Annotated in this window: 57 protein-coding genes and 1 pseudogene (1 of these 58 cut by a window edge); 32 read left to right on the top strand and 26 right to left on the bottom strand. The window is 40.4% G+C overall.

Features of this window, described 5'->3' with window-relative positions; all coding sequences use genetic code 11:
- The 6 genes in view from FKV42_RS11305 to FKV42_RS11280 are tightly spaced (at most 21 nt apart) and all read left to right on the top strand, a layout consistent with a single transcriptional unit that may run on beyond the window.
- A protein-coding gene (locus tag FKV42_RS11305; protein ID WP_196214123.1) for a hypothetical protein crosses the window boundary here: on the top strand, positions 1–21 show its end. 390 nt of this gene lie to the left of the window's left edge; the window shows 21 of its 411 coding nt (coding positions 391–411); its start codon lies off the left edge, out of view; it ends in the stop codon at positions 19–21.
- On the top strand, positions 18–1,112 hold the full coding sequence (locus tag FKV42_RS11300) for an RAD55 family ATPase (RefSeq protein WP_154810355.1): 1,095 nt from the start codon (positions 18–20) through the stop codon (positions 1,110–1,112). The genes FKV42_RS11305 and FKV42_RS11300 overlap by 4 nt, the downstream gene beginning before the upstream one ends.
- A gap of 19 nt (positions 1,113–1,131) precedes the next feature.
- A complete protein-coding gene (locus FKV42_RS11295; RefSeq protein WP_154810354.1) occupies positions 1,132–1,902 on the top strand; it encodes a roadblock/LC7 domain-containing protein in 771 nt (256 codons plus the stop codon).
- Between the two features lie 13 nt (positions 1,903–1,915).
- Positions 1,916–4,228, top strand: coding sequence for a leucine-rich repeat domain-containing protein (locus tag FKV42_RS11290; RefSeq protein ID WP_154810352.1), 2,313 nt, complete (start codon positions 1,916–1,918; stop codon positions 4,226–4,228).
- A 16-nt stretch (positions 4,229–4,244) separates the two neighbouring features.
- Entirely contained in the window at positions 4,245–5,009 is a 765-nt protein-coding gene (locus tag FKV42_RS11285; RefSeq protein ID WP_154810350.1) for a GNAT family N-acetyltransferase, read from the top strand.
- A gap of 21 nt (positions 5,010–5,030) precedes the next feature.
- Positions 5,031–5,612: a hypothetical protein gene (locus FKV42_RS11280; protein WP_154810349.1), complete on the top strand. Its 582-nt coding sequence runs from the start codon at positions 5,031–5,033 to the stop codon at positions 5,610–5,612.
- Between the two features lie 26 nt (positions 5,613–5,638).
- Here the strand turns inward: FKV42_RS11280 and FKV42_RS11275 are convergent, their stop codons facing one another.
- On the bottom strand, positions 5,639–6,325 hold the full coding sequence (locus FKV42_RS11275; RefSeq protein ID WP_154810347.1) for an RAD55 family ATPase: 687 nt from the start codon (positions 6,323–6,325) through the stop codon (positions 5,639–5,641).
- A gap of 160 nt (positions 6,326–6,485) precedes the next feature.
- Between FKV42_RS11275 and FKV42_RS11270 the strand changes: the two genes are divergently transcribed.
- Both FKV42_RS11270 and FKV42_RS11265 read left to right on the top strand, forming a co-directional pair.
- A complete protein-coding gene (locus FKV42_RS11270) occupies positions 6,486–6,893 on the top strand; it encodes a helix-turn-helix domain-containing protein (protein ID WP_196214122.1) in 408 nt (135 codons plus the stop codon).
- Positions 6,894–6,898: 5 nt separating this feature from the next.
- On the top strand, positions 6,899–7,624 hold the full coding sequence (locus tag FKV42_RS11265; RefSeq protein ID WP_154810344.1) for a MinD/ParA family ATP-binding protein: 726 nt from the start codon (positions 6,899–6,901) through the stop codon (positions 7,622–7,624).
- A 29-nt stretch (positions 7,625–7,653) separates the two neighbouring features.
- Here the strand turns inward: FKV42_RS11265 and FKV42_RS11260 are convergent, their stop codons facing one another.
- The gene (locus FKV42_RS11260; protein WP_154810342.1) at positions 7,654–8,352 is read right to left on the bottom strand and encodes a hypothetical protein; all 699 of its coding nucleotides are present in this window, start codon (positions 8,350–8,352) and stop codon (positions 7,654–7,656) included.
- A gap of 182 nt (positions 8,353–8,534) precedes the next feature.
- Here FKV42_RS11260 and FKV42_RS14260 point away from each other — a divergent pair, with 182 nt between their 5' ends.
- Together FKV42_RS14260 and FKV42_RS11255 are read left to right on the top strand one after the other, a co-directional pair.
- Entirely contained in the window at positions 8,535–8,660 is a 126-nt protein-coding gene (locus FKV42_RS14260) for a hypothetical protein (protein WP_268865988.1), read from the top strand.
- Entirely contained in the window at positions 8,657–8,869 is a 213-nt protein-coding gene (locus FKV42_RS11255) for a hypothetical protein (protein ID WP_154810339.1), read from the top strand. Before FKV42_RS14260 ends, FKV42_RS11255 begins: the two co-directional genes overlap by 4 nt.
- Before the next feature lie 24 nt (positions 8,870–8,893).
- Here FKV42_RS11255 and FKV42_RS11250 read toward each other — a convergent pair whose 3' ends face one another.
- Positions 8,894–9,274: a transcriptional regulator gene (locus FKV42_RS11250; protein WP_023843847.1), complete on the bottom strand. Its 381-nt coding sequence runs from the start codon at positions 9,272–9,274 to the stop codon at positions 8,894–8,896.
- A gap of 99 nt (positions 9,275–9,373) precedes the next feature.
- Entirely contained in the window at positions 9,374–10,501 is a 1,128-nt protein-coding gene (locus tag FKV42_RS11245) for a DUF2117 family protein (protein WP_154810337.1), read from the bottom strand.
- An 80-nt stretch (positions 10,502–10,581) separates the two neighbouring features.
- Here FKV42_RS11245 and FKV42_RS11240 point away from each other — a divergent pair, with 80 nt between their 5' ends.
- Positions 10,582–11,277 (top strand): metal-dependent hydrolase, encoded by a 696-nt coding sequence (locus tag FKV42_RS11240; RefSeq protein WP_154810335.1) that lies wholly within the window; start codon positions 10,582–10,584, stop codon positions 11,275–11,277.
- 163 nt (positions 11,278–11,440) lie between these two features.
- On the opposite strand, the gene FKV42_RS11235 is transcribed toward FKV42_RS11240, so the two are convergent.
- The 5 genes from FKV42_RS11235 to FKV42_RS14300 all read right to left on the bottom strand — a co-directional run bounded on the left by FKV42_RS11235 (position 11,441) and on the right by FKV42_RS14300 (position 17,575).
- On the bottom strand, positions 11,441–13,651 hold the full coding sequence (locus FKV42_RS11235; RefSeq protein ID WP_154810333.1) for an ATP-binding protein: 2,211 nt from the start codon (positions 13,649–13,651) through the stop codon (positions 11,441–11,443).
- A gap of 283 nt (positions 13,652–13,934) precedes the next feature.
- Positions 13,935–15,518, bottom strand: coding sequence for a sodium:solute symporter family protein (locus tag FKV42_RS11230; RefSeq protein ID WP_154810331.1), 1,584 nt, complete (start codon positions 15,516–15,518; stop codon positions 13,935–13,937).
- Entirely contained in the window at positions 15,518–15,643 is a 126-nt protein-coding gene (locus FKV42_RS14255) for a symporter small accessory protein (RefSeq protein WP_268865987.1), read from the bottom strand. Before FKV42_RS14255 ends, FKV42_RS11230 begins: the two co-directional genes overlap by 1 nt.
- Before the next feature lie 223 nt (positions 15,644–15,866).
- Positions 15,867–17,456, bottom strand: coding sequence for a sodium:solute symporter family protein (locus FKV42_RS11225; protein ID WP_154810329.1), 1,590 nt, complete (start codon positions 17,454–17,456; stop codon positions 15,867–15,869).
- A complete protein-coding gene (locus tag FKV42_RS14300; protein ID WP_328287525.1) occupies positions 17,456–17,575 on the bottom strand; it encodes a symporter small accessory protein in 120 nt (39 codons plus the stop codon). Before FKV42_RS14300 ends, FKV42_RS11225 begins: the two co-directional genes overlap by 1 nt.
- A 144-nt stretch (positions 17,576–17,719) precedes the next feature.
- On the opposite strand from FKV42_RS14300, the pseudogene FKV42_RS11220 reads away from it, so the two are divergent.
- Positions 17,720–17,950: pseudogene (locus FKV42_RS11220) on the top strand (ISL3 family transposase); the annotation flags it as partial.
- Between the two features lie 4 nt (positions 17,951–17,954).
- Here FKV42_RS11220 and FKV42_RS11215 read toward each other — a convergent pair.
- The 3 genes from FKV42_RS11215 to FKV42_RS11205 all read right to left on the bottom strand — a co-directional run bounded on the left by FKV42_RS11215 (position 17,955) and on the right by FKV42_RS11205 (position 19,133).
- On the bottom strand, positions 17,955–18,242 hold the full coding sequence (locus FKV42_RS11215) for a hypothetical protein (RefSeq protein WP_154810327.1): 288 nt from the start codon (positions 18,240–18,242) through the stop codon (positions 17,955–17,957).
- Positions 18,243–18,383: 141 nt separating this feature from the next.
- Positions 18,384–18,818, bottom strand: a complete 435-nt coding sequence (locus FKV42_RS11210; RefSeq protein ID WP_154810325.1) for a hypothetical protein — start codon at positions 18,816–18,818, stop codon at positions 18,384–18,386.
- A 6-nt stretch (positions 18,819–18,824) separates the two neighbouring features.
- Positions 18,825–19,133 carry a hypothetical protein gene (locus FKV42_RS11205; protein ID WP_154810323.1) on the bottom strand — a complete coding sequence of 103 codons (309 nt, stop codon included), beginning with the start codon at positions 19,131–19,133 and terminating at the stop codon, positions 18,825–18,827.
- Positions 19,134–19,361: 228 nt separating this feature from the next.
- On the opposite strand from FKV42_RS11205, the gene FKV42_RS11200 reads away from it, so the two are divergent.
- Both FKV42_RS11200 and FKV42_RS11195 read left to right on the top strand, forming a co-directional pair.
- Entirely contained in the window at positions 19,362–19,796 is a 435-nt protein-coding gene (locus tag FKV42_RS11200; RefSeq protein ID WP_154810321.1) for a hypothetical protein, read from the top strand.
- Between the two features lie 107 nt (positions 19,797–19,903).
- Complete coding sequence (locus FKV42_RS11195; RefSeq protein ID WP_196214121.1) at positions 19,904–20,557, top strand: winged helix-turn-helix transcriptional regulator; 654 nt, start codon at positions 19,904–19,906, stop codon at positions 20,555–20,557.
- A 722-nt stretch (positions 20,558–21,279) separates the two neighbouring features.
- Here FKV42_RS11195 and FKV42_RS11190 read toward each other — a convergent pair.
- Complete coding sequence (locus tag FKV42_RS11190) at positions 21,280–22,146, bottom strand: class I SAM-dependent methyltransferase (protein WP_154810318.1); 867 nt, start codon at positions 22,144–22,146, stop codon at positions 21,280–21,282.
- A gap of 141 nt (positions 22,147–22,287) precedes the next feature.
- On the opposite strand from FKV42_RS11190, the gene FKV42_RS11185 reads away from it, so the two are divergent.
- Genes FKV42_RS11185 through FKV42_RS11165 form a run of 5 tightly spaced genes read left to right on the top strand, consistent with a single transcriptional unit; the run spans position 22,288 to position 24,962 of the window.
- Positions 22,288–23,325 (top strand): permease, encoded by a 1,038-nt coding sequence (locus FKV42_RS11185; RefSeq protein ID WP_154810316.1) that lies wholly within the window; start codon positions 22,288–22,290, stop codon positions 23,323–23,325.
- A 49-nt stretch (positions 23,326–23,374) separates the two neighbouring features.
- Complete coding sequence (locus tag FKV42_RS11180) at positions 23,375–24,064, top strand: metallophosphoesterase family protein (RefSeq protein WP_154810315.1); 690 nt, start codon at positions 23,375–23,377, stop codon at positions 24,062–24,064.
- 52 nt (positions 24,065–24,116) lie between these two features.
- Entirely contained in the window at positions 24,117–24,299 is a 183-nt protein-coding gene (locus tag FKV42_RS11175) for a 4Fe-4S binding protein (RefSeq protein ID WP_154810314.1), read from the top strand.
- Positions 24,300–24,348: 49 nt separating this feature from the next.
- A complete protein-coding gene (locus FKV42_RS11170) occupies positions 24,349–24,582 on the top strand; it encodes a thioredoxin family protein (protein ID WP_154810313.1) in 234 nt (77 codons plus the stop codon).
- The gene (locus FKV42_RS11165; protein WP_230375662.1) at positions 24,567–24,962 is read left to right on the top strand and encodes a putative zinc-binding protein; all 396 of its coding nucleotides are present in this window, start codon (positions 24,567–24,569) and stop codon (positions 24,960–24,962) included. The genes FKV42_RS11170 and FKV42_RS11165 overlap by 16 nt, the downstream gene beginning before the upstream one ends.
- A 12-nt stretch (positions 24,963–24,974) precedes the next feature.
- Here FKV42_RS11165 and FKV42_RS11160 read toward each other — a convergent pair whose 3' ends face one another.
- The 5 genes from FKV42_RS11160 to FKV42_RS11145 form a co-directional block, all read right to left on the bottom strand.
- Positions 24,975–25,463 carry a metallophosphoesterase gene (locus tag FKV42_RS11160; RefSeq protein ID WP_154810312.1) on the bottom strand — a complete coding sequence of 163 codons (489 nt, stop codon included), beginning with the start codon at positions 25,461–25,463 and terminating at the stop codon, positions 24,975–24,977.
- A gap of 64 nt (positions 25,464–25,527) precedes the next feature.
- Positions 25,528–26,802: a PGF-pre-PGF domain-containing protein gene (locus tag FKV42_RS11155; protein WP_154810311.1), complete on the bottom strand. Its 1,275-nt coding sequence runs from the start codon at positions 26,800–26,802 to the stop codon at positions 25,528–25,530.
- A gap of 289 nt (positions 26,803–27,091) precedes the next feature.
- Positions 27,092–27,214 (bottom strand): hypothetical protein, encoded by a 123-nt coding sequence (locus FKV42_RS14250; protein ID WP_268865986.1) that lies wholly within the window; start codon positions 27,212–27,214, stop codon positions 27,092–27,094.
- A 62-nt stretch (positions 27,215–27,276) separates the two neighbouring features.
- Positions 27,277–27,984: a type 1 glutamine amidotransferase gene (locus tag FKV42_RS11150; protein WP_154810310.1), complete on the bottom strand. Its 708-nt coding sequence runs from the start codon at positions 27,982–27,984 to the stop codon at positions 27,277–27,279.
- Positions 27,985–28,322: 338 nt separating this feature from the next.
- A complete protein-coding gene (locus FKV42_RS11145) occupies positions 28,323–28,865 on the bottom strand; it encodes an O-acetyl-ADP-ribose deacetylase (RefSeq protein ID WP_154810309.1) in 543 nt (180 codons plus the stop codon).
- Between the two features lie 162 nt (positions 28,866–29,027).
- On the opposite strand from FKV42_RS11145, the gene FKV42_RS11140 reads away from it, so the two are divergent.
- The 4 genes from FKV42_RS11140 (at position 29,028) to FKV42_RS11125 (ending at position 35,560) form a co-directional block, all read left to right on the top strand.
- Positions 29,028–30,557, top strand: a complete 1,530-nt coding sequence (locus FKV42_RS11140; RefSeq protein ID WP_154810308.1) for an aminoacyl-histidine dipeptidase — start codon at positions 29,028–29,030, stop codon at positions 30,555–30,557.
- 30 nt (positions 30,558–30,587) lie between these two features.
- On the top strand, positions 30,588–31,565 hold the full coding sequence (locus tag FKV42_RS11135; RefSeq protein WP_154810307.1) for a YbgA family protein: 978 nt from the start codon (positions 30,588–30,590) through the stop codon (positions 31,563–31,565).
- Positions 31,566–31,572: 7 nt separating this feature from the next.
- Entirely contained in the window at positions 31,573–32,679 is a 1,107-nt protein-coding gene (locus tag FKV42_RS11130) for a (Fe-S)-binding protein (RefSeq protein WP_230375660.1), read from the top strand.
- Positions 32,680–33,088: 409 nt separating this feature from the next.
- Positions 33,089–35,560 carry a PKD domain-containing protein gene (locus FKV42_RS11125; RefSeq protein ID WP_154810306.1) on the top strand — a complete coding sequence of 824 codons (2,472 nt, stop codon included), beginning with the start codon at positions 33,089–33,091 and terminating at the stop codon, positions 35,558–35,560.
- 66 nt (positions 35,561–35,626) lie between these two features.
- Here FKV42_RS11125 and FKV42_RS11120 read toward each other — a convergent pair whose 3' ends face one another.
- Positions 35,627–35,983, bottom strand: a complete 357-nt coding sequence (locus FKV42_RS11120) for a hypothetical protein (RefSeq protein WP_154810305.1) — start codon at positions 35,981–35,983, stop codon at positions 35,627–35,629.
- A 145-nt stretch (positions 35,984–36,128) separates the two neighbouring features.
- Complete coding sequence (locus tag FKV42_RS11115; RefSeq protein ID WP_154810304.1) at positions 36,129–37,538, bottom strand: sodium:solute symporter family protein; 1,410 nt, start codon at positions 37,536–37,538, stop codon at positions 36,129–36,131.
- Positions 37,539–37,826: 288 nt separating this feature from the next.
- Between FKV42_RS11115 and FKV42_RS11110 the strand changes: the two genes are divergently transcribed.
- The 6 genes from FKV42_RS11110 (at position 37,827) to FKV42_RS11085 (ending at position 45,982) form a co-directional block, all read left to right on the top strand.
- Entirely contained in the window at positions 37,827–38,636 is an 810-nt protein-coding gene (locus FKV42_RS11110) for a phosphoadenylyl-sulfate reductase (protein WP_328287526.1), read from the top strand.
- A gap of 80 nt (positions 38,637–38,716) precedes the next feature.
- Positions 38,717–39,625 (top strand): sulfate adenylyltransferase subunit CysD, encoded by a 909-nt coding sequence (gene cysD, locus FKV42_RS11105; RefSeq protein ID WP_154810302.1) that lies wholly within the window; start codon positions 38,717–38,719, stop codon positions 39,623–39,625.
- Entirely contained in the window at positions 39,622–41,166 is a 1,545-nt protein-coding gene (gene cysN, locus FKV42_RS11100) for a sulfate adenylyltransferase subunit CysN (protein WP_196214120.1), read from the top strand. Before cysD ends, cysN begins: the two co-directional genes overlap by 4 nt.
- 958 nt (positions 41,167–42,124) lie before the next feature.
- Positions 42,125–44,014, top strand: a complete 1,890-nt coding sequence (gene iorA, locus FKV42_RS11095; protein ID WP_230375658.1) for an indolepyruvate ferredoxin oxidoreductase subunit alpha — start codon at positions 42,125–42,127, stop codon at positions 44,012–44,014.
- A complete protein-coding gene (locus FKV42_RS11090; RefSeq protein WP_154810299.1) occupies positions 44,011–44,631 on the top strand; it encodes an indolepyruvate oxidoreductase subunit beta in 621 nt (206 codons plus the stop codon). Before iorA ends, FKV42_RS11090 begins: the two co-directional genes overlap by 4 nt.
- Positions 44,632–44,647: 16 nt before the next feature.
- Positions 44,648–45,982, top strand: coding sequence for a phenylacetate--CoA ligase family protein (locus tag FKV42_RS11085; protein WP_154810298.1), 1,335 nt, complete (start codon positions 44,648–44,650; stop codon positions 45,980–45,982).
- 7 nt (positions 45,983–45,989) lie between these two features.
- On the opposite strand, the gene FKV42_RS11080 is transcribed toward FKV42_RS11085, so the two are convergent.
- Positions 45,990–48,158, bottom strand: coding sequence for a diphthine--ammonia ligase (locus FKV42_RS11080; RefSeq protein WP_154810297.1), 2,169 nt, complete (start codon positions 48,156–48,158; stop codon positions 45,990–45,992).
- A gap of 150 nt (positions 48,159–48,308) precedes the next feature.
- Positions 48,309–48,695 carry a hypothetical protein gene (locus tag FKV42_RS11075; protein WP_154810296.1) on the bottom strand — a complete coding sequence of 129 codons (387 nt, stop codon included), beginning with the start codon at positions 48,693–48,695 and terminating at the stop codon, positions 48,309–48,311.
- A 259-nt stretch (positions 48,696–48,954) separates the two neighbouring features.
- Between FKV42_RS11075 and FKV42_RS11070 the strand changes: the two genes are divergently transcribed.
- The 3 genes from FKV42_RS11070 to purQ all read left to right on the top strand — a co-directional run bounded on the left by FKV42_RS11070 (position 48,955) and on the right by purQ (position 50,653).
- On the top strand, positions 48,955–49,542 hold the full coding sequence (locus FKV42_RS11070; RefSeq protein ID WP_154810295.1) for a CDP-alcohol phosphatidyltransferase family protein: 588 nt from the start codon (positions 48,955–48,957) through the stop codon (positions 49,540–49,542).
- Between the two features lie 167 nt (positions 49,543–49,709).
- On the top strand, positions 49,710–49,961 hold the full coding sequence (purS, locus tag FKV42_RS11065) for a phosphoribosylformylglycinamidine synthase subunit PurS (protein ID WP_154810294.1): 252 nt from the start codon (positions 49,710–49,712) through the stop codon (positions 49,959–49,961).
- A complete protein-coding gene (gene purQ / locus FKV42_RS11060; RefSeq protein WP_154810293.1) occupies positions 49,958–50,653 on the top strand; it encodes a phosphoribosylformylglycinamidine synthase subunit PurQ in 696 nt (231 codons plus the stop codon). The genes purS and purQ overlap by 4 nt, the downstream gene beginning before the upstream one ends.
- Positions 50,654–50,846: 193 nt before the next feature.
- Here the strand turns inward: purQ and FKV42_RS11055 are convergent, their stop codons facing one another.
- The 4 genes from FKV42_RS11055 to FKV42_RS11040 all read right to left on the bottom strand — a co-directional run bounded on the left by FKV42_RS11055 (position 50,847) and on the right by FKV42_RS11040 (position 57,576).
- The gene (locus FKV42_RS11055; RefSeq protein ID WP_154810292.1) at positions 50,847–52,304 is read right to left on the bottom strand and encodes an aminotransferase class I/II-fold pyridoxal phosphate-dependent enzyme; all 1,458 of its coding nucleotides are present in this window, start codon (positions 52,302–52,304) and stop codon (positions 50,847–50,849) included.
- Between the two features lie 189 nt (positions 52,305–52,493).
- Positions 52,494–53,165 carry a ribonuclease HII gene (gene rnhB / locus FKV42_RS11050; protein ID WP_154810291.1) on the bottom strand — a complete coding sequence of 224 codons (672 nt, stop codon included), beginning with the start codon at positions 53,163–53,165 and terminating at the stop codon, positions 52,494–52,496.
- A 101-nt stretch (positions 53,166–53,266) separates the two neighbouring features.
- On the bottom strand, positions 53,267–55,471 hold the full coding sequence (locus FKV42_RS11045; RefSeq protein ID WP_154810290.1) for a type II secretion system F family protein: 2,205 nt from the start codon (positions 55,469–55,471) through the stop codon (positions 53,267–53,269).
- Positions 55,472–55,497: 26 nt separating this feature from the next.
- Positions 55,498–57,576: a type II/IV secretion system ATPase subunit gene (locus FKV42_RS11040; RefSeq protein ID WP_154810289.1), complete on the bottom strand. Its 2,079-nt coding sequence runs from the start codon at positions 57,574–57,576 to the stop codon at positions 55,498–55,500.
- Positions 57,577–57,671: the final 95 nt, after the last annotated feature.

Raw genomic sequence — 57,671 nt, 5'->3', positions numbered from 1 at the left:
CTTCCGGAGGAATTAAAATGAGTAGCGAAAGACGAATACCAACCGGAATTGCAGGTCTTGACAGAGTTATTGAAGGTGGCGTACGTGATAAATCCACCCTTCTTGTCGTAGGTTCAAGTGGTACCGGAAAATCAACCTTTGCAATGCAGTATCTGAATTATGGCCTCGAGCACGGAGAGAACGGTCTCTATATCAGTATGGAAGAGCCACCTGAGCAGATCATGCGTGAAGCAAAGATGCTTGGATTTAACCTTGATAAGTATTATGAAAAAGAATTATTCTTCTTTCATTCAAAGGGTAAGGACTTTGTCAAACTGGTAGACGAGCAGCTTCCGGCTCTTGTGGAAGCAAACAAGAACTATGCAGTAAAGACGCGTGTGATAATCGATCCTTTGACCCCTCTTATATGGGCTATACAGGATAAACAGGAGCAGCGTGAGATCATCACAAAACTGTTCTACACACTAAAACAGCTTGGTCCTGTTCTTATTACAACAGAAGAACACGCAGCACCAGGTGAGACCATTGGTGAGGATGTACTTATTCCAATTTATATGTCAGACGGTGCAGTTCACCTGACATACAGGCCAATCGGTGGAGCCTTTAACAGGGCACTTGAGATTGTCAAGATGCGTGCAACAAGACATGGTGAAGAAGTCTACCCATACATATTCGTTCGTGGTGTAGGTGTTGTTGTAAGGACAACTCCACTCATATCAGCCGAAGATGTACACAAGTATGATGATGTCTTCGACAAAGCTATCAGGACCGCTGCTGATATTGGTGCCAGTGAGAGAATGCTTGAGCGTCTGGTATATGTCAAGGAGAACTGGTCATACCCATTCTCTCCAAAAGAGACACTCCAGATATTCTTCGAATCTCAGGGTCTTAATGATGCAGTAACAAAAGAAGAGCTTGAGAAAAGAAAGAAAATAGAAGCAAGCTCACCTGAATCTCAGCTTGACCTTAATGAACTTTCAGGTGGGACATTACAGGTTGATGATGACGTTGTCATGCCTGATTTCCAGGGAGATGTATCAGCATCTGATTCAAGTGAAGAGGGTCTTATTGAAATTGACAGCCTGAATGAACTAGAAGAACTTATCCAGTAAGGGAAAGAGGTGGATTGACGTGGCGGTTAAAAAAACAAAGGATGACCTTGAGGATGTTTCCCTTCTGAAGTTCGCTCTGGTCGCACAGCTTAAAAGGACACACCAATCCAGTGATGTGGATGTACTTCTGTTTGCCGGTGCAGACGGAAGGATATATGCATCTTACATACCAGATAGTATTGGCCATAAGATCTTTGAGCTGACAAATCTTATCAGCCACAATCTGCTTCATGTGAGCCAGCAGCTTGCAATGGGACTTCGGCAGTCTGTAATTGAATATGATTTCGGTACTGTTATTTTCTCTTCAGTTGGCAGAGGTGCTCTTTTAATCTCTCTCTTTACAGGTTCACCAGACCTTTCTTCCAATATGCGTAAGATAGAGGTGACAAGGGAAGTGATACAGCATATATTCGAACAACGTCCCATGTCAGCTGAGCAATTGTCACAATACTCAGAGGATGTAGCGGATGAGTTACGTGAACTTTCCAAGATCGTTTTTAATGAGATGTATACTCAGTCCTCTGAATACAAAAAGAACATGGAGATACTTGCTGATATCAAGGAGAAGATCACCAGTGTCATGGGCAGGGGTGAAGTTGAGCAGGTACTTGCTATGGCTTTCAATGAGATTGCTTCATCACCCAAATGGATGACCGAGGATTTGTGGCCACTGCTTCTTGAAATGATTATAAATGACCAGATACGCCCGCTACATGGTGATTATGTGGCAGATGTATGCGAAGCCGAATGGATACCGGACATCAATCACAAACTTGAGTCTTTTGTGTGACAGGTGAGTTGTTATGGATGACGAAATATGCACACTGGAAAAATGTGGTACTGAAACAATGCTTACTGAAGTTTCACAGATCACCTCACAGGATTATACTATTGAGCCTGGCGAAGATGAACAGGTTTCTGATATAACAGTATCTACGGAAGATTCAGAAACTGATGTTGAAAATATTACAGATGAAAGCCTGGATCAGACAATTAATGCAGATAATGATGTGGAAAATATTCATGCTGCTTTAGATATTAATCCAACTCCTGAAGATGCCGAGTCTGAGCTTGTCACAAGACTTCAGGATACAGAGACTCGTTATAGTGAACTGGAATCTCGTTTTCTCCGGCTTGAAGATAAATTCAATGACATGCGGAATAAGATGACAGAAGAACTTGAATCAAGCGGTGATAAATTATCCACTTTAGAGGATGATCTGTATTCTAAAGCACATGAATCTGATTATAAGCAACTGAGACAGGACTTCGATCTCTTTTCAAAGAGGCTCAGGCGTGTTGTCCAGGCAGAGGATTCTGTGAACGCAGAAACACTGGACCCTACAAAAGTTCCCTCTGATGTTCTGGAAATAACCTATGCAAAGACTCTGAATGATATTTACGGTGCTATGCTCTCTATCTATGGCGACCGTGAATCTGCTGAAATGGTAGAGTCTGCCAGGGACAGAGTACGTGAGTTCAGTGCTGGTGTTGACTTTTTCAGGTTCGAAAATGAAGCTTTTATAGTCAGGGGTCTCTCCGATGCTATTTCTTCTAAGATCGTTTCCATTAAACAGATACATGGGACCTATGTGGAATTGTTTAAAATGCTATTCCAGCATGTTCCTAATTATAATTCCCAGGACTTCCGTTCTTTTGTAGAGACTGGCAGCAGGGAATATACCATTGAAAAGGTAGTCTCTCATGAAAAACACCTTGATAAGATTGTTTCTAACCTTACTGAACACAAAGGTGAGCTTGATAATCTTATTGAAAATGTAAGCTTTATGGCAGAACTTCAGAATAACCAGCTTGAAGAAGTTGCATCCAATAATCAGCAGCTTGAAGATATCAAGGAGCAGATGAAAAGCATCGCAAAGGCTGTGAATCTGCACACCAAAGCAATAACCAAATTGAACCGCACACTTAAAGAGATGAAATCTTCTGAGCCAGTTGCCTCTGCTACAGAACAGGATAGTGAACTGGTTCCTGAATCACCAATACATACACAGGAAAGTGCTACATCAAATGCCCGCAAAGAGGAAATAATGGCAATTGCCGGGGAAATAGAATCTTTTAAGGTTCTTGTGGGTGGAATGTTCAATTCCCTGCAGGAACAGCTTCATATTCATATTCCAGGTTTTGAAGAATCTTTTATTCATGATCATACAGACCTGATTATGCAGGAGATGGAAGTTCCTCAGCAGGGTCATATGGATGAAGGTATTTTCCATGAAGAGTCTTCTGACATTAATATCCAGGCAGGTCAATTAGAACCAGAAGAGTTCTTATCAGAGCCATCAGAAGCCACTGCTGAACCTGATCAAATGGTTGCTGATGAATTCCCAATGCAGGCTGAAACAGCTGAAATTGCCCCTGAGCCGTTGAATCTTGAGGACTTTGCTCCTGATCAGGAGAATCTGGTTCCAGAAGCAGAAAGCATGCCTGTTGATTTTGAATCAGCAGAACCTGTTCCTGAAGAAGTTCCTCTTGACCTTGAGTCTTTAGATATCAGTCCCGATGAAGTTTCAGCAGGTTTTGAGCCTTCTGAAGTTGTTCCTGAAGAAGTTCCTCTTGACTTTGAGTCTTTAGATATCAGTCCCGATGAAGTTTCAGTTGGTTTTGAGTCTTCTGAAATTGTTCCTGAAGAAGTTCCTCTTGACCTTGAATCTTTAGATATTAGTCCTGATGAGGTTCCAGTTGGTTTTGAGTCTTCTGAATTAGTTCCTGAAGAAGTTCCTCTTGACCTTGGGTCTTTAGATATAAGTCCTGATGAAGTTCCAGTTGGTTTTGAATCTTCTGATGTTGTTCCTGAAGAAGTTCCTCTTGATTTTGAGTCTTTTGATATAAATACTGATGATAATTTGGAGACTGAGCAGCCACAGCCTATACGATTAAAAGACATGCCCATAGAGGAAGTGATAATCGGACAGCTTTCGATTGCAGGATCAGCAACATTGAAACAGTTGGAGAAGCAGATCAAGGCAAGTGGTTATCCAATAGACTTTGAAAAGCTCTCTCTTGTCATGGGTTATCTGGAACAGGAAAAGATGGTTGATACTGTCAAAAAAGGCAGGTACACTTTCTATTCAGTCACAGGCACTGTAACTGTTTGAGATCAGATGATAAAAAATGTCAATTGAAGGTTTGAGCGTATTGCACGTAGCGGGGAATATCAGCTATGGTATACTTGAAGCAGGATCATCGGTGGATCTGCTTGACATAGATATTGGAAATTCAGCTAATATCGGTTTTAATTATTTTCATAACAAGTTTGGTATGCCCTATGATTTCCTGCTAAAAAGCTCTCTAAGTTCCGGTCATTCATTATTTGTTGCGGTGAAAGGTAATAATAAGCTACTTGGTTTTGCAAGATTTGAGCAAATATGCGAGGAAACTGAAAAGACATATCGTGGCAAGACAAATGTAGTTCAACATTCAATTCATTTGCTACGGAGTATTGAGATACATCCGGCACATAGGCATGTTGGCATAGGACGCTTGCTTTTTGCAATTTCTGTGAATCAATTGAAGACAAATGTGATCACAATGCCTGATAATTCAGGAGCAGCACGTTTTTTCAAAGATAAACTGGGTTTTACAGCTTTGAATCCTAAGAATAATGGTCTTTCTTCCAGATATAAAAGATACCTGATGCTACCGTATCCACGGGCAAGGAGTATGTTGAAGACCATGGCAGGGGATTATCCGCGAATGGTGATGCCTGAGCTTATTGGCAGTTACGAGGCACTCAAGTTCAGACTTAATATGGGAAAAAACATCAGTTCAGAGGATATTAGTGATTTTATAACACTATTTGAAAGTTCAAGAGAACTTCTGGATACTAAACTGGAAGGAGAGATGAATTCTTTTATCAGGGGATTAGATTTAAAATAATCAGATAATTCAGGTGATATTTTGGCGAATTTAGATGTCCAGCGTTTGCGTAAGAATTTATTGAAATATTATGGAAAATTTAATTTGTTACCGGCCAGTACGTACGAATTATCCTCGGATATGGATAGTAGTAATTGTGCGGCCATAATTGATGATATTACAAGTTATCTTTTAAAGCCAGCCGAGAGGAATATACGACTGGAATTGTCCCAGATATTCAAGGACTCAGAGAATCCTGAAATTCCTTATTTTGAAGTTGTAATGGACATCATGCAGTTCATGAATGAATTCGTAGGTGATCCTCATACCGTGGAACTTATTTTTGCCAGGGTCAATAATGATGTAGCAAGGAAAAAGCTTGAGGTCGAAGATAAAGTATATTATACTAATGAGGAATGGACTTCTGAAATCGCAGAGTCCGCAATGCAAAAATTAAGGGACATGGGCACCGAAAGAGATTATCAACTGATGGTTGACCAGCTCACAGATGTACTTTCACATTTCACCAGTGAGGAAGGTAAAAAAACGGTGCGTATGAGACTTAATAATATTATTAAGAACCATTGCCAGCGTGAACTGGACAACCTTGACATGCATCTCTGAAGAAAAACCCGATGTCTTTATAAGAATTAAAAAGTAATTCCATCCTTTGTGATACTAAACTTATGTTTTCCAGAGATAAAATCGCTTCCTCTTTCCTTTATAATCTCAAGGAACCTGTAAGTGCTGTCATCTTCACTTACCGTATCAAGTACTATTACTGTATCAAAGATGTATGACCAGATGCTTAAATCAAGATTTTCAGCTGGAATTTCACCGGTGGCCATCAGAAGAATGTCATGATCATCAAATTCCCGGAACAGATTATGTACAAAGGCACGAAGTTCAGATTTGTGGAATGGACGTTCATCAAAAGTACTTTCGATATCTTCCAGGATATTCATGGTATCAATTACAACTCTGGAAGGTTTGTCTTTCAGTATATTCTCATTTATGTATTCAAATATGGCAAAATCACCTTTTGCAACAACGTCCGAACTTATGGAGAAGATTTTCAATTTGTCTCCGATAAAATTCTTATCAAAAAATGAGAATGAAGACATTGCTCTGAGTATCTTATCTTCTGACTCCGAAAGTAGTGAGATATAAGCACATTTTTCGCCTTCTCTGGCAGCATTGAAAAGTGATTGCATACATAGATTTGTTTTACCCGTTCCACAAGAACCCGCAATCAGAATGGACGATGGCTTAATTAGTCCCCCGTAAAGTAGATCATCCAGCTTTGTGATATATGATGGGCTTCTCATTTCGTCCATTCCTTTCGTTTATGTATTGATATTTTATAAGTTTGTCGTAATTTTAAAAAGATTAACGAAGATTAATCATTCAATATCAAATGCATTTGAGCAAGCTTATATATTATCAGACCTATTAAATTTGTATACAATTAAATAATTCTCCTTCATGTTGATTATCATGTCCGACTTTCATAACAATAACGGGATTTTGGAATATCTTAGTGATATAAACGAGCGTTTGAAGTTACTGGAATTACGCATAGCAGATCTTGAAGCTCGTAATTCTCTGGCAATCAATGATAAAATGGCTGTTTTTCTGACAGTTCCGGATTCTATCCGCAAATCATTATTTGCTGTTTCAAAATTAACTTCGTGTACTGCAGATGAAGTAAGCGAAATTACAGGAAGACATCGCTCAATAGAGAACAAATACCTTAATGAGCTTTACAGAGCCGGGTGGCTTGAAAGAGAAAGGAAAGGAAAAAAGATCTATTATTCCCTGAGCAAGAAAGTTGATAATAAGGACAACGAACATTGGTCTGCGGTGGAAGAGGTTGAGAACAAACTAGACCAGTTACTTGGGTGAGTACAATGCTTTTGAGTTTTCATTCTTATAAGGGTGGTACGGGTAAATCTACATTTGTAGGTAATCTGGGGGTTATGCTTTCTCAAAAGGGAAACAAAGTGTGCATAATCGATACTGATGTAAATGGTCCGGGTCTGCATTCTTTGTTTGATATACGATATGATATGACACTCATTGATTATCTGCAGGGTGTATGTAGTGCAGAAGATATTGTTTACAAATATGGGGATACTAATGTTTACATAGTTCCTTCTAAAGCATGTGAAGAAGATATATCCGCCATGTTCAACACACCCGGTGAAGCCAGGGATAAATTGCTTTTTCTGGTAAAGAAACTTGCAGACAAACTTAATATCGATCATTTTCTGTTCGACTGCAGTCCAGGTATCAATAAATCAAGTCTTTTGACAATGAATATAGTTGATAAGGCAGTGATAGTCTCAACAATTGATATTCAGGATATCAGGGGAACATACGTGTTATCCAGTATGTCTGCAAAACTGGAAACCCACTCAGCTCTTCTGTTTAACAGGATACCTGCTGATAAAAGGGATGATATAATGTCTATTGTCTCTGATTTCAGCAAAAAGCTTGGGACAGAGCTTTTAGGACTTATTGCATACGATGACTATGTTGCAAAATCATGGTCCCGAAAGATCGCAATGCAGGACGATCCTGAATGCGAATATTGCAAAGAGTTAAAAAAGATATCCGAAAAGCTTGTAAATTAAATATATTTGATATATTGGATAGGATATGTTTATAGGGACGTCCTGTATTCTTCAAGACTCTCTCCAACTATCCTGTCAAGTTCTTTCTTTTCTTCAGGTGTAAGACTGAAGATCTCTTTTATTTTATTCATATCATCCTGCATGTGTGGTTCAAGATAGAGCCTGTCACCTTTGATTGAATATTTAATATCATGGGATCCTTTTACATTCTTTATTGTTTTATCTTCTGTAAGCAGGAATCCATTTTTGAAATAAGGTATAAGTTCAGCCTTTACAAGTGGATTGTTGTAGTTTTCATCAACCATGGCTATCATGGTACTGTTATATTCTCCGCTTTTACGCAGAAGAATTGAAAGAAAGCGAATATATGGGCGTGAATTCTGCTCTTTTTCAAGGTTGCTTATATCTGATACGACTATCAGGTGTTTTTCTCTGGAAAGCATTCTTTCGATTTTGATAAGTACAGTGGTAAAATTCCTGAAAACGTAGAATGAATTTTCATTGCCTGAAAACTTCTCACCACCCAAGTCGTTTTCGTTCCAGCAGATTCTGATCACAGGAAGTTTATTTTCTTTTTCTATTTCCTGTGTGATCATTGTCACAAGTTCAGGTGCCTGTAAATTATCCTTATAGCAAAAAACTGAACTTTTATCCTTAAGCATAGCAAGGAAATCTGCAAGTGTTCTTTCATATGTACTATTGCCCATCTTACTCATTACCAATACCATTTTATTATTTCCGATGTATAATAATACAGTTAAGGGGGATTTATACCTTTCTAATTGATGCTAATCTCTCTTTGTTTTTTAATTTATGATTAATATTCATATCTTGTTTCTAGAGGAACTATCCCTTTTTTTCCGAAAAGGTTAATACCTATTGCACCAGATTTTATTCGAGGTGTTTTCGTATGTCAAAGTTCCATAAAAGAGACTATGAACGTAAAGGTGAAAAGAAGTACGAAGAACTAGATGCAAAGCTGATACAGGAAAACCTCAAAGATCTAAGGTCCCCGGAAGGTGAAATCGTAGAGTGACAATAACGCTTGATATTGAACTGATCAATTCGGACCTTTCAAATCAAAAACTGACAGTTCCAATTGATACTACTTATGAAAACGTTCTGGACATTCTTGGTATAAACCAGGAAACTGTCCTTCTTTTAAAAGATAAAAAAGCTGTTCCAATTGATGGAATTGCTGTGCCCGGCAATCTGACCATTATGTGTATTGCTTCACAAGGATGATTCCGACCGGACACACTTAAAAACTTACATTCTTTTTGTAATGTCCTTAAGTTTAGTGATGGCATCCATCGTTGTCTTAGTGTCTTCTATGATCTTCTGCTCATAGTGTTTGATGATATCTTCAACCGGAGCGGAAAGTCTGTAGATCTTTGTAGGTCTGCCTTTTCCAACTGCTTTCTTGTTGTGGATATCAATCCAATTTCTTTCACGCATGTGCCTCATGGCAACGCTTACTTCTGGCTGTCTCAGACCAGTGCTCATCTCAATCTCCTGGGAGGATGCTTCTTCCACATTTGAAAGGTAGGTAAGTGTGGTTGCTACATTCCTGGACATTCCAAGGCTTTTCAGCGCTTCAATGAACTTGTAGTCTGTGTCATCTAGTATTTTTACTTCAAAATCTTTCATAATAACCCCTTATTACGTTCCGCTCTAATGAGCTCTACTTCATAATATGACATTATTATATTTAAAGTTATATATGCGCAAAATTAAAGCAGATATTAATTAATAATATGTTCTATAAACGATTAATTTTTTCGACAATTTGAATATATTGTTCATCAATACATTAATAGAGTCAAACTCGGCAATCGTTTTTCCATCAAAAATATCCTCTCGTATCTTTTTTCCAACAATATCGTCATTCCCTGGTTCCAGACATATCACAACGGAGCCGGGATAAATGTGCTTCATGTGTGAGAATCCATCAATATCCCCGTCAGTTATTCCTATTACGGGTATTCTTAGCCTGTAGAGTATATCAGCAGCAATATCTGTGGTATCATCGCCTATGGTTACTGCGATATCTGCATCATCTATCAGTTCAAATGTGCTCTCAGCTTTATGGTCAATGATAACAGCTTTTAATTTTGTTTTTTCAGCCGTTTCAGGAGTAATTTCTTTCCTGCGCACAGAGAATTTACTGCTTCTTAATGATCCACTTTTAACCCAGCATGTACGAAGATCAATAGGTATCCTGTTATTGTAACCATGGAGTTTTTCAAGGCCATGCTCTTTAATTCTGGCACCTTCTATCTTGCGGATAAAACCATTTTCAGTGATGATACGGATTTTTTCAGATTCAGCAAATCCTACAATTATTCCGTTGACCATTATCTTCTCACCCACGTGTACTCCATACACATTCCTGATTATGCAATGTCCGTGGTTTTCTATACTTATTGGTGTGACAAGCTCAGGAACATCTTCGAGTTCCAGCTTAAACATTTTTGAGATTTTCTCAGCTTCACCTGTAGATTTAAAGTTCCAGGGAACCACTCTTCCATCGGATAAACCCGGACGTTCAATCTGGACAAACGGTTTTACATTTCTGTCTTTGATTCTTGAAACAACAATATTTGCAAAAAGAAGGCCATTTTCAGTAGTTTTGCCGTGGTTCAACAGTATGATCAAATCTTTTGTAAGAAAGAATTCTTCTATACACTTGCTGGGCTTGAGACTTTTGCTTATATCTATTGTGTTCTCAAGATGTGCATCAAGAACTGCTGTTTTCCCGATGGTTCCTGCCATGATTGCAGAAACATTTCCAAGATCTTTTATTCTGTCAATTACCTTTGCAGCCATTCCGGAATCCACAACATCGGGTCCATGCACGACTATGCCTATTTCCATGATTCTTATTCTTCCTCTCAGTTTAAATCAATTATTGCTTCTGTCGATAGGCTCTTATTCTGCTGTATTGTTTTTGCTTCATGGATAATGTTACACTTACCTGGATAGGCCATTCATGTTTCAGGATAGATGTGAATGATACTATGGTTCTTGTTGATCCTTTCATAACAGGAAATCCATCTGCTAAGGTCAAAGCGGATGAACTATATCCGGATATTATTGCAGTTACTCACGGACACAGCGATCATCTGGGGGATACTGTAGAGATAGCTAAAAGAACAGGATGTACAGTGGTCTGCATACATGAATTGTCCCAATACCTGAAGTCCAGGGATATTACAACAGAGGGAATGAATATTGGTGGGACAGTAAACATTGGGAACATAAGTTTTACAATGACAGATGCCAAACATTCTTCTTCCATTGATGAAGCAGGAAGGGAGATAGATGGTGGCAGAGCGGCAGGTTTTGTTATTAAAGCAGGTGAAAAGTCAATCTATCATGCAGGTGATACCGGACTTTTTGGTGATATGGCACTTATATCCAGGCTATACAGTCCGGAAATTGCACTTCTTCCAATTGGAGGACGTTATACTATGGGTCCTGAAGATGCCGCACTGGCAGTAGAGATGTTGCGCCCCAAAACGGTTGTACCAATGCATTACAACACCTTTGAAGCTATTGCTCAGGATTCGCAGTATTTTATAAACCTTGTAAAAACGGTATCTGATGCGGAGGTTATAATTATGGAAATTGACTGCCCAATTATTTTATAATGATTGTGTTATAAAATATTTAACTGTTATTATATAAGCTACGGATAGCTTTATATTTCATTATGTCGAACTTACCATAGGCAAAAGTCGAGTTATATTTATCACATATATCCCCTCTAGTTCTCGTCATACGGCTTTTGCCACTAATATGTCAGATTCATATCTATTCTTTTAGGTTTGTCTGCTCATTCTTCACTGGAATTGAAAAAGTGAAATTGCTTCCTTCATCCGGCTTACTTGTTACCCAAACCTCTCCCCCGTGAAGTTCGGTGAACTTCTTGACAAGGGAGAGGCCAAGACCTGTGCCTTGGTATGGTTTTGCATTGAATGCGTGCAATTGCATGAAAGGTTTGAACAGTTTGTCACGATCATTTTCAGAAATCCCTATTCCATCATCAATGACCGAAACATAAAGCATATCATTATTTGTGCTTGCAGTAACGCTTATATTTCCTTCTGTATCTGTGAATTTAATTGCATTGTTTACAAGATTGTAGAGTATTTGCTTTAGCTTTATTTTATCCGCACAGACTGCCATAACCTGTTCATCCATGTTATATTCAAGCTTAATGTTCTTTTTAGTGGCCAAAGGGTCAAGTACATTCTTTACTTCTTCGAAAAGCGAACTGATGTCAACTTCCTCATAGTTTATTTCCATTTTTCCGGCTTCTATTTTTGATATGTCAAGGATATTATTTATCAGATCTAACAGGTGTTTCCCGCTGTTAGATATATTTGTTATATATCGTGATTGTTTCTCATTGAGAGTGCCAGCGGTTTTAGTTTGAAGTACATCAGAAAAACCGATAATGGAGTTAAGTGGTGTTCTCAGTTCATGGCTCATATTTGCAAGGAATTCAGTCTTCAAATGGTTCGACTCGTCTGCTGCAAGTTTGGCAAGTTTGATATCCTGTATTTCCTTATTGATCTTTTTAAGAGCAGTGACATCCGTATAAAAAACAACCATGCAGTTCTTTCCATCTATGATAGCATGAAAAGCACTTATCTCTGTGCAAATGGTTGTTCCATCTTTACAAATACATGAAACATCCGTTAATAAGGTCTTTTCATTTATCCTGGCTTTTTCCAGTTCATATAGGGCCTGATTCGAATCATTCACTGAATGAAGATCATTCAGTCTTATTTGCATCAATTCTTCTTCTGTATAACCCAGCATATTACACAACGCCGGATTTACATATCTGAATTTTCCGGTGTCAATATCTGAAACTCCGATCCCTTCCACAGCTCCTTCAAAGATGTTCCTGAACTTTTCCTCACTATCAATGAGTTCTTTTCTGTTTTTCATCATCTTTTTATCAGTTTTATCCAGTATTACAAAGTAGAATGCAAACAGAAGTCCAAAAACAATTCCTGCTCCCATAATAATTATTTTTATCCTTGAAACGAATGCCACTTTGTCTTCCGTGACATTCTTCATTATAATCATGTATCCGACTTCAGTCTTTGATGCATCCATTAATGGAACAATTGCCAGATCCCATATCTTGCCATCACTTTGTATCTCCTGAGTTATTTCCTGTAAGTTATGTCCGGATGTAGTATCTCTGTTTTTGAGGATATTATCTAATTTTTCAGGGATTGGCATAGTACTGTAAGTCAGAACCTCTGCGGGATAAAGACTCCAATTTCCATTTACTCCCATGCTCCGCATACCACTTTCCCAGTATGGGCGGTCAAGTTCATCTTTATAAAAGAAAACAGCTATTTCGGAGTCGGATTTTTGAGCAACTGCATATATGAGATCTTCGATTTTTTTATTCAGCTCTACATATCCAATTAGTTTTTCGCCTTCATATATAGGTTCTATAATACTGTATGTAAAAACACCTGACGATCCTAACATAAGACCGGCAGTGACATTTCCTGTCCTTTCAGCTTCACGAATTAGAAAATGATCGACAAAGTCTCCGTTTTGTTGCGGGTCATGGCTACGCAGGATATTTATGCGATCAGGTCCGTGGAAATAAACAGCAGTTACCTTATGCACACTGGAAAGTCTGGCATACAGGTTTATGGTTTCATTTCTTAGTTTCTCCGAATCGCTTTCTTCCAGTGGTCCTTTAAATTTATCGTTCTTGAGTACCCAATTGATTTCTTCATTAAATATGAATGACTGTTCCTCCAATGAACGATCATATTCTTCTGAAACAAAAATGGCAGTATCATGAATATTATTATTCATCTGCTGGTTCAGATCCCACCATAATATTCCTGAGAATACACTGATCAGGATAACTGCTGCAAGCACCAGAGGAACTAATAATTTCCAGAGGATCAAATTTGAAGATGCAGAGCTACTGGAAAGTGCAGGTCTTTTTTTCTTCTTTGAGGCGCTGCTTTTTTCATCCATGGTATGTTTCCTTGAGCAATTTGGATTTTCTTATCTGCTTTTTTTCTTCTCTGCCATATTTTTTAATATATGTGCAAATATATCTATTTATGTATTCTGATGTCATACGGTGATCAGTGTTCTCTGGGAAATATTGGGTATAGGAGATACACAAAGAAATGAATTGTAAATTCTAGAAATAATTTAAAAGTGATATTGATCTAAGTTTGGATTTCAAGTGGAGGATTTCAAAAAGATTGTGGGTAGCATCTACCCACAATATATTACCAAACGTCAGGTCATTTCATTTGTAGCATTTATCCAGATGTTCCTGTGGTGTTGGCTTTGTCATCAGACTGACGATGATTGCAACTACAAATGCAATTGGTGTAGCCACAAGTATCGGGTCTACAACTGTCCAGGTTCCGGAAAGGATAGTATCAACACCAAAGATCGCCTTACTTATTCCAAGTGGTACGGCTTCTGATTTGTGAACGAATGCAAGCCAGAACAGACTGCTGAAGGTACCGACAATAAGGCTTGCGATCGCACCTTCTCTTGTCATGCGTTTCCAGAACAGTGCACCGGTGTACATTGGCAGGAATGCTGCTGCACAGAGTCCGAAGAAGATAGCTGTTGCACGGGCAATGATGCTGATCGGAAGTATGTATGCCAGCACGACACTTGCAAGAATTGTGAATGCAATTGCTGCTCTTGTTATGTTAATGGTCTGACCGAGTTCTCCTTTTTTGATGAACTCACGGTAGAAATCATGTCCTATTGATGTTCCCATTGTGTGGAACTGTGAACTCAGTGTTGACATTGCTGCTGCAAGCAGGGTCAGCATGAACAGAACCACAAAAGTACTTGGCATGGCACTGTTGATGAATTCCGGCATAATAAGGTCAGTGTTTCCACCTGCAACGACTACTGATATCTTGCCGACTGTCTGGTAGAAGTATGCGTTTGAGAGTGCACCCACTGTGAACGCGACTCCTGTCATCATAAGAATAAAAGGACCACCTACAAGTACAGCCCTGTTGAGTGCTGTATCATTCTTTACTGTCATGAACCTAACTGCAAGCTGTGGCTGTGCTACCACACCCACTCCTACTCCGAGAACAAGTGTTGAGACCATTGTCCACCAGATTGGCGAACCAAAAGCAGGCATAGCTGTCCATCCCAGATGTCCTCCGGCTGTAAGGCTTTCTGGAACCAGGTCGCTCATAGCTGAAAGTGCAGAGTGAGCTGCGGTGACCCCGCCCATCTTTATGTAAGTGAATACCAGCAGGAATGCCATTCCAATAAACATGAGAGTTCCCTGAAGGGCGTCTGTATACATAACAGCGATAAGCCCACCTGTGATTACATATGCAGCTACGATAACTGTGAGAATAAGAACTGCAATGTCATAGTTAATATTGAGGGTTGATTCAAGGAACCTTGCTCCTCCGATAAGTACAATTCCAGCATAAAGTGGCATGAAAATACCTATAAGTGCTCCTGAGAATCCCTGGATGAACCTTGACTGGAAACGCTTTCCCAGAAGTTCAGGAAATGTAACTGCGTTAAGATTTAGTCCCATACGGCGTGTTCTGGAGCCGAATAATACGAATGCAATAAAGATACCAACAAAAATATTCATAAATGCAAGCCACAAAAGTCCCATGCCAAGAGCACCGGCAGCTCCACCAAAACCGATGATGGCTGAAGTACTGATAAATGTTGCACCATATGACAGTGCAAGGATGTAAGGATGTATCTGCCTTCCAGCTACCATATAGTCTTCAGTTTCTTTTGTTTTCTTGTATCCAAGCCATCCCAGGTAAAAGATTACCATGAGGTATATAAGTATAATTACTCCGAGAACCGGTGTACTGAGTGCCATCAGTTAACCTCTCCATCGTCGGAATCATCGTTCCATTTAAGGGCTCCATAGATAATGCAGCCGATGGCGCTTACAAAGCAGAGGATGTAAGCCAGCCATATCTGTGGGTCATCTATTCCAAGCATTTTTCTCCTTCCATATATTTTGTATTAATAATAATGATATTTGTTAACATGTCATATGTTAACATACTACTATATTTAAAGGTTGGTAAATGAATTTGCATGGTTATGGCTGATAAAAAAGTTTGAATGAAAAGAAAATAGGAATCTGGTTATTTTTTGAAAAAGAAGAAACCAATCAATCATCATAATCTGTTGATTGATCGTTCCTGGAATTCAAAGTACATTAATTTTTCTTGAAGCACATTTCAACATGTTCTTCTGCCATTGGTTCTGTCATAAGGCTCACGATAATTGCTACAAGGAATGATAGCGGTGTAGCAACAAGTATCGGGTCCACAAAAGTCCATGTTCCGGAAAGTAGTGTTGCCTGTCCAAAAAGTGACTGGCAGATTCCAAGAGCTGTTGCTTCCTTAGCATGTACGAATGTAAGCCAGAAAAGACTGCTGAAAGTACCTACAATCAGGCTTGCTACAGCTCCCTGTCTGGTCATTCGTTTCCAGAAGATGGCTCCTGAATACATAGGAAGGAAAGCTGCTGCACAGAGTCCGAAGAATATTGCAGTTGCTCTTGCGATAATTCCTGGCGGGAGTATGTATGCAAGGACAACACTGATGAAAATTGTTACAGCAATACCTACTCTTGTAACAGTGATCGTCTTTCCTATCTTTCCATTCATAATACCCTGGCGATAGAAATCGTGCCCGAAAGCCGTTCCCATGGCGTGGAACTGTGAACTCAGGGTTGACATGGCTGCTGCAAGCAAGGTCAGCAGGAAGAACACTACAAAATAATCCGGCATTGCACTGTTAATATACTCAGGCATGATCTTATCGATGTTTCCGCCAGCAACCTCAAGGGAAATCATTCCCTGAGTGTTGAAGAAGTAAACATTTGAGAGTGCACCAACAATGTATGCCACACCTGCCATCATGAAGATGAAGGGACCACCTGAAAGAACAGCTCGTTTCAGGGCACGGGTATTTTTAACGGTCATGAATCTCACAGCAAGCTGTGGCTGTGCAAGTACACCGACACCGACACCAAGGATAATAGTTGATACAAGTGTCCACCATGTTGATGAACCAAATGCTGGCATTGTAGTCCATCCGGTGTGACCAATAGCTGCAAAATTATCCGGTACAAGGTAAGCCATATTTGTAAGTGCCTGGTGAGCTTCGGTAACTCCTCCAAGCTTTGAGTAGGTGATTATAAGCAAAACTGCCATTCCCACGAACATAAGTGCACCCTGCAATGCATCAGTATACATAACAGCAATGAGTCCGCCTGTAATTACATATGCTGCAACTATAACGGCAAGGATAAGGATAGCGATGTTATAATCGATATTCAGGGCAGTTTCCATAAAACGTGCACCACCTATCAGTACACTGCCTGCATAAAGTGGCATAAATATAGTGATTAATGCACCTGAAAATCCCTGAATGAACCTTGACTGGAACCTTCTTCCTATAAGCTCCGGGAAGGTGACAGCTTTCAGGTTAACACCCATGCGCCTGGTTCTTGATCCAAATATTACAAAGGCGATAAAGATTCCCACGGCAATGTTCATGAAAGCCAGCCACAGTATTCCAAGACCGAATGCTCCGGCATAACCTCCGAATCCTATGATAGCTGAAGTACTGATAAACGCAGCACCATAGGAGAATGCCAGCACGAATGGATTGACTTTCCTTCCTGCAAGCATGTAGTCGTCATTGTCTTTTGTTTGTTTATAACCGACCCAGCCAAGGTAGAAGACCACCATCATGTAGGCGAGTACGGCCATTCCAAGAAAAGGAGTACTGACACCCATCAGTCTTCCTCTCCTTCATCATCGTTCCAGTGTATAATCCCATAGATGACACATCCGATGGCACTTACAAAACATAAGATATATGCAATCCATATTTGTGGGTCTGTTATTCCCAGCATAATTAGCAACTCCAATAGCGATAATGCCACCTGTTAACACGGAACTTACTTTAACTTTTCGATATAATTCAGATATTTATTTTTAATGGATCTCCTCAATATTGTTCGGGTAACTTAATATTCATATTTTTTAATTCATTTGTTGTGGACGATAAAGAACTCATACAACTTGCATTAGGACTCTCTAGTCCTTGGTACGTTAAAGACATAAATCTTGATATTTTTGAGAAGAGAATGGATATTTATCTTGATTTTATCAAGGGAACGAAGTTCCCTTGTCCTGTTTGCAACAAACTATGTGATTTTCATGATGCCAAAGAAAAAGTTTGGAGACACCTTAATTTTTTCATGTTCTGTCGCATATTGCATACAAAATGAATTACCGATTTTCCATTGCGATCGTGATCCTGTAAAGAAGTGATAACAATACGATCACTGCAACCACCCATAAGATCCCGGTTTCAACCAACATTCTGGAAAAATGAGCACCTGATATGTCCATCAGGTACAAGGATCCCGTTACATAGCCAACCTTAAAAATATCATTTTCAAACCGGGGGCGTTTCATGTCTGGATCATTATCAAAATACTTGTCCTGCAATAAATAATATAATTTGTAGAGTATAACGAATTCTATTAAAAAAACAAGAGTTGATAGCATATCCATATTAAAATCTCCGATTTTGATTATTGTGAGCATGATCTCATTTCAGTATTATTTAGAAACTGTGTCTGTGTTAAATCAATTTGAAATACTCGTATCAATCTAACACAGTACAAGTTTCAATCAAGTTTGTCCCATTTGTCTTTAGTACTCGTTAGCACTAGCATACCACGTGAAACTGGGACATTTTCCTGCTGGAGATTTTATCTGTATCCCAGCAGCATTAAATCCTGCATCCAAAGTGCCGGTTCCACTAGCTGACCACTTTGATTCAAACTGAGTTGTAGTGAAAACATTAGGGTATAACTTACCATCGGGATCAGTGAATGTTTGAGATATTGAAGCGACTAATGGTACGGATAATCCAAGTGTAAGCGTCTTAGTCTCACCACTTTCCGTATACACCGTTCCACTTGGTGACCAATCAACAATTTCTCCATTATTAATATCTTTAATGCCTGTTTTAATCCATTTCAATGGTAATGGCGCATTAAGCTTATCAGTAGATTGTACCCAAATAACGAAATAATCATAATCTGGATCATTTTCATTATCAACAGAATACATTCTGTAGGACATCAGTTGCTAGCCATAGATGTTACTTGTATCTGATGCATCAGACCCTATCAATGTTAATCCATTTGTAGAAGGATTGGGATTACTTAATGAACGTATGCCAATATCTGATTCATTTAATAATATTTCAGGTTTAGAAACATGCTTACTCACCGAAATTCCGCCACCATCAAAATTATTTACTTCTTTAGCACTCACAGCCGGTACAAACGCCATGCTCACCAGCAACATTGCCGCAAGCATCACGCTTAATCCAAATCTAATATTTGTTTTCATCATTTCACCTTTTGTTCTGTCCCAAAAGGCAGGATCAGACAAGCTTTAAGTATCCTCAAAGCCAACATTATCATGCCCTTGGGCAATCCCGGGGTTCAACCATTGCTTGGAAGGTTGCAGTTGAACCTCGTAAAATCCTATTCATTAATTTTATATAAGTTTTATATGCAAATACTCTAACTGGCAGAAAACAGCACACTCCTCATTAGTAAGATACTTTGTACAGAAATTATATATACTCCATAATTAGTATGCCATGTAGATGACATCATGAAAATATGGAAGATTATTTCTTTATGCATGACCGTGGCTCTGTTAACAGTGCCAGCAGTATCGGCCAAAGAAGGTTATACGGTTAGCCCTTCCAATGAGGATAATCCACCTATTGCCATTCTGCTATACAGTTCCATAACTCAGGGCCAGACCAAGATACACACATCGGACGTTGGCACCGGTATAGAATGGCTTGAAGCTGATCTAAACTGGGGCGATACCAGTGATTCCCTCTCGCTGACCATCTACACTCCAGGAGGCAGCAAGGTAGGGACATTCTATGACAGGGACGATGGGAAAACTGACGGCAGGATACATCTGAACATAAATCCAAGTCAGGGCTATGTGGAATCAGGAGAATGGGAATTCAAGGTATATGGAGCATCGGTAATTGGAACGGAAGGTTACAACTTCAACGTGTACCAGCATTAAAGCAGCAACTCTTCTGCTTTGCCTTTTCTTTTTACTGGTTACCTCAACAGCCGGGGCTACCGAGTACATAGTAAGTCCTTGCCTTAGCGATGAATCAGGGGGCCTCGGTGGCCGGAGAGGAGGTGCAGGAACTTGAGGTTAAAACCATTCCCTACTGGATGTTACTCCTGATGCTGGGAATTACCCAAGTAACCTCTGTTCCCGAAGTTTTTTTCACGCTGAAACTTGTATCCCTTTTGGGCGGATATAAAAGGACATCCCAATCAAACATACTGGATAACATGAACCGGGAAAAACTGTATGATCTTATCCAATCTAGTCCTGGAGCTTATTTTAACGAGATAGTCAAAAGAACCGGACTGAACAGGGGGACTGTGAGATACCATGTTGACCTTCTGGAAGCGGAGCACATGATCGTATGCCATAAAGTAAAGGGGAAGATGCGGTATTTTCAGAATAGTTCCACGTACGATGAAAAAGATATGACAGTGATCGCTGCGTTGAGGAATGATATGACTCGACAGATTATTCTAGAGATCTTCAACAGCGAACGAATCAACAACGAAACTCTTGCAAAAACAATAGGAATCTCTACATCCTCAATGAGCTGGCATATGAAACGACTGGTGGAACTGGGAATTGTTAGGGCTGATAAAGACGGGCGTTACGCAACTTACAGTATAGACCCTGATTACTCAGATTCAGTCGAAGGGTTCCTTCATCTGCATTTAGAGCAAACCGAAAGTCCAGATAAAGAATAAAATTTACACAGTGGCATTGAGAAACATTAAGAAATGTTTCCCCACTCAGATGAACTTGCAGACATGATTATGTCCTGAAGCAGAATTAATTCAAAAAGTCTCTCCTCAAGCTCGAGTGGGTAACTTAAAAATTATATTCTCCAATTCACTTGTTGTGGAAGATAAAGAACTAATACAGTTTGGCATAACATTTAAATAAAAGCGAACCGACACTAGATATAGTGTTAAAAACAGGTAGCATTTGTAACACTACTACAAAACGGTGCAATGACAAAAACATGTCAGGCACTTCCTCTATAAAGAGGACATTGCACATCTTTTTTCTGCGGGTACATATGCCCGCTCCTCCTTATCATTAAATTAAATAATTATGATTGATACGATTCATTTCTACAAATTACTCCTGATTAATTCTAACAATTATTATTGAGGGTTGAGGGCACAAATAAACTGTGTCTCAGTTGTTTTAAGTTTATTTCGATAGCATGCGGCACGATATGCATTATAAAAATAGAATATATTTAAGTACTATGTACTCTCAATACTAACTTAGTTGGAGCAGGAACTTTACACACAACCAAATATGTACCACCCCTTCCCCACCCAATTCAAATTAGATCCTGCTTCAATTATTGTTGACCACTTTTTAAAAACATTACCACATCTTTTTTGTGGTCAACAATACTTATTTTATTAATCCGGCAAATTCAATTTTGCGGATATCAACAGGTCACTTTGGCCTTTACAAAGACAGCCCTGCTAATCAGTTGTGTCTCAACTGAAAAACCTGCCTTCTCAAAGTGGTCTACCCAGTCCTGTATACCTCTTTCTGTTCCGTGGTGGTGATCCAGTGGTTCAACTGCAAGTACGGTACCATTCTTTGAGACCACTCTCTTTACCTCAGAGAGAGCCTTTGGGATATTATCAAGGTGGTGCAGCATAAAGAAGCATGTAACTGTCTCATAGCTTTCGTCATCAAAAGGAAGCTCATAGACACTTTCAGCTTTAAATGCAGCATTTTTGATGTCATAAGCAATAGCGTTCAGACGACATTGTTCCATAGTTTTTTCCAGGAGGTCGATTCCCATGACCTGTGAATCCGGATTCATTCTTGCCATCTGCAAAGTAAGGTTGCCAATGCCACATCCAACATCAAGTATGGTTTTGCCATTAGCTTCAGGAAGTGCTACTTCCATTGTCTGCTTCTTAAGTATCTCCATTTCTGCTGGTGGGAAATCAGCATCCTGATTATCAAATGATGTGTAAGGAACAATACCATAAACTGAAGCATGGTTAGCTGCAAAAAGTCCTTTGAAATAGATTTTTTTGCCATTGACCCTTATAAGCTCTACAACAGACACACCCGCATCCTTACAGAATCTTTTGTTCCATTCGTCTCTCTTTTCCGGAAATTCCATGTCAAGAGAGTCATGGACAACTATGTAATGCGTATAGTCTTCATAGACCAGACTTTCTGCATCTGTATCCTCAAGCTCAACAATGCTTACGCTCTCTTTCCAGAGAGCAAGTAGCTGCATTGTCTTTTCATCTGCAAAATTAGATACTTTTCCAATGGCTTTCAGTGACATAGTGCACAATTGTATTTTTTAGATATACCTTTAGTGGTTTACTGACGGTTATTGATAGTTATGGCATATTTTTGCAGCACCGTATTTCAAAAATATTTGAAACCATAACATATATATAGTATTTCAACATATTTTGAAATAATGACCTCTTACATCATAGACCTAGCTTATATTGGTATTGCATCGGTCAAGGAGTATCTTGCACTCCATGTGCTCCTTTGTCTTATTCCTGCCTTTTTCCTGGCAGGTGCAATAGCTTCACTCTTCTCAAAAGAGTCTGTCCTGAAGTTCTTCGGGGCTGACGCACCAAAATATGTTTCCTATTCGGTTGCCGCTGTTTCTGGCTGTCTCCTTGCCGTGTGTAGTTGCACGGTCCTGCCACTTTTTGCAGGAATATACAAGAGAGGAGCCGGAATCGGTCCTGCAACCACGTTCCTGTTCTCAGCCCCGGCCATCAATGTGCTGGCCATCGTCTATACTGCAAAGATACTCGGATATGACCTTGGTGTTGCACGAGCTATCATTGCAATTCTGCTTTCAGTTTTCATAGGTCTTGTAATGTCCTTTGTATACGAAAGAAAAGATGTTGACAAAAAAGGTATCAAGACATTTGGCGAAGAAAAGCATGCTCACACAGTATGGCTTTTCCTTTTGCTGCTTGCAATCCTTGTAACACCGGAAATCCTTACAAGCTGGACCCCAATGCTTATTGTGGAAATCCCACTGATACTTATCACAGTATATGTATCCCTGAAATGGTTTGACAGGGATGAACTTGAAAGCTGGATGGGAGAAACCTGGTTCCTTATAAAGCAGATAACTCCGCTTCTGCTTATTGGTGTATTCTTTGCAGGTATCATTGTTGAACTTCTTCCGGCAGAATACGTAGTTGAATACGTAGGTGGCAGTACAGTAACTTCCTACATCATAGCTTCCGTTGCTGCAGCTCTTATGTACTTCTCCACACTAACAGAAGTCCCTATAATAAGTGCACTCACAATTCTTGGAATGGGAAAAGGTCCTGCACTGTCAATGTTGCTTGCAGGTCCTGCATTGAGTCTCCCAAATATGATCGTAATAAACAGGATAATGGGTTTCCAGAAAGGAATGACCTATATTGGTCTTGTAGTTGTGGTAGCAGCAGTAGCAGGATACGTGTTTGGAATGTATGTTCTGTGAATGCACAAGTTCAAACAGTAAATTATAAAAGTTAAAGTTCGGTGCTAAAATGAGAATATTACTGATATCAGATATTCACGGAAACAAGGAAGCTCTAGATTCTGCAATGTCTGTTCCTCATGATATGGTTATCTGCCTTGGTGACCTTGCAGATTATGGTCCATCACCATCCGAGTGTATTGATTTTATCATGGAGAACAAAATAGAAACCGTTCTTGGAAACCATGATGCTGCTGTAGGTTCACGCATAGAATGTGGTTGCGGATATAAGTACAAGCATCTTTCAGTTGCAACCCGCGATTACACATGGGAAGTGACATCTGAAAAACAGATGGATTTTTTACGCCATCTTCCATTCAACATTCAGAAAGAAATTGATGGCTTAAAACTTTATTTCACGCACGGAAGCCCGAGGTCTAATTATGAGTACATGAGACCGGAAACTCCGGATAATGAATTTGAGGAAATGATATGTGGAATTGAGGCAGACGTCCTTTTCATAGGTCATTCCCATCAGTCATTTGTCAGAAAGTTCAAAGAAATGTTGATCGTAAATCCAGGTTCAGTAGGTCAGCCAAGGGATGGAGAATGTAAAGCCAGTTGTGCAGTATTTGATACTAAATCGGGTGAAGCTGAAATTATCAGACTTGATTATGATATTGAAAAAACATGCCGGAAAATTAAAGAATCTATGCCTCATCCTGAGGAACTGATAACTATATTAAAGAGAGGGTACTGACATTCTCTTTACAGTTCTTATTACATTACATTACACAATAGGAAGTATTCTGATGGTATTTGTTGCAGTTTATGATAAAAAATGTACCGGCTGTGGTTTATGCGTAGATGCATGCAAGAACGATATTCTGGAAATGAAAGATGGAATCGTTTTTCCGGCAAGGATGAAGTCATGTAAATATTGCCTGGATTGCGTTGCAGCATGTGAGTTTGACGCTATAAAAGTATTCCCTTAAGTAATTGGAAAATGTTGAAAAATGGAAAATAGATAAAGGAGATAAAAATATGAAAATAGAAATTCTGGGTTCAGGTTGTGCAAAATGTAACAAGACAAAGAAGTTTGTCGAAGAAGCAGTTGCACAGGCCGGTGTTGATGCAGAGATAGTTAAGGTTGAAAATATGGATGATATAATTGCATATGGTGTTCTCATAACTCCGGCAGTTGTCATTGACGGCGATGTAAAGATCGTTGGAAGAGTACCAAAGGTCGATGAGGTTATTGAATGGATAACACAGTGATACCTATGTCTGAAAGCGTAAAATGTTCATGTGGTGCTTCCATCATAGGAATATTCCCATGTGCGGGTGCATCCAATGTAGGTCAGTTGAGTAACGCTATTGCTGTAGAGTTACATAAGAAGGGTACAGGTAATATGATGTGCACCGTAGGTGTCGGTGGTAAAGTTTCAGGCCTAGTTAAATCTGCAGAAGGTTGCGAATCTATCATTGTTATTGATGGTTGTCCTCTCAATTGTGCAAAGGCAACTATGGAAGAAGCAGGTATTCCTATCGGTAAACACATACTGCTCACTGACATGGATATCAAAAAGAATAAGGAACTTGATCTTGATCCCGCACAGGTTCAGGAATTCCTGTCAAAGGTAGAGGAGATGCTCTAAAGCATCCCTTTATCAGATCTCTACTATTTCCACTCCGAGTTCCGGGTCAAGGAGTGCAACTGTCCTTTTTCCTGTGAGTACTCCGGCTGTCTCTCCCGGATTTATCAACAAAGTATCGTTAATTTTAGTTACACCTGCGTGATGCGTGTGTCCCCTGACAACCATATCAAAGTCTCCTGATTCCGCCATGGCAATAACAGGTGGTTCATATATTCCATGAATAAGTGCAATTCTTTTACCATCTATTTCCAGATCGCCAAAATCACCACAGCATTCGGCTCCAATTTCATCGAATTTCTGCTTCAGGAGTAATCTGTCACCGTCATTATTCCCAAATACATAATACAGGTCTGCTTCAAGTTTGCTAAAAGCAGATGCCGTAAAAGGTGAGATTATGTCACCGGCATGAAGAACAGTTTTTACTTTCTTTTTATTGAATAATTCCACTGCAGCTCTGATAGCATCCATGTTGTCATGTGAGTCACTCATGATTCCGATCATTTTACCTCTCCTCTATTTACAATAGTTCGGAGAGGATTTATTCTTTTTCAGGAATTATTAGAGATTATAATTTATCTCTGCGCCTCAGAAGAACTACAAATGACATTGAAACCAAGCTCAATAGGATGCCATTCAGTGATAGTTTTGCAGAATCCGAAACATCATCGACTTCAATCTCTTCAATTTGCTCATCAGGGCCATTGTCATCATAGGATGAAGCTGCATTGGCAGGTTTTATTTCTGTTTCTAATTCATTTAGCTCATCGGCAATATCTGCCGTAATTGCAAAAGGTGAGAACCCGGAAGTAGTTGCTTCAAAGAAACAGAAGTCATCATCCTCTCCTGTCATTTCGGTGTCAAGCACCTGCCAATTATCATCATGGTAGTGGTTTAAACGGATGTCAGTTGTTTCAACACCATTGACCTGAATCCAGCTTTTAAGGACAGCAAAAGCGATCTTCATGTCTTCCATATTACTATCGGTTGCATATCCTGCCTTGCCGACCCAGATGTTCATATTTCTATAAATAAGGCCATTCGGCTTTTCAGGAACAGTTGTTGAAACATCTTTCAGGACTTCAATAGTAGTGCTGATAAAACCTGCATTCTTAAGTGATGTGTAACTGATGGCTTTTACAGGATTATTGTTTTCATCAAAAGTGTATGTAACATCGGTGTTTCCTGTAATGTATAATTTGTTGACTTCCTTGAGTTCGATGTTGTCAATATTCTCACCAGTGTCTCCACCACCGCCACCTCCTCCACCACCAGAACTGCCTGACACATCATTTGTGGAATCAGTAGTGGAAGTTCCTGTTACGGTGACCTGTGCATTTTCTATAGTAATTGGAATTTCATTCCCGCTGGCATCACTTAATATTACATTTGACAGGCTGATGGTACTTTCTCCTACCTGGTCACCTGCTCTTAAAGTGATATGGACAAAGGTTCCAGGGGATTCTATCACAGCCTGTCCCAGAGTGACTGCAAAAATTCCGCTGACTGTTCCCTGCTGGTTATCAATGGTGCCGGGAATAAAAATAGACATGACATCATTCCTGTCAAAGAAATCACCTTCCTCAACATTAGTTACCGTTAACATACTGCTGTCAAAATCAAGGTCAATTTGCGCACCTGCAACTGCTGTCGATGGTGTTATATTGATGTAAATGTCAAAATCATCTCCAGTCTGTACTTCTTGTGTTGCTTGCTCTACACTTACTACAGAAGATGCAGATACAGGAAAAGCAAGAGTGCTTAGAAGAAATGTTGTAGCTATTATCAGAAAAAATGGATTTTTTATAGTGCCATATATCCATGTCTGTTGTACCCTGGTCATTCTCACACCTGAAACCGCAAAAAATAAATTAGTTTATATATATTTAAACTTTATTATTTTATTTTTGTCTTTAGCATTAAGGCTGATAATCTACAGTTATCGCTCCACAAAAGCCAGTTGGTTATTGAAAAATATTCTTTTTGCAAGATTCATGGATGCAATGTTTTGAGGATGAAAATAAATGCAGATTCTTTCAATATCAAGAACAAGTATCATATATTGAATCAATTTTTCATGGCTTCGGTAGCATATCCATTGTTCCTGAAATCCGGTTTAAGTGCATAACATATTATGTGTCTTTTGAGAATTCAACCGCAGCAAATCCACAGGAACCGATTATTTTTTCGCTATCTTTTAAGCATATAGCCAATGCTGCAACAGTTTCTTCAGTTGTATATGAATCTATGAGCATTTAATGGAAAGCTCCAGTTTTTTCCAGATGTGCATAAAAAAAGTTTTGATTATTTACCAGGGTCAGAGTAATCCTGCTATTTTTAGGAAATTGCTGAAAAGTGTGTGACCGTTGTTCCTGTATTCGAGTGCAAGTTCATCGAAATCCTGCAAAAGCATGTTCCTGTCAAGTTCCATAAGTTCAGGATCGTTGTCCAGCCAGACATTGAACATTTCAGGTGTAAGCTCAAAATGACCCTGAATTCCATAGGCATTGCTACTGACTTTGATTATCTGGTTTTTACAGTATTTTCCAGTAGCCATTAATTCAATTTTATCAGTAAGATCAATGGTTTCACCGTGCAGGTGGAATATCTTAAGGGGATTTCCAAGCCTATAAAACAGGGGATCGTTTGTATATTCGCCTTCAATATTGACAGAATAATACTCTCCATCTTCAGCTTTAAACCCGATTTCCCTTACTTCATTTTTGCGAACAACAGCTCCCTGAGATTTTGCAAGTGTCTGCATTCCAAGACAGATGCCAAGGTATGGAATATTAAGGTCAATTGCTTTTTTTATCATTGCAAGTTCTTGTTCTATTTTTATAGTTTTGTCATTGGCGCTGTCAGGTCCACCAAATACAATAACTGCAGAGTAATTGTCAGGTTCAGGAAGATTATCTCCTGCATCCAGATCAACGACATGGAAATCAATGTTGTTTTCCTTTAGTATATTTTCCAGTATCCCGGGTCCTTCCCTGGTAATGTTCTTAACGATAAGCAGGCTCATGGGTTTTAGTATGTAACATTTGGATAAATGATTTATGAATAAGCCTGGCTAACGGAAGTCATATTAATACAACAAAAGAGTGACTTGAACAGGATTCCACATCTTGTAAGGAACCCTGTTCCACGGGTCTGCAAACCGGATAACTCCGGTAACCACCAACCATTTTTCCAACCTACCGCACCACACGATAAGTGTTAAGCCTGCAAGGCTCTTTAAGTCTGGTTATTTTATGTCTGAACCAAACTTTTTATATGTCTACCTTAAGTTCATATTACAAATAGGTATTGTATGTGTATGATGTACTAATTCTAATAATAATGATGTATCACGTATTTTATTTATTCATTAATGTATATGTATGATACAGCAAGTTCAAGTGCATTTGAGTAAGAATGATAGGCTTCATCATTAAAGCAGATAAGCCTTATATCTTCAAGCTTTCCACCATTTTTCATGTGTTCAAGAATTGTTCTCACTGCCAGTACGGATGCTCTTTCTACCGGAAATCCATAGGCTCCAATGCTAATTCCAGGGAATGCGATACTTTTGATATCATATTCCTCTGCCAGCAGAAGCGAATTCCTGTAAGCACTGACAAGAAGCTCATCCTCCTGATTATGTCCTCCATTCCAGATAGGGCCAACTGTATGTATCACCCATTTAGCAGGCAGAAGATATCCTTTAGTGATCTTTGCCTCGCCGGTAGGGCATCCACCAAGAGTCCGACATTCCTCAAGGAGTTCCGGACTTGCTGCAAGATGAATTGCACCGTCAACGCCTCCTCCTCCAAGCAGGGAATTGTTAGCTGCATTCACAATTGCATCAACTTCCTGCTCTACGATATCACCTAAGATAACACTGATAGTATCATAATAGCTCATGTTAGTCACTCATAATCACGTATTTGTGTATTTTCTATAAAATGAGATTATCAAGATCGTTCTTATCTTTGTTGTGTGATATTTTTATACAAAACAGGCAGTTAATTGTAATATTGACAAGGATTATTTTCATTAATAATAGCGTAATGGCAGGTAAGGACCATGGACGAGATCACAGAACGAATACTTTCACATTTCAGGGAAGTTTGCAGCATACCCAGATGCTCCAAGAATGAGGAAAAGATAGCCATGTGGCTTAAACAGTGGGCATTGCACCATGGTTTTAGTGTGAAGTTCGATAGTGTGAACAATATTGTTATCGGAGTGCCGGGTTCAAAAGGATGTGAGTATCTGCCTTCAATTGTGATACAGGGTCACATGGACATGGTCTGCGAGAAGACACAGGACAGTGATCATGATTTCACCAAGAATCCGATAATTCCTGTTGTGGATGGTGAGTGGCTTAGAGCACAGGGAACAACTCTGGGTGCTGACAACGGCATAGCAATTGCCATTGCACTTGCACTGGCAGAAGACAAAAGCTTAAAACACCCTCCACTTGAACTTCTCTTTACGGTGGATGAGGAAACAGGGCTTACCGGAGCCAACGCCCTTACACCTGATTTCATCTCCGGGGAAATACTGCTCAATGTGGATTCAGAGGATGAGGGTGTTTTCACTGTCGGATGTGCCGGAGGACTTAACACTACAATAAGCATGCCAGTTGATGTTTCACCTCTGCCTGAAAACATGATAACTTTTAACCTGGTGGTTGATGGTCTTGTGGGTGGTCATTCAGGTGTGGATATTCATGAAAATCGTGCAAACGCCAATAAACTGATTGCAGGAGCATTAAGCTCAATTGCCGATAGGATGGATATTAGAATTATAGATATAAAAGCTGGATCTGCTCATAATGCAATTCCACGTTATGCTCAGGCTACTGTAGCTGTTACGGCTGGTAAGCAAGAAGAATTATCTAAACTCATATCTGATCTTGAAAACGAAATGAAGTCAGATTATTCAGAGATCGAAACCGGGCTTGCTATTAGAATAGATGAATTTTCTTCTCCTTCTTTGGATTCTCAAAAAGAAATAACGGAGTCAATAGATTCTGAAACTTCATCCCGGATCATCGGACTTTTGCAGGAGCTTCCACATGGAGTTGCTTCAATGTCAGCTGACATAGAAGGACTTGTTGAAACCTCAAGTAATCTGGCTACGATTAACATCAAAGACGGAAAGCTTGTAGTTCTCTCAAGCCAGCGTAGTTCCGTTGATTCAGGACTTGCAGCTCTCACTTCCTCAATTGAATCCGTAGCAAAGAAGTACGGTGCAGATTATGAACATAATTCAGGTTATCCTGCCTGGCAGCCTGATATGTCTTCTCCTTTACTGAAACGCTGCATGGAAGTTTATTCATCTGTTTTCGGTGAAAAGGCAAAGATAGAGGTTATACATGCAGGTCTGGAATGTGCTGTTATCGGCTCAAAGTTTGAGACCATGGATATGATATCCTTTGGACCTACAATAAAAAATCCTCATTCACCTGATGAATGTCTTCATATCCCTTCTATCAGGAAGATCTGGGATTTCATGGTAGTGTTGCTGGAATCCTTTGCTGTAAAGGATGAAAAGAAAAAAGCTGGCAAGGCTAAAAAGAAGGGCAAAGGTAAGAGATCAAGGTCATAATTATAATCCATCAGTTACTATGTTATTAACATGGAAGAGTTTCCAAGACCGGTGCTTCTGGTAAGTAGATGTCTCGAGTTTGATAAGGTAAGATTTAATGGACAGAAGGTAAGTTCCCCCATTGTTCGTGATCTGATGCCATTTGCAGATATCAAAACAGTCTGTCCGGAAGTTGAAATCGGTCTTGGTGTTCCCAGAGAATCCTTACGGATCATCAAAATCAATGATGAATACAGACTAATCCAGCCAAAATCAGGTCTTGATCTTACTGAGAAAATGAATTCTTTTGCTGAAAAGTTCCTCGATGGTCTGGGAGAAGTTGACGGTTTTATTTTTAAGGGGCTTTCCCCGAGCATGGGTCTTGGAAATGTGAAGGTATATTCTAAGGCTGAAATGTCTCCCGTTGTCGAAAGGTCTGCAGGCTTTTTTGCAGGTCATGTTATCGACCGGTATCGTGGATATCCCATAGAGGAAAGTGAACGACTGCTTAACCCACGCATCAGGCATCATTTCCTGACAGGTCTCTATGCCTTTGCAGATTTCAGGCAGATAAAGGATCAGGCTTCAACTGATAGGTTAATGGATTTTCACAGGAAAAATCGTTTTCTTTTCATGTCTTACAACCCGGCGTTGTTTGATAAGATGTCCGGGCTGCTTGGAGGTGCCGGGAAATCAGGTCAGGTATTTGAAGAGTATGGTTCACTTTTGAAAGAAACTCTTCGAAAACCGGGTTCTGAATATCTGAAAATTGAAGCTGCAAGGAAGATGTTCTTAATTTCTGGTGACAAAGACAATAATGAGAGTTCTTTCTTTGAGAAAATGCTGGGACGTTATGCCGATAACAGGATTAGCTGGGATGCTGTAATTGAAGTTTTGAGGATGTTCTCTTTCAGGGCTCTTGTCGAAGAATCATATAATGACAGATTCCTGTACCCTTATCCGGAGGAGCTAAAAGCACCGGCAGATGAGAACAGAGAGAAAGATTACTGGCATATGAATGGTATTTAAAGGTGAAATGATGCAAAAATTCGAACTTGAGGTAAGTAACTGTATTGACTGTAAGAAATGCTGGGATGTATGTCCTGTGAATAAGGTTACAGAAGGTAATATTTACACTCCGCAGGGCAAGATCGAGTCTCTGGCAAAGGTAGTTGCAGGTGAAGAACTTACGCAGGAAGAGTACGACAACATCTATCTTTCATCACGCTGCGGTGCATGTGATGATGTTTGCCCGGTAAATATCCCAATAACCGATATCATCCAGTATGAGAGGGAACTGCTGGCGAAACAGGGAAGGGAGCCTGCAAAGACCACAGCCATCTCAAATAACATCGTTGAGCACAACAGTCCGGGAGCCAAGGATCCTTCAAAGAGGTTTGACTGGATAACTGATGACCTTGACCTTGCTGAAAGTTCCGAGATTGCTTACATGGCAGGCTGCTGGGTATCATACAGCCAGCAGGAAGTTGCCAGAGCTACTATTCGCCTGCTCAATCATGCAGGAATAAGACCAATGATACTGAAGGAGGAGAAATGCTGCGGACTTTTCCTCATTGATAGTGGTCATTTTGAGCAGGCTGCTGAGCATGCAAAGAAGTTTGTGGATTACATTGAGTCACTGGGAGTGAAGAAGGTTATAGCTTCATGTCCTGGTTGTTATATGGTACTTGGTAAAGAGTATCCTAAGCTCTACCGTGAACTGAATTTTGAGGTTGAGCATTCCCTTAATGTGTTTAAGGATATGATAGCAGATGGTACGCTAAAACCAGAGAAGCTTGACCTTACTGTTGCTGTCAGGGATGCCTGTCCTATGAGAGATTCAAAGGATGTCCCACGAATTATCCTTGAAAGCATGGGTGTGAGGACCAATGAACTCTTTGACGGCAAACAGGTATGCTGCGGAGGACCTGCCGGTCTTAAACCAAACTTCCCGGATATTGCAAATGACATCGCCATGCTGACGGTGCAGAGTTATAAGGATAAGGCTGACATGCTTGCTTCATATTGTCCTTTCTGTGTGCATCACATGTCAGGAGCCTGCAAGTCCAGGGACGAGGAAATGAAGATAAAGGATGTTTCGGTGCTGCTGGCTGAGAGTGTGCTTGGAATAAATCTCTTTTGATTCATTAGAGGAGTCATAACTAAAATATAAAGGATCGTAAAACGATCTATTATTCTATTTATTGATATTTAGAATAGGGTCAATTTTATTATAACATCTTTTTTTAGTACAGTTGTTACTATTTTTTAAAAATATTCTTTTGCTATTTACTCGTTAATTATGCAAAATCAGGTTTTTAAGATTTGATAACTGACCCGGTTATAATACTCTCGTCCATATAAAAAGAAATATATATAATTATGGACTGATAATGTTAACATATCATTTTATTCTATAACAACTATGGAGAAGATATTTTGGATGTTTATTTGCATATTATGAAATTACATTCCATACTAAATTATCAGTTAAATGTACAGACTTTATTCGATATAACCATAAATCAGAACCTTTTGCAGGAGACTCTAATATGAAGTATCTGGTTCTGGGCACGGTTCTTTTGTTACTTTTTTTAGGAATAGGGGACGCTGGAGCAGTATATACAATAGAAGTGACAAATTTGTCAAGCAACATAGCTGCATCGGATCTTGTAAACACATTACTTGGCGAAAACAGCAGTGTAACGGTATCTAATATCACAGTTACAGGTATAAATGAATCAATTGGCAGTTTTATTAACGGCGGTGATCTTGGTTTTGATTCAGGTGTTGTAATGAGTTGTGGTGTTGTTTCAGATGTTGCTGAAGACATATCTGTAAATGCGAATACGAATACAGGTCAGCCGGGAGATGCAAATCTAACTACTCTTATAGGGGCGGAGACATACGATGCTATTGTGCTTGAATTTGATTTTGTGCCTGAAAAAAGTGGTATTGCATTTACTTATCGTTTCGGTTCTGAAGAGGACTTTAGCAGTGATTGGGATGATGCTTTCGGGCTTTTTGTCAACGGAGAAAATATTGCACTTCTACCAGATGGGAATCCGGTAAGTGTTGTCAATATAGGAACGGGTCCATACTATGAAGCTGGTCCTCTTAACAACTGTTTTAATGGGTTCAGTATAATATTGCATGCCAGTACAACAGTGGAAGCAAATACTCTTAATCACATGAAATTTGCTATAGCTGATAAAGGTGATCATGCAGTTGATGCTGTAGTATTTATAGAAGGTGAGTCTTTTGTATCAAATACCATTCCATATGCACCAACCTCAGCACTTTGTGAAGGGGAGATAAATGCCACAAACATAACGGATTTAACACCTGAATTTAGCTGGACTTTCTCAGATAATGACAGTGGTGATTCACAGGGTGCTTATCAGATCCTTGTTGGTACTACTGAAGGTGCAAGTGACATGTGGGATAGTGATAAGGTTGAAAGCAATTCCTCAACCGATATTTCTTACGCAGGTTCAGCTTTAGATTGGAATACCACTTACTATTGGAAAGTTAGGACTTGGGATAACAATAATGCTGCAGGAGCTTATTGTGTAAATCAAACATTTACAACAGCTACAGAACCACCTGTTGCTAACTTCAGTGCAAATGTGACAGAAGGTGTAATTCCATTATCTGTGAATTTCACGGATCTCTCAACGAATACACCAACAAACTGGTTTTGGGATTTCGGTGACGGTAATACTTCAACAGATCAAAGCCCAATACACATCTACACATCAGCAGGAACTTATAACGTCAGTTTGAATGTAACAAAAGCAGGTGGCAGCAATGTCAGCACTCAGCTCTCTTACATAACTGCTTATGCAGTTCCTGTTTCCAATTTCAGTACCAACGTAACTGAGGGTGCAGCTCCGTTAACTGTAAACTTCACCGATCTTTCAATCAACATACCAAGCAACTGGTCTTGGGATTTCGGTGATGGAAGCAATTCTACTTCCCAAAGTCCGATACACACCTATGCATTAGCCGGAACCTATAATGTCAGTTTGAATGCAACAAACCCTGCTGGCAGTGATGTTACAACAAAGACCTCCTACATTACTGTGTATATTACTCCGGTTGCCAACTTCACAGCAGATGTAACTTCGGGTACTGCTCCATTGTCTGTAACCTTTACTGATCAGTCCACAAACACACCAACATCATGGCTTTGGGACTTTGGTGACGGAAGCAATTCTAGTTCCCAGAATCAAACACATAGTTATACCGCTGCAGGCAGCTACAATGTTACACTGAATGCTACAAATGTAGCTGGTAGTAATATCAGCACCCAGTTGTATTACATTAATGTGAGTGCTGCACCTTCAACAGAAGAAAGTTCCGATGATGACGATGGAGTTCGTGCATCAGTAAGTCAGGGACAGGATCCTAAGATAGTATCAAGCTCTGCCACATCTGTAAAGCGTGTCACAGGAGGTTCGGAAGTTAATTATGATTTATCTGACAGTGGAACTCCAGTACTTGGTGTAAGCTTTGATGCCAAGAACGATGAAGGTCTTGTAGTTGCCAAGGTTCAGGTACTTTCCAGTTCTCCAGAAGGACTTCCAACTTCATCAGGTAACTCTTACCAGATGATGAGCATTGATGTTGGAAGTGAAGGTACAATTTCCTCGAACAGTGCCGACAACATTCAGATTCGCTTCAAAGTTAGCCGTGAATGGATAGAAGAGAACAACATTGATGTGTCCACCATCCGTATGAGTAGGTATCATGGTGAGCAGTGGAACGATCTGCCAACTTATCAGGAAAGAGAAGAAAATGGATACATCTACTTCTATGCTGAAACTCCCGGATTCTCAATCTTTGAAGTTGTGGGAGATGAAATTACTCCAACCTCTGAGCAGGTTCCTGCATCAACATCAGTGGTTGAAGAAGTAGAGGAACCTGCAGAGGAAGAAGCATCTGGCACACCTGGATTCACTGCAATTGCAGGAATTGTGTTTGTTTCACTTGCAATTCTTGTGAGCAGAAAACAGAAATAATAACTAAGAACACAAGAAAGGGCAATCTTGCCCTTTTAATTACTTTTTTAAAATCAAATTACAATGTCAGATATGGTATCCGACGCAGAAACGGTAGATTACTCTGATTTCATCCAGTTCTTTTGAATCAAACTGAATCTCGTCATCATTTGCTGAATACTTCATATCTTCAAAGTCCTTGAAAACTACTTCACAATTTACGTTCTCAGGAAGCTGGGATTTGAAATGATCGCATTTCTTTGTAATTTTTGTGACAAGTCTTTCAGTTTCATCTACATTGAAAGATGCAGTTTCGGATGGAGAATACACAACTTCAGTGGTCAGTTTTTCCCTGTCAATGAGATTCATCCAGAAACCATTCATTACAGTATTATCAAGCATATAGTCCTTAATCTCGAAACTTTTGCTTATTACATTCTTCAAATCAGAACACCTGATAATTTCATAGATTTAAAGAGTTAAAACGGTTTTTATGATACGCTTTCAGGCTACTGCAATAATGTATAAAATAGGACATTGCGGAGTAATTCTCCGCAGCGTTTCAAATTGTTTTTTCTAAATTCGTCTATTAATTGTCTGTTATGGCTGCTGGTGCCGGACTTGCAAGACTGCCGCCAATGTAAGCCACGGTTCCACATATCAGTCCAATGAAAACCGGGTGTATAAGCGGGTTACCAAAAAGCTGCCACAGGACAACAGAGCCGAAACTTGCTACAAGGCTGGCGATAAATCCAGTTGATGTACCACGTTTCCAGTAAAGACCGAAGAACAGTGGTACGAAAACACAGCATGCTATTACGCCCATACTTACGGAAACCAGAGGCACAATGAGTTGTGGAACATCAATTGCAAAGAAAGCCGAGACAATAATGATTACGACTCCGACTATCCTTGTGATCTTGAGAATCTTATCGTCTGTTGTTTCAGGTTTGAAGTACTTCAATATGTCTGAAGTAAGAGATGTTGTTGTAACAAGTACAATAGCACTCATTGTGGACATTGCGGCTGAAATGGCTGCAAGCAACACGATACTGTCAAATCCTGTAGGAAGTAGTTCTGTTGCAAGGAATGGCACCAGTCCGTCAGGGTTTGCGATATAAGGTGCAAGCTGTTCCTGAGTGAAAGCACCGTATGCCAGTATTCCCAGTGAGAAAATACAAAGAGCGTAGATTGTAATGGAAATCGGTCCGTAGATTCCTGCAAAACGTACAACTCTCTTATCCTTTGCTGAGAACAGCATGATAAGCAGGTCAGGCAGTGCCAGCAGTCCAAGACTTATTGCAAAGGCAGTTCCAAACGTTTTCTGCCATGGTACCATAGAACCACCCATATTCAGTATATCCGCAGGGATAGTGCTCCAGATATCAGCACCGCCGCCACTTGAAATAAGTCCGCCGTAAAGGAACACGGCACCAACAAGCATGATGAGTCCCTGAAGGAAACTGATCCAGAGAATGGCTGGCAGTCCACCGATCACATAATACAGTGCAACAATGATTACAGCTATTATCAGTCCTTGGACATAGGTCACTCCAAGAAGTCCCTGGAAAAGATTTGCACATCCTTTAAAGATAGCAACCAGATAAACGGTATACATCAAGAGCATTATAGCTGCAAGGAGCACCTTTCCTTTCTGTGAGTCATAGCGGCGTTCAAGAAGCTGTGGTACTGTCTTTGCATCGTACTGCTGTGAAGCTGCCCATATTTTTGGTGCAACAAGGAAGGCTATACATGCAAAAGCAACGTGGAAGAACACAGCCCATATTACCCAGGGAAGTCCGGCAACAAGTCCGTATCCACCGCCTCCAAGGAACGAGGCTGCACTGAAATATGCTGCCATGTATGCTATACCGATGACAGCAGGGTGGGTTATATTCCTATCCGAGATAACGAATCCTGAAAAGGTTCCCTGTTTGAGTTTAATGGATAACAGCAGAATTCCGATAACATACAAAACCAGAAGTATATGGTTAATCATGGTCCTGCCTCAATACGAAAAAGAAAGTTATTCCAAGCATAACAATAACTGAAACTATCAAGTAAAGATAAGGTAATGGCATCAGTTAATCCTCCTTTCAGCCATATAATGGGGTTTGAAGTAAACTCCAGTTAAAATGTTGTGTATCAACACCAAGTATTATTCTCCTCCTTCAATGAACTAAAATGTGCTTTAATGCGCAATACAAAATAGCAATATTTTAAAAAGGTTTTGATTACTTTGTGCGGAATTCACGGCAATTAAGGTGAGCGGTAGCATATATCTGTGATGCGGTTCCTTTCTATATTATACTTATACTCATACAAAATGACCTTATATTTTCATTCAACATCACATGAGAATTCAACTATGCCAGAAAGAACAGAACTTGAGAAGCTAGCTGATGAGTACAAAGACAGTTCTCCACAGGAGATACTCAAGTACGCCCTTAATAGGTTTGGAAAGGATATTACCATTGCATTCAGTGGTGCCGAGGACGTTGTGCTTATCGATATGGCTTCAAAGATAATGCCTGATGTTAGTGTCTTCTCTCTGGATACTGGTCGCCTGCATCCTGAAACATACAGGTTTTTTGATGTTGTAAGAGAGTACTATAATATTCAGCTTGAGATCTTCTTCGCTAACAGGGAAAAGACCGAGGAACTTGTCCTGAAAAAGGGTATGTTCTCATTTTACAAAGACGGTCATGGTGAGTGTTGTGCTGCCAGGAAGGTGGACCCTCTCAGGCGTTCACTGAGCATAAGGGCTGCGTGGATAACAGGCCAGCGTAAGGATCAGAGTCCTAATACACGTGCAAATATCCCTGTGATAGAGTTGGATCCTGTGTTTGGAGATGGAAATCTAATAAAGTTCAATCCTCTGGCAAACTGGAGCTCAAAACAGGTCTGGGATTATATCAGGGAGAACAATGTCCCTCACAACGAGCTTCATAAGAAAGGATACGTCAGTATTGGTTGTGAACCATGTACCAGACCTGTCCTGCCGGGACAGCATGAGCGTGAGGGACGCTGGTGGTGGGAAGAGGCTACAAAGAAAGAATGTGGTCTGCATTCGGGAAATATAATTCCTCAGAACTGATAGAAGAGTCTGGGATATTATATCTAAGGACAATTACGAATGCCACTGAAATTACCTATAATAATTAAGGGAGGGGCTGTATGACAACTACGGAAGAATCTTACCATCTTTCAAATCTAAAAACACTTGAAGCTGAGAGTATTGGTATCATCAGGGAAGTAGCTGCGGAATTTGATAACCCTGTGATGCTGTATTCCGTGGGAAAGGATTCATCGGTGATGACCCATCTTGCGATCAAGGCATTTTATCCGAAAAAGGTACCTTTTCCGTTATTGCATATAGATACCGGATATAAGTTCCCGGAAATGTACGAGTTCAGGGATGCGTATACAAAGAAAAACGGGCTTGACCTGAGGATTCACAGGAATGAGGAAGCCCTCAAAAGAGGAGTGAATCCTCTTTCAGTTGGAACTGTCAGGTGCTGTGCCGAGCTTAAGACCAAAGCACTTCTTGATGCACTGAAAGAAGGTGGTTACGATGCTGCATTCGGAGGTGCAAGGAGAGATGAAGAGAAATCAAGGGCAAAAGAGAGGATTTATTCTTTCCGCGACAAACATGGCCAGTGGAACCCGAAGAACCAGAAGCCTGAACTCTGGAATCTCTTCAATTCAAAGATTGACCCGGGTGAATCCATAAGGGTATTTCCTCTCTCAAACTGGACAGAGCTTGATATCTGGACTTACATCTACCATGAGAATATCGACATCGTCCCTCTCTACTTTGCGAAGGAAAGACCTGTCATTGAAAAGAATGGTCAGCTTATTCCTGTTTATACGGATGAGTATGAGGACGAGGTCAAGGATGTCATGTGTCGTTTCAGGACACTTGGGTGCCATTATTGTACTGGTGCAGTGAGGTCTGAGGCAGACACCCTGGAGAAGATCATTGAAGAGATGATGGTAGCACGCCATTCCGAACGTATTACAAGGGTGATCGATCACGATCAGGACAGTTCAATGGAGCAAAAAAAAAGGGAGGGATACTTTTGAGTTCCGAGTCTCTAATCGAACAGAACCAGAATATCGATCTGCTGCGTTTTGCTACTGCAGGTAGTGTTGATGACGGAAAATCCACTCTCATTGGCAGATTGTTATATGATTCAAAATCAATATTCGAGGACCAACTACACACTATTAAAACCTTCTCTAGAACTCACAGGAACCAGGAAATAGATTATTCACTGGTCACCGACGGTCTGAAATCGGAAAGAGAGCAGGGAATTACTATAGATGTTGCTTACAGGTTCTTCTCAACTCCAAAGAGACGTTTCATTATTGCTGACACTCCGGGTCATGAACAATATACAAGAAACATGGCTACAGGTGCATCCAATGCATCACTTGCTCTGATTCTCATTGATGCAAGAAACGGAGTTGTCACACAGACTAAAAGGCATTCATTCATCTCATCCCTGCTGGGTATCCGTAATTTTGTAATTGCTGTCAATAAGATGGATCTGGTAGACTATTCGCAGGAAGTGTTCGAGAGTATCGTAAGTGAGTTCAATGCTTTCGCTGATAAGTTAGCGGATGAGTCTGTTTACTATATTCCAATAAGCGCACTTGAGGGTGATAATGTCATTGAGCGAAGCGAGAACATGCCATGGTATAAGGGTTCCACATTGCTTGACTATCTGGAGAATGTGAACGTCTCCGGTGGGCGTAACCTGAACGATTTCAGGTTCCCTGTCCAGTATGTGAACTGGGGAGGAGGCGATGATTTCAGAGGCTATTGCGGTACAATAGCTTCAGGGGTGGTCCATAAAGGCGATAAGATAAGGGTGCTTCCGTCTGGTAAGACAAGCAAAGTCTCAAGGATTGTCACGTATGATGGATATCTCGATTATGCCTTTGCTCCGATGGCAGTGACTCTTTGTCTTGAGGATGATATCGACATAAGTCGCGGTGATATGATCGCAAAGGTGGATGATCTTCCTGCTATTGCCGGTAGCTTTGAGGCGAATATCGTCTGGATGGATAACACTCCAATGGAGATTGGCAAGGATTATCTGATAAAACACACAACAAGCATGGTAAAAGGCAATTTTGAAGAAGTTATTCATGAGTTTGACCCTGACGATATCAGTATGAAATCATCGAAATCCCTGGGACTGAACAGCATCGGTAAAGTCAAGGTTGAATTGAAGAGCCCGGTTTTTGCAGATATCTATTCTAAGAACAGGGTAACAGGTTCATTCATAGTTATTGATCCACATACAAATCAGACTGCTGCTGCCGGCATGGTTACAAAATACAAGCAGGTTTCACCTGATAAAAGTTGCAAGTCCGCAAAGATCAGGGTCATTTCCTATCCTGCTGACAAAAAAGAAGAAGCAAAGGCTAAGTATGACCGTCTTTCCATGCATGGTACACATTGCATTTATGTGGATGATGATCTTCTGAAGGAAACTCTCCGTAAGGGGAAACCAGTTGACAGTGATGAATATTCTGAAATGATAGAGAACCTGTGTAAGATCGTTACACAATCAGGTGTATCTGTTGTTGTATGCTCGGATCACTTTAAAAGTTGAATTTAAGCTATCTGCCATCTATTCAAGGTGGCATTCTTCATCTTTTTTAATGACTTTTAGTCATTTTGATATTTTAAGTCTTATGTTCATTTTTGTTAAATTCAATTTATACCAGCTCGGATGGTTATTATTCTTTTATTTTTCGATAGCCCTTACTTTATACCTATACGGTTAAAAGTAATATATATACTAAGAAAACCAACTTGAATTGTAAAAAGATTTGGTTCACAAGACTTCGGAATAGTGTGTAATAATCGCGTTATACAACGAGTATTTCACCTAATTGGAGAGAACCTACATTAAAAGTAAAGGATGCATTCCTGCAATAAAATGCATCCTTGTGTTTGCAGGAAGTTGGACATAATAGCTACGAACCAACTACCAACATTATACTACAAACCTATTTACGCATTTATTGCATATATTTTTGCCTGAATTTGGCAAAAAATACGTAATATTTGCCAATGTTGGTTCTAGTTTTTCCAAATTTCAAAAGATGTATTGGTAAATATGGAGAAATATGAAAGAACTATTAGATTATCTTAGCTTAATATTGAACATACTGAAGATTGCTCTTGCAGTAATCTCTATAATTGAAAAGACGTATTTTCACAGAACTAAAAATAACAAATAATGCTGCTTTTCAGTATTTTATTTTTTTATCATATTCCTAAATTTTAGCAAATTACAAGTTGAAACCTTTTTTTCCAGGATTCCTATAAACATGCAAGTTACTATATAAATTCACAAACCATTTACACGTTCTTAAGTGTTCTTTTGGATAAACCTGCAAGCTTTTGTTTAGTTCTATGGACTTCAAAATCCACCGTCAAAACATTTATATTTCATCAAACAAGTGCATAGTCAGCATTAATGTGTGATTTAGGCAATTCATATTCAAGATATGATTATTCGTAAATCTATTTTCTAATCTTCTAATTATCTTCATTCAAGAGGAATGACATTGACCGGTAAACGTATACTAATGGGCAACGAAGCCATTGCTTTTGGAGCCATGAAAGCTGGCCTTCAGATTGCAAGCGGCTATCCTGGCACACCATCCAGTGAGGTCATGGAAACAATCATTTCACATGCAAAAAAGTATGGCATTTATGCCGAGTGGGCGACCAATGAGAAAGTAGCACTTGAAACAGCAGTTGGTGCTGCATATTCCGGTGCGAACACTATTGTAACAATGAAACAGGTCGGCCTGAATGTAGCTTCCGATCCTCTCATGAGTCTTTCCTACATAGGCATCAAAGGCTCACTTGTAATTCTCGTTTCCGACGACCCCGGACCACATTCATCCCAGACCGAGCAGGACACAAGAGCATTCGGTCACTTTTCCAACATTCCTGTTCTTGATCCTTCAACCCCGCAGGAAGCCTATGACATGACAAAACTGGCCTTTAAGCTCTCACACGAGCTTGAAACTCCTGTAATTCTGAGAACTACAACAAGAGTTTCTCATGGATGCGAGGATGTACTTATAGAAGATATCGAGCCTGTATCAAAAGACATTGAAGGATTTGTGAAAGACAGCAGATGGATCATATTCCCAAAACTGACAGCCCAGCGTCATCCTCTTCTGGAAGAGCTTCAAGTCAAAATGTCTGACCGTTTTTCAGAGTACTTTGATGATAATACTTTCAATTCTATTACAAAAGGAAGCAGCAAAATAGGAATTGCAGCTTCCGGTGTTTCCGCTCTTTATGCAAAAGAAGCAATAAAGGAGCATTCTGATGTATTCTCCTTTTTCAAAGCAGGTACGGCTTATCCTTTCCCTGAAAAAGCAGCTCTCGATTTCATGGAAGGTCTAACTGACCTGATAGTTGTGGAGGAACTTGATCCTTATATGGAAGAGCAGTTCCTGCAGATAGCAGGGAAATATCATCTTAATATCAATATTCATGGAAAGAAGAATGGTTCTTTCCCTGTAAGCGGAGAATATAATGTTGATGTTGTTGTGGACAGCGTCAATCGTGCACTTGACAACATAGGTAGCCAGAGTATCCGGCTTTCCCATTCAGTTGCCGCCGTGAAACCAGAGGATATCCCATCTCTTCCAATTCGTGCTCCTACATTATGTGCAGGCTGCATGCACCGCACAGTATTCTATGCCTTCAAGAAAGCTGCTGCTAAAATGAAAAAGCAGTCAGGAATTGATTCAGTATTTTCGGGTGATATCGGATGTTACACTCTTGGAAATGCACGTCCTCTTAACATGGTGGACACCTGTCTCTGCATGGGTGCAGGAATAAGCATTGCAGCAGGTCTTTCCCATACTCCTGAGTTCATGCAGGGTAAGAAAGCAAAACAGGTGGCTTTCATAGGTGATTCCACATTCTTCCATTCGGGAATTGCTGCCGTTGTCAGTGCTGTCTATAACAACGCAGACATAACGATTGCAGTGCTTGACAACCGCACAACAGCCATGACAGGACATCAGCCTCATCCCGGTATAGGTTTAACAGCCATGGGTTCCCCTGCAAAGATGATCGATATTGCAGAGGTCCTTAAAAGCTGCGGGGTCGGGATGGTAAAGACAATTGAAGCCGATGACCTACAGGCTTGCATGGATATAGCCACTGAGGCGATGGAGTTTGAAGGCCCATCCGCAGTGGTTTTCAAAGGTAAATGTGTGGCTATTTGCAAAGGAACCAGTCAATATGTTGTAGATGAGGACAAATGTACCAACTGTAAGTTATGCATCAACCAGCTTGGCTGTCCTGCCATATTCTCAATTGCACCAGGCATTCCGGTAATTCAGGACACATGCAGTGGCTGTGGCCTGTGTGCACAGATCTGTCCGGCTGGTGCTATTGTGCTGAAGGAGGCCTTACAATGAAATTCGACATTATCATTGCAGGTGTAGGTGGTCAGGGTGTTGTGCTGGCTTCCCGTTTACTTGCTACTGCTGCCATAGATGCAGGTTTCCATGTTGCTACCGCCGAGACCATAGGAATGGCCCAGAGGGAAGGTTCAGTTACCAGTCACGTAAGAATAGGTGATGATGTATGCGGCTCATTAATACCACATGGAAAAGCCGACCTGCTTATTGGTCTTGAACCAGCAGAGGCTGCAAGGAATATTCTTTTCCTCAGCAAAAATGGTAATATGGTCGTTAATGAGCATGCCATTATGCCTTCAACACAGGATTGCGATGAATATGACCCTGAAAAGATACTGGAATTCCTGAAAGAAAGCTGTCCGCAGACCATTACAGGAGATTTTACTGGACTTGCAAGGAGTGCCGGGACATACAAGGCCGCTAACGTTGCCATGATAGCAGCAGCAGCTGGTGCTGGTCTTTTACCATTCTCTGATGAATATCTGTGGGGTGTGCTTGAGAAGATGATTCCTGAAAAGTACAGGGAAGTTAACCGCAGGGTCTTTGATAAGGCCATTGAAAGTGTTTCAGGAATATCAGAAAAATCCGGCAAGGAAACAAATGAGGATAAATGATCACAGGGTGAGTTGAATGTGTAACTGTCATGATAATAACAGCAAGAAGCTTACAGATAAAGAGAATAATGATGCTAATTACCGCAATCTCTGTGATTATGATACATCCGTGGAAAAGAGAACAGCCAGTCTCATGGACCTTCTGAAAAGAGTAACTGAAGGCAGTCCATTTTATAAGAAAAAGTTTGCAGAAGCTGGCGTGGATATTAGCGAGATAAAATCTCTTGAAGATATCAGCAAGCTTCCTTTAACTACAAAAGAAGAACTCAGGGATGCGTATCCGCTGGGGTTGCAGGCTGTACCGGATGAGGAAGTCGTAAGGATACACTCATCTTCAGGAACAACCGGAAGCCCGGTAATTATTCCCTACACAAAAGGAGATGTAGAGGTCTGGGCTGACATGATGATGCGCTGTTATAAGATGGCAGGTCTCACAAATACGGACAGGATACAGATAACTCCTGGTTATGGATTATGGACTGCAGGAATCGGATTCCAGGCAGGTGCTGAACTTCTGGGTGCAATGGCTGTTCCTATGGGTCCTGGAAACACCGAGAAGCAGCTCAAGATGATGCAGGATCTTAAATCCACGGCTCTTGCGAGCACTTCATCCTATGCACTTCTGCTTGCAGAGGAGATCACAAAAAGAGGACTGAAGGACAAGATCCACCTGACTACAGGTATTATAGGTTCCGAGCGCTGGAGTCCTAAGATGAGGGCACGTATTGAGGACGAGCTGGGAATAGATACATATGATATCTTTGGCCTGACCGAGATCTACGGACCTGGAATTGCTCTTGATTGTTCACTGCATGATGGTCTTCATTACTGGTCTGATCACCTGCTCTTTGAGATAATAGACCCTGTAACCGGTGAAACACTACCTGATGGAACCCTCGGTGAGCTAGTAATCACAACACTTACAAAGGAAGGTGCACCGCTCATACGTTATAGGACAAGGGACCTGACACGCATATATCCGGAACCCTGCAAGTGCGGATGTCCTTTCCCGCGTATTGACCGCATTCTTGGGCGTACTGATGACCGCATAAAGATCAAGGCTGTTAATGTCTACCCCGGACAGATAGAGGATGTCATCATGAGGGTAGAAGGTGTGAGCAGTGAATACCAGATTGTTCTTGAAAGAGAAGGCGGAAGGGACAGTATGCTCTTTAGGGTTGAGATAGAGAATGCCGACGATCCTGAGGTCAACAAACAGAGATCAAAACAGATGAATAAGGCTTTCCATGATTTCATCGGAGTAAGCGTTGATGTTGAATGTGTTCCTATTGGAGCATTGCCACGTAGTGAAAAGAAGAGTAAGAGAGTTATTGATAATAGGGAGATGTGAGGTTACATCACTCTTTATCCACAAGCACTGCATTGGTGATTACCACTTTTGCAGTGTACTCATCCCTTTCAATGACTTCCATTTCCTTAATCTCTATTTTTTTGTGATACATCGGTCCGTCAGTTACAAAGCTTTCAAACTCTCCGCCTTCGCCTGCAACGTTGAGTCCTATCTTCTCATTGAGCTTGACAAGTTTTTCAATATCTTTCTCAGTGATAATACGTCCAACCCAGCTTTTGTTAAGACCATATGCAGCAACACTGCTGAAAATGAATTCAAATCCAAGATCGAGGAGTTGGTACATCTCTTTCTCCTGGTCAATGTGCCACAGGGGTGAAAATGCTTTGAGTCCGAGTTCGTCACAAACTCTTTCTATCCTTTCACGCTGGTAATTTGAGTAAAGGGCTCCGGTAATAACTCCTTCAATACCGAACTCGTCCTTTGCACGGATGATGGCATTCTTCATGTCATCCAGTTCCTTTTCCTTTTCTCCCTTGGTTAGTTCTTCAATGAGTGGAAGTTCCATTGCTTCTGCCTGCAGGCGTGCAAGGTCAATATTAGGTGTGTGGAACATGTATGAGTCAAGGTTCTGACTTTTGATGGTGATGAGACATTCAATAGAATAATTCTGCTGCTGCATCACATGCATTGCATAATTGCTGTCCTTGCCTGAACTGAAAAGCACACCAAGTTTCAGGTTTGGCTGTCCGTAGAACTGCTTCAGGTAGTCTGTCTTTGTTTTGCATCTTGCTTTCTTTGCAAGTTTACCAATGGCTTTGTCAAAGCGACTTCCATACTGAGCTGCCTGTTTCCTGCGCTGGCTGACCTCGGCAGGAATGCCAATTTTTTCTGCAAGCATGCGGAGTATGAGTTTGTTCTGTTCTTCATCAATTTTGTACTCAGGTGGGATTTTCAGACAATAATCCACAAACCTCTTGTCAAGATAAGGAACACGCAGTTCGATGTTGTTGTTCATAGAGACAACATCGTCACGATATGTGTTTTTCTCGTAGATTTTCAGAACATCAGCATAGCAGTCCCTGCTTATGTCTGTGGAACGCTTGTGACGGTCATAACCTGCAAAGATCTCATCGGCTCCTGAGCCTGAGAACATTACCCTGATGCCGTCTTCTCTTGCAGCCACACATGCTGCATACATGGTGAGAGCAACACCAACTTTTGGAACGTTGCTATCTTCAACAAGAGGAACCACGTCTTTGAGATATTCTTCAACTTCGTCAAGGTCTATGATTTTGATCTTCAGGTCGAGTCCGAGTTCATCAGCCATCTTCTTTGCATATTCTACATCCGGTGGAAGCTGTACTCCTGCAAGACCTGCGGTGTAGCATGTAAAATCGATCCCTGGCTTTTTTCCCATCAGTTTGCACAGACAGGCGATTATTGTGGAATCAAGTCCTCCTGAAAAAAGGATTCCGAATTTCTCTTCCGGCATTCGGATAGATACCGCATCTTCAAGTTTTTCAAGCATCACTTTTTCAAGTTCATCGATGCTGCCTTCGTGTTCCGGTATAATGGAGAAGAATTCCCTGTTGAATTTCTCCAGATTTCCGGTTTTGATGTTGTAGGCCAGTATCTCTCTTGGGTTTAGTTCCTTGATATCTGCAAAACCGTTTCTTGCAAGCGCTTTTTTCTCGGAACAAAATGCAAAACCATCGGAGTTGCTGTACCAGAGTGGTTTCAGGCCAACGATATCCCTTGCAACGTAAACTGTATCATCCAGCCAGTATGCGATGGCATAGACTCCAATGACTTCCAGGAGCACTTCATCTATTAGCTGCATCATGTTGTTGCTTCTGGAATCTCCGGCTTTCTTCTCAATTAACTGTATCAGCAGGTCAGTGTCATTCTCAGCTTCGATCTCGTATTTCTCAACAAGCTCTTTCCAGTTGTATATCTCACAGTTGGCAACCATTTTACCTTTATAGGCAAGTGGCTGCAGGACGTAGTTCACCATTGAATGAAGTCTGTGTCCCAGTACATTTCTCTCTGCAGTTTTAGAGTCTATTCCAAGTGAATCAACATCTTCTGCACGAAATATTTTCTCTGAGGTGCAGATTCCAATACCATCGAGTCCTCTGTTCTTTGTGATCTCAAGGGAACTCAGTGCATGTTTCAGTGAATTGTCATTGTTAAAAAAGCCTGTAATTGAGCACATATTCTGATCGGTGACCTGTTTTTAGTTCAAGGAGGTGTTAAAGTCTGATAAATGCTTTGAGTAGAGCACTACAAGAAATAAAAAAATGAAAAAGAGAGGATCGTTTGAATAAATGAATTGAAGTTAAAAATGAAAGGAAAAAAGACGTGTTCAGGGTTTGCATTCCAGAGCAACACGTTCTTCGGGTGTAAGTGAGATGTAGAATTTCAAAATATCCTCTGGATTCATGTCAAGGCCAAGGTTGTATCCGTGGGCTCTTCCGGCTCTGAGGAAATTCTCTTCCTTTTCATGCTTTCTGAGCATAAGATTCTCAACTTCTTCGTTGCTAAGTTTTGACATATCCACTTTCCTGAGAAGACCTATGAGCAGGAAATTGTTCTCTATATGTTCGTAATAGTTCTCTGTTTGTTTCTCTACCTTCTTTTCAGGCTCGAACAAATATGCGGTCTCTCCGTTAGAGTCCGTGTAGGCAAGTGATATTTTCCTAAGTACCAGCTTACCATTCTCGCATACCAGAATCTTACGTTCGGTCTTCATTTATTTTCCTCAATTGTTTTTAGCAGAAGGGTATAACACCCTGGGTATTTTCACAAATTAATTCTTAAATTGTGAAACTATAACTGCAATTGCTGCTTTCTCAAATTACTATTTAATCTTTTCTACACTATATTGTCTAATGAGCATCATTATTATGAGTTTATCAATTTACGCTGTTGGCTTTTATTTCATAAAATGCAACAGATGAAATAGAATGAGATTCTAAATAGTTACAACAGTTACAGGACAGAGGCATATAATGTTCAGTGAACTCAAAGATAAGATCAGGTCTTCAATATTACCATTTGTTAAATGGATACCGTTATCTCCAAACTTGCTCACCATAATTGGTCTTCTGATTAGCTTCTGGGCAGCCGTTGTTTTTGCCACCGGTGACCTGATGGCAGGAGCTTTACTCATCCTTTTCAGCGGTTTCTTTGACATGATAGACGGTGCCGTTGCACGTGCCAAAGGAAGGATGACTGTGTTTGGGGCTGTACTGGATTCTGTATGTGATCGTTATGCAGACGCAATTGTCTTTGCCGGGATTATTTACGGATCATTTACCGGTACTATTGTGCAGAACAGCTTGTTCTCAGTTCCAATATGGTTCTGGGTTGTCTTTGCCATCATGGGATCATATATGGTAAGTTACGTGCGTTCAAGGGCAGAAAGTGCAGGTGTAGGTTCAATGAATATCGGTATTGCTGAAAGACCGGAACGTATGATCATCCTTGTGGCTGGTTCCCTAAGCGGATATCTTTTGGAATCCATTGTTCTGATAGTTATCCTTACTCACATAACAATGATCCAGCGTTTGCTCTATGCAAAAAAAGAGCTTTCATGATTTTCTGTTTTAGAATTTCGTATTTCATTATTGTTTTTTGTTTTTTTGTATTATGGAATTAGAAATAGGGTGTCCCAATGCAAAGTTTATAATATAAGGCGTTATTATTAATTGCCTAGTTAACTGTTATATTATTATCAATATACATCATCAAATGAGGATTCCAAATGCAATACCAGGCAGATGTAACCATTGAACTCAAAAGCGGTATGCTTGACCCTGAAGGCACAACGATCAAAAGGGCACTTGAACACTTAGGATATGAGACCGACAGTGTAAAAACAGCAAAGAAATACACAATTGATCTTCAGGCAGAGAATATCCACGATGCCAGAGAGATAGTTGAGCAGATGTGCCAGAAGCTCATCGCAAACCCGATCATCCATAATTATGAAATCTCCCTGAGGGAACTGCAATGAGTATAGGTATTGTACAGTTTGGTGGCAGCAATTGTGACCTTGACGTGTTGCATGTCCTGAAAGATGTAATCGGAGTTGACGCTGAACTCGTATGGTACAAGGAAGAAGACCTTTCCCGTTTTGACGGAATAGTTGTTCCCGGTGGTTTCTCATACGGTGACTACCTAAGAGCCGGTGCTATTGCAGCACGTACTCCTGTCATGGCTTCCATCAAAGCACTTGCAGAAGCAGGCAAGCCTGTTATAGGTATATGCAACGGTTTCCAGATTCTCACAGAATCCGGCCTGCTGGATGGAGCTCTTACAACCAACAACTATCCAAAATTTAAATGTGAATCCACACTTCTAAGAGTTGAAACAACTGACACACCATTTACATCAAAATTCAAGAAAGGTGAAGTGGTCAGTATTCCTATCGCTCACATGGAAGGTAATTTCTATGCAGACGAAGCAACCCTTTCAAAATTCGAAGACAACGGTCAGGTTGCATTCAGGTATGTTGACAGGGAAGGCAAGGTCACAGACGAGGCAAATCCTAACGGCTCACAGGAAAACATTGCAGGTATTGTAAGTACCAAAAAGAATGTACTCGGCATGATGCCACACCCTGAAAGAGCTTCCGAAGAAATACTCGGCTCAAAAGACGGTATCAGGATATTCGAATCAATGGTGGAGTTCATCTCCAAAAATTGATTCCACTCTTTTTTCTTTAATTTCAATATTGGCTCTGTAGAAATCCTTATTTATCACAAAAATCTTCAAAAATTGCACTTCAATAAATGATTTTCATATTCATGCATAGAATAAAAAACAGTAACAAGTTGCATATTTATATCCGTCCATTTTGTTTTCTGACTCCTAAATATGCAGCAGTAACTTGCCATACTCACAAAAGACGTGATTCGATCACATTTTTCCAGGCGGCTTTTTTGTTTGTTTCCAGATCATTATCTTCCAGAAGTGCGTCCAGAATCTCCTGTGCAATTTCAGGTTCGTGGACTATACGACAGTTCATGCAGCTCCATCCTTTTCTTCCTTTTGAACCGGTGATCCATTCTCCTCCAGTCTTCTCGTTTTTGCACGGGTTGAAGGGGCAATAGCAGAAAGTGCAGTCCTGGCCGGGGAAGTGACAGGGGTAATATGGGCATTCTGTATTTCTTCCCATAAGTTTACCTGAATTCAGCGTTTCTTCGAGTTTTGCTTTAGCGAGGTCTCTTGCCCATTCGCTAAGAACGATGCCGAATATCTCCTCGAAATTATCAACATTGCTTTTGGTAGTAACTGCTACTCTTGCATAATCTTCATCAGGGATGTAGAACGAGCGGCAATCCAGTATCAACACTCCGTGTGATGCAAGTCTTTGCGTAAGTTCTTCCAGTCCCATTAAAAAGTTCAGCTTGACAAGGATATAGCTGGAATCGCTTTTTTCCGGTACGTAACCGCGGCTTGAGAACAGGTCTGTAAGGTATTTTCGCTGTTCTTTGATAAAATTTCTGGAATCTTCCAGATAAGAGCTATTACCTCCGCCCTGCATTTCCATCAAAGAAGTTCCAATGGATAACGGCAGTATGTCTGTATCGTTTTCTGCAGATGAGTGGCTGAGTTTCTCTATCATTTTTTCCGAAGCTATCGCAAAAGACACATCATGGTCTGAAATAGCAAATGTATTGGATATTGAACGCTGGATAATGACATTATCATTTTCCCGGACAATTGATGCAACGCTCTGGTACGGGTCGGTTAATTCTATCAATGTTTCATCAACAAAAAGTAAAGTTCCTTTTTCCCTGCAACGCCCTGCAAGATATATTATATCGTCAGAACACAGCAAAGCACCGCTCAGATGAGCAGGATTGGCTATCAGTACAATTCCAGCTTTATCCAGGGATTTTTCCGGTATATCTTTCAGGCATCCGTTGTCCTGATGATCATTCATTATGAGATTTTCATTTATATTGTACGTGAATTCAGGAGAACATGAGTGAGGAACTAATATCTTTTCTTCTTTATCCAGTAAGGTCTCAACGACCCTTCCCCATAGATTTTTTCCGATAACAGGAAGTATATTTTCAGTCTTGATTACCATATCTACAAAGGAAACTGCCGCTCTTTTGAATTCAAGCTGTGAATCGGATGCAGAGCATTCTTGCGTTTGCTTATGAGAATCGATGTTTTGTATGGCAATATATAGTTCACCATGTTCAAATGGACTGCCAAAAGGATTTGAACGACCCCGAAGCTCCATCAGGCAGTTCTTGTCAATGTTGAATTGCCGGGATATGTCTGAAAGGGTTTTGTTGTTAAGGGAGTTTTCCGATATATTGTTTGCATGGTTCATTTTCATTAAGTACCGTTTTAATTGCCTACTATTAAAGCTGCTATTATTTAGTAACACATATTATCTTAAAACTTTACGAAGAATCCGATTCAAATCCATTTGCCGGAGTTATCATCAACTACACATAAAAATCGACTATGCTTTTGAGAGTTTCCGCAGAACTCGTTTTCGGCAATTGTCAGTTATTCTTTATCCTCATTCCTGATTATTTTCAGCTTCAGCATTTTTAATAACATTCTCCGCAGTCTTCCAGGAATGTCTCACATAATCCGGAAAATCTCCATATTCTCCATACCAGTCAGCAAGGAATTTCTTTGTTTTAGGGTCAGAAGGATAACCGCTTCCAAAATCCACTCCATGTTCAGCTTTTAAATCTTCTATAAGCTGGTCCCTGCGAACCTTTGCAACAATGGATGCAGCAGAGACTATAGGATAGCTTGCATCTGCCTGATGCTTTGAAATAATCGTTAGATTGTCAGCTTTTTCAGGATTGTTCTTCCTGTACTCTTCCAGAAGCCTGACACCAAATCTTTCCTCTTTTACATCAGCAGCATCAGCATAAGCAGTTTCAGGATGGAGTTGTTCAAGCACTTTTGAGAATGCAACCACCATAATATCATTCATGCTCATAAGGGTCCTGAGCTCATCAATCTGCTGTGCTGTTATCTCTAAAACAAAAACTTTTTCAGAATACTTTTCTATCTGGCCTGCAAGATGTACTCTCTTTTTAGGACTGAGTTTCTTTGAATCTGCAACTCCCAGGTTCTTCAATGTACTTTCTTTTGCATCGTCAATCATAACTCCTCCAATGCACATTGGTCCTATTACCGGTCCCTTTCCAGCTTCATCTAATCCGGCTATTTTCATGAACAAATCATCTCTGCTAGCAGTACAAAGGATTCTGATTCTAAAAAAGTATTTGCCAGGACAAGTTTAAGTTCCTGGCTTTATCTATAATATTTGTCCAATCACACGAAAAGCGTGAATATCACATATCCTATAGCCATCATAATGGTGGAGTGCTTCAGACCGGACATTACATTTCCTTCTCCCATTGCACCTGCCATAAGTCCTGAACTCAGTCCCTGGATAATGGATGCGTGCTTGAACAGACGTGTGTATGCCTCAAGGTCAAAACTACCAAGGAAGCCTCCACTCGATGAACCTGAAGCTGCCATTTGTTCTCCGGCTGCTGCCATTTCAGTAAGGAAGGTCGTGGAAATAACAAAGATGACACCGACGAAGACCAGGAACGATATGTAGATAATAACAATATAGATCATCATACTCATGCCACGTTCTCTTTTCATTCCCTGCTCGGATGCTGCATCCCTGGCAGCTACCAGCAGAACCTCACCAATATCTCCGCTTGATTCATTGGCCTTTGTGACAAGTGAGAGTGATCTTGTGACAACCTGCGTCCTCAAACGATTTGCAAATCGTATCAGTGCATCGTTAATCTCAAGTCCCCAGAAAATATCCCGCCAGATCTTCTTGATCTCTTTGCTAAGAGAATCTGTGTCGGATTTAGCCATAAGTCTGATCGAATCCCTGAGGGTCATACCTGTTTCATTGGTGCTGGCAAGCTTTTTCATAAAATCAGGGAAGCTATTTTCCAGTTTTCTTTTCCTTCTGGCCTTTATTTCATGGAATATCGAAAGTGGCACAATGACTATAAACAGTGCAAGTACGATCATGTCATCAATAAAATCAATGAAGTAGGCTGTATCGCGTATCTTGTTCATGTCCATTAATATGGGTAAAATGATTACAAGCAGAGCCACTGGAATTGTAATGGCAAGCGTAGTAAGAGGTTCCTTAAGCATTGGTTTCAGAGGGTTCATTGCAATATTTTTCAATGCAAGGAATTTCTTCGATTTGATGAAACCTTCAAAATAACCTCTATTGCGGATCTTCTCTTCTGTTTCGTCGATGAGTTCTCCGTTTTCATCATAAGCCTGTTCCAGATTTCCGGGAACATCCGGTATTCCATGGTCCAGAGTTTCATTGGTAGGCAGAAGTTTTGGTTCTCCCATTTCTGTTGGCGTGATAATGCTGATCATCACAACGAACATTATGGAACCAATAGGCAATACTGCGTAAATGATTGCGTAAACCATGGTGCTGGTCCCTGAACCCATAACAGCCATCATGACCCCCATGATGATTATGAAAAGAGGACCTGCTACAAAAGCAGTAACATATGATTCTGCCAGCAATCCAAGAGTTTCAAGGAAACCTTTCTGGTCCACTTCCGCTTTGACAAGATATTGTTCAGATTTGTCACGGAAATAGTTAGGAATATTTCCTCCACTGTCAATAACAGTAAGGAGATTATAAATGAGGTCCTGGAACCTATCTGATGGAGTTGTTTCCGAGGCACTTGAAAGTGCAGTTCTCAGGTCATGTCCGAAATAGTCCATGTCCCTTACAATGGAATCTATTTCTTTGGAAACTTCACCGTATGTGTCCTCTGACCTTGCAAGTGCCCTGAACACATCGATGATATTCATTCCGCCTTTACTGAGGGCGTACATAAATGTAACAGCATAAGGGAGCTGCATATCTATCTTAGCTTTTCTCTCACTTGCCTGGAATCCTGGCAGGAGCATGAAAAGTGCATAGACAATTCCCCCCATACCAACTATGAAAATACCCGTAATGAAAACGCCGACAAATAACTCCTTAAAGGACAACAGCCACGACATCCTCGGACTGAATGTTATGTTTGTCAACTGATCCGGCAATCCAACAAGGACAATTACGGTATATGTGAGGAATAGTCCTATAAGGGCGCCTGCTATTCCTGCAACAAGGGAATAGAAAATAGCATTTGAGATATACATCTCATGGGATATGGGTATGCGTGCCTGGTTAAGCTGTTTCTGAAGATTTTCATAGCTTTCCTTTCTGGCTTTGATCTTGTCGCCAAGAAGGACATAAGGTATCTTCTTTAGTATATCTACATAAATTGAAACCTTCTTCATGTACTGATCGGGATCAAAGCTGCTCTTTGACTTATTTGATCTCTGTTTCTTTTTTCCTTTCTTGTCAGTACTTGCCGGTTCCTGTACAGTCTGATTTTCAGCAGATATGTTCCCTTCTTCGATATCTTCAATAATATCCTCCGGGACATTCTCTGTTAGTTCAGAACTTTCTTTGATCTCAGTCACAATATCGCCCCCTTGTTACACCAGCATTATACCAGTTGCAATTTCTTCAGTATCTTTTCCGGTGTAGACTGGTAAGCATTGATAATATCGGAGATTTCCTGGAAATCAGTAATACCATTGTTTACCATGTATTCAAGGACCTTCTGGCGATAGTACAATTCCTGATCTACCTTCCCCTGTGCCCAACCACGCCTCATCTTAATATCGAAAAGTGCTTTTGATTCACCTGTACGGATAAACATGTCAGATTCTGAATCCCACACAAAGATGTCGTTTGTCCTGATATTCCTGGTATTCGGGTCAATGTCAACGATCTCAACCAGCTTGATGTTCCTTCTTACACGCTTACCTTTAGTGTAAGTCTGGGATTGGATGCTCATGATGTCCAGTGCCTGGATCATTGTACGTGGAACACTGATAGGTGGGTTCTCAAGTCTGTGAATGGCAGATGCAACAGAGTCAGCGTGCATTGTTGAGAATGTTGTGTGTCCTGTTGACATTGCCTGGAAAAGTGTGAGTGCTTCCTTACCTCTTACTTCACCCACAAGCAGGAACTCAGGTCTTTGTCTCAGGGCTGCCTTTAGCAGGTCGTACATGTCAACAGCTCCCCTTTCATCTGCAGTGAAGGAATCCCTTGTAACACTTGGAATCCAGTTTGGATGAGGAAGCTTGAGTTCCCTTGTATCTTCAAGTGTGATGATCTTGGCTTTTTCAGGTATAAAGAGTGAAACAGCGTTAAGTGAAGAAGTCTTACCTGATGCAGTACCTCCTGCATAGATCAAACTCTTGTTGTTCTCGATACAGAGCCAGAGATATGCCATGGATTCTGAGGAGAAAGTTCCCCATTTGATAAGATCCACCGGGGTGATTGGCGTGTCACTAAACTTACGGATGGTAAATGTACTACCATGTGCTGTAACACTTGTACCCAGCGTCATCTGGATCCTTGACCCGTCCGGCATGGTTGCGTCAACCATAGGTTCTGCAACTGAGATGTGCTTGCCACTTCTCTGAGCCATCTGAATGATGAATGAATTCAGTTCGTCTTCTTCATAGACAACATTGGTTGCGATATTCGTGTGTGCCCTGTGATAAAGGAAAATAGGAACGTCATGGCCATTGCCGGATACATCTTCAATGGAGTCATCCATCATCAGGGCATCAATCTTTCCGAATCTGACAAAGTCCCTTTTGATGTAATATGATATCTTTTCCAGCATTGGTGGCGTGATCTCTATAGTATAATCCTTAATTATTGACCTGATCTTTGATTCAAGCACAGCTTCCTTGTCATCTGCTTCCTCATCGATTTCTTCCACAAGAAGCACGTCTCTTAATCTGTCTTTGATCTCAAGAAGGAAGGTATGTTCAAAATCAGTAAGCTTTGGTTCTACAATATAGTAAAGATGACTGTTGCGGTCTTCGTTGAATAAGATAACTATGAATGCGTAGGGTTCATTTACCCAATAACGTTCAACTTCTTCATATCCTTCCAGGCCTTCGAACTCTGTAATTGGTCCGTGTAGCTCCAGGTCATATGGTTCGATCTCGATCTCTGTTTGTTTGAAAATATTCTTGATCTTTCCAACAAATCCCAGTTTCTCTTCTTTTTCTTCTTCCTGTTCTTGCGGAGCTTCTTCTTCAGTTTCTAAGTCTGGAGCTTCTGAGGATATCAGTTCTTTTTCCGGCTCGATACTTTCAAGTTCTTCTGAGTCGGTATCGTCCTCACTTTCGCTGTCTATGCTCACTTCTTCTTTAATCGGTTCAGGAGCATTTTCCTCATCAATTTCAGTGATTAATGGTTTTGGAGGTCCGAAATTAGGTGATCTTGGAAGTAAAATGCCAAAATCTTCGTCATTTCCTTCTTCTTCATTCTCCTCTTCCTCATTATCTTCATCGATTATGGCCTCAGTTGCACTAAGCAGTTGAGCAAAATCCTTCTCGAATTTATCTCTTTCATTTTCTATTTCCGACATTTCCTTCATTATATCCGTGTTAAGGATTTCATCGTCAATTTCCTGGTCACTGGAAACTTCGTCAGGATTGTCTTTTTTATTTTGAATGGAAGATTTTTCCTCAGAAATATTAGATTGATCATCGGCCATTGTTTCACCGCTGGATGAATAATTTGATTTTGTAATCAATTATTTGTTATTGGTAATGTATAAGGTACCAGAAGCATTATTGATTATATTATATT

It is taken from the genome of Methanolobus vulcani (assembly GCF_006546655.1).
In the GTDB taxonomy this organism is placed as follows: Archaea; Halobacteriota; Methanosarcinia; order Methanosarcinales; family Methanosarcinaceae; genus Methanolobus; species Methanolobus vulcani_A.
Note: the sequence above shows the minus strand (reverse complement) of the source record. Positions and strands in the feature narration are given on the sequence as shown.

Bases quoted from the DNA above. Each gene is read 5' to 3' on its own strand.
- FKV42_RS11300 (WP_154810355.1), top strand. From the start codon at position 18: ATGAGTAGCGAAAGACGAATACCAACCGGAATTGCAGGTCTTGACAGA.
- FKV42_RS11290 (WP_154810352.1), top strand. From the start codon at position 1,916: ATGGATGACGAAATATGCACACTGGAAAAATGTGGTACTGAAACAATG.
- FKV42_RS11285 (WP_154810350.1), top strand. From the start codon at position 4,245: ATGTCAATTGAAGGTTTGAGCGTATTGCACGTAGCGGGGAATATCAGC.
- FKV42_RS11275 (WP_154810347.1), bottom strand. From the start codon at position 6,325: ATGGACGAAATGAGAAGCCCATCATATATCACAAAGCTGGATGATCTA.
- FKV42_RS11270 (WP_196214122.1), top strand. From the start codon at position 6,486: ATGTCCGACTTTCATAACAATAACGGGATTTTGGAATATCTTAGTGAT.
- FKV42_RS11265 (WP_154810344.1), top strand. From the start codon at position 6,899: ATGCTTTTGAGTTTTCATTCTTATAAGGGTGGTACGGGTAAATCTACA.
- FKV42_RS11260 (WP_154810342.1), bottom strand. From the start codon at position 8,352: ATGGTATTGGTAATGAGTAAGATGGGCAATAGTACATATGAAAGAACA.
- FKV42_RS14260 (WP_268865988.1), top strand. From the start codon at position 8,535: ATGTCAAAGTTCCATAAAAGAGACTATGAACGTAAAGGTGAAAAGAAG.
- FKV42_RS11250 (WP_023843847.1), bottom strand. From the start codon at position 9,274: ATGAAAGATTTTGAAGTAAAAATACTAGATGACACAGACTACAAGTTC.
- FKV42_RS11245 (WP_154810337.1), bottom strand. From the start codon at position 10,501: ATGGAAATAGGCATAGTCGTGCATGGACCCGATGTTGTGGATTCCGGA.
- FKV42_RS11240 (WP_154810335.1), top strand. From the start codon at position 10,582: ATGGATAATGTTACACTTACCTGGATAGGCCATTCATGTTTCAGGATA.
- FKV42_RS11235 (WP_154810333.1), bottom strand. From the start codon at position 13,651: ATGGATGAAAAAAGCAGCGCCTCAAAGAAGAAAAAAAGACCTGCACTT.
- FKV42_RS11230 (WP_154810331.1), bottom strand. From the start codon at position 15,518: ATGGCACTCAGTACACCGGTTCTCGGAGTAATTATACTTATATACCTC.
- FKV42_RS14255 (WP_268865987.1), bottom strand. From the start codon at position 15,643: ATGCTTGGAATAGATGACCCACAGATATGGCTGGCTTACATCCTCTGC.
- FKV42_RS11225 (WP_154810329.1), bottom strand. From the start codon at position 17,456: ATGGGTGTCAGTACTCCTTTTCTTGGAATGGCCGTACTCGCCTACATG.
- FKV42_RS14300 (WP_328287525.1), bottom strand. From the start codon at position 17,575: ATGCTGGGAATAACAGACCCACAAATATGGATTGCATATATCTTATGT.
- FKV42_RS11215 (WP_154810327.1), bottom strand. From the start codon at position 18,242: ATGGATATGCTATCAACTCTTGTTTTTTTAATAGAATTCGTTATACTC.
- FKV42_RS11210 (WP_154810325.1), bottom strand. From the start codon at position 18,818: ATGTCCTACAGAATGTATTCTGTTGATAATGAAAATGATCCAGATTAT.
- FKV42_RS11200 (WP_154810321.1), top strand. From the start codon at position 19,362: ATGAAAATATGGAAGATTATTTCTTTATGCATGACCGTGGCTCTGTTA.
- FKV42_RS11190 (WP_154810318.1), bottom strand. From the start codon at position 22,146: ATGTCACTGAAAGCCATTGGAAAAGTATCTAATTTTGCAGATGAAAAG.
- FKV42_RS11185 (WP_154810316.1), top strand. From the start codon at position 22,288: ATGACCTCTTACATCATAGACCTAGCTTATATTGGTATTGCATCGGTC.
- FKV42_RS11180 (WP_154810315.1), top strand. From the start codon at position 23,375: ATGAGAATATTACTGATATCAGATATTCACGGAAACAAGGAAGCTCTA.
- FKV42_RS11175 (WP_154810314.1), top strand. From the start codon at position 24,117: ATGGTATTTGTTGCAGTTTATGATAAAAAATGTACCGGCTGTGGTTTA.
- FKV42_RS11170 (WP_154810313.1), top strand. From the start codon at position 24,349: ATGAAAATAGAAATTCTGGGTTCAGGTTGTGCAAAATGTAACAAGACA.
- FKV42_RS11165 (WP_230375662.1), top strand. From the start codon at position 24,567: ATGGATAACACAGTGATACCTATGTCTGAAAGCGTAAAATGTTCATGT.
- FKV42_RS11160 (WP_154810312.1), bottom strand. From the start codon at position 25,463: ATGATCGGAATCATGAGTGACTCACATGACAACATGGATGCTATCAGA.
- FKV42_RS11155 (WP_154810311.1), bottom strand. From the start codon at position 26,802: ATGACCAGGGTACAACAGACATGGATATATGGCACTATAAAAAATCCA.
- FKV42_RS14250 (WP_268865986.1), bottom strand. From the start codon at position 27,214: ATGCTCATAGATTCATATACAACTGAAGAAACTGTTGCAGCATTGGCT.
- FKV42_RS11150 (WP_154810310.1), bottom strand. From the start codon at position 27,984: ATGAGCCTGCTTATCGTTAAGAACATTACCAGGGAAGGACCCGGGATA.
- FKV42_RS11145 (WP_154810309.1), bottom strand. From the start codon at position 28,865: ATGAGCTATTATGATACTATCAGTGTTATCTTAGGTGATATCGTAGAG.
- FKV42_RS11140 (WP_154810308.1), top strand. From the start codon at position 29,028: ATGGACGAGATCACAGAACGAATACTTTCACATTTCAGGGAAGTTTGC.
- FKV42_RS11135 (WP_154810307.1), top strand. From the start codon at position 30,588: ATGGAAGAGTTTCCAAGACCGGTGCTTCTGGTAAGTAGATGTCTCGAG.
- FKV42_RS11130 (WP_230375660.1), top strand. From the start codon at position 31,573: ATGATGCAAAAATTCGAACTTGAGGTAAGTAACTGTATTGACTGTAAG.
- FKV42_RS11125 (WP_154810306.1), top strand. From the start codon at position 33,089: ATGAAGTATCTGGTTCTGGGCACGGTTCTTTTGTTACTTTTTTTAGGA.
- FKV42_RS11115 (WP_154810304.1), bottom strand. From the start codon at position 37,538: ATGATTAACCATATACTTCTGGTTTTGTATGTTATCGGAATTCTGCTG.
- FKV42_RS11110 (WP_328287526.1), top strand. From the start codon at position 37,827: ATGCGGTTCCTTTCTATATTATACTTATACTCATACAAAATGACCTTA.
- cysD (WP_154810302.1), top strand. From the start codon at position 38,717: ATGACAACTACGGAAGAATCTTACCATCTTTCAAATCTAAAAACACTT.
- iorA (WP_230375658.1), top strand. From the start codon at position 42,125: ATGACATTGACCGGTAAACGTATACTAATGGGCAACGAAGCCATTGCT.
- FKV42_RS11090 (WP_154810299.1), top strand. From the start codon at position 44,011: ATGAAATTCGACATTATCATTGCAGGTGTAGGTGGTCAGGGTGTTGTG.
- FKV42_RS11085 (WP_154810298.1), top strand. From the start codon at position 44,648: ATGTGTAACTGTCATGATAATAACAGCAAGAAGCTTACAGATAAAGAG.
- FKV42_RS11080 (WP_154810297.1), bottom strand. From the start codon at position 48,158: ATGTGCTCAATTACAGGCTTTTTTAACAATGACAATTCACTGAAACAT.
- FKV42_RS11075 (WP_154810296.1), bottom strand. From the start codon at position 48,695: ATGAAGACCGAACGTAAGATTCTGGTATGCGAGAATGGTAAGCTGGTA.
- FKV42_RS11070 (WP_154810295.1), top strand. From the start codon at position 48,955: ATGTTCAGTGAACTCAAAGATAAGATCAGGTCTTCAATATTACCATTT.
- purS (WP_154810294.1), top strand. From the start codon at position 49,710: ATGCAATACCAGGCAGATGTAACCATTGAACTCAAAAGCGGTATGCTT.
- purQ (WP_154810293.1), top strand. From the start codon at position 49,958: ATGAGTATAGGTATTGTACAGTTTGGTGGCAGCAATTGTGACCTTGAC.
- FKV42_RS11055 (WP_154810292.1), bottom strand. From the start codon at position 52,304: ATGAAAATGAACCATGCAAACAATATATCGGAAAACTCCCTTAACAAC.
- rnhB (WP_154810291.1), bottom strand. From the start codon at position 53,165: ATGAAAATAGCCGGATTAGATGAAGCTGGAAAGGGACCGGTAATAGGA.
- FKV42_RS11040 (WP_154810289.1), bottom strand. From the start codon at position 57,576: ATGGCCGATGATCAATCTAATATTTCTGAGGAAAAATCTTCCATTCAA.